Here is a 57,671-nt window from a genome sequence, read left to right as displayed (position 1 = left end):
GCTTGCCCGTCCGAGGTGAAATGGAAACTCTGATCCGGCCAAAGATCAAGCTGTTCGGTCGTATCACCTGTCGTGCGCATGTAAGAGCCCGGTGTCATGGCGCCATGGGCCCCAACGAACGATCTGTCCTCCTGTGCCGCGACACCGAAGGGTAGCGACAGCAGAAGCGCCCCCGCGAGAGCGAATGCGATTGTCTTGGACCGAGAAGTCCCGTGAGCCATCAGAGTGTTTCCTTGAATACGCGGCCAGCCTTCATCCCGAGCCGCAGGTTCGTCTCAGGGTCCTGTATGAAATCAATGCTGGTTTCGGGGTCTCCGTCCCATACGAGCAGATCGGCATGCGCGCCCTCCTCGAGAACGCCAAGGCGGCCCTGATACGGATCACGGGGTCCCGACAGGGCAAGCAACTCTCCGGCTGCGCCCGTTGCCATGCGCAACGCCTGAAGCGGCGCCATGAAACGCGCAAGCTTGGTCAGTTGCCGCCCTTGGCTTTGCGATCCTCCGGGATTCAACAATATGTCCGTCCCGAACGCCATATTCACCCCTTCCGCACGACCTTCTTCGAAGGCGCGGATCGTCCCCTCGGCGACCTGCTTTTGCTTGGCTTGCTGGATAGGGTCGGATTTCGGGTTTGCATCCTCGTCGGCAAGGAAGGGCTGGATCGACCACCACGCGCCCTCCTCCCGCATCATCCTGATGGTCTCGGTATCGGCCAGCTGACCATGCTCAATAGACTTCACCCCGGCGCGCAAAGACCGCTGGATGCCTTCCGGGGTGTAGACATGCGCGCAGACATACGTGCCCCAGTCGGCGGCTGCCCGCACGGCGGCGTCCATTTCTTCCTCCAGAAACTGCGCGGTATCCAAGGGATCATAAAGCGAGGACACGCCTCCACCCGCCATGATCTTGACCTGGCTCGCGCCTTTCATGAGCTGCTCACGGGTGCGGCGCAGCACCTCGTCGCGCCCGTCTGCGATCGCCGCGACACCGGTGCGCTCCGTGTGATCCGCCGGATCCCCCGGCATACGCGGCAGCGTGTTGAGAAAGCGAAAATCGCCGTGACCCGATGTCTGCGAAATCATTGCACCAGACGGAAAGACCCGGGGTCCCGGCAGTACGCCGCGATCAATGGCCGTTTTGAGACCGAAGACCGGCCCGCCCGTATCGCGGACCGTCGTGAAACCGCGCCGCAGCGTCGCCCCTGCTTCCTGCCCGGAAATAAGATGGATCAGGGCGATGTCTTGCGTCAGGGCGGCGGTCTGGCTCACGCTTGCGAGTGTTGCATGCCAGTGGCAATCGATCAGACCCGGTGTCACCGTACGGGCACCGCAGTCGATGATGTCCGCGTCACCCGGACCCGTCCCCGCGGGGAGGATCGCGGCGATGCGGCCGCCATCGACAAGAATGTCCCGGCCGGTTTGTACCGACAAGGTCTGGCCATCAAAGAACCGAAGGTTTGTAAGGAGTGTCGGGCGACCGGGTGATTGCGCCCGCACCTCGGTAGGTGCAAGCCCGAAGCCCGCGAACATGCCAATGACGGCGGACATGCCACCAATCAGTTGACGCCGTGTGATGTCAGCTTCGATCCTGTCCATCGCGGCTTGCGTCTCCGGTGCACCGCACAGGCACGGGTTGATCCACCCGGCTTCGGTCAGAACCGCTTCGCAGCACTTCATACACATGGCAAAAAACCCTCAAAAACTGGCATGGATGACAGGCCATCACCCCGCATCTTTTAAAGGATGCGGCGCTTTCTGAACTCGATCAAGGACCTCCTTGCCGTCCAGGCCCAGTCGTCGCCGTCAGACAGGGGAAGCGCCGGACCAACATCGGGCGCTTCTGACCAAGGCCTCCCGCGTTTCGGACCGCCGGTGCCCTCGGCTCAGAAAAATGCTGAATGTCGCTCAAGCGACTGCAAACGCAGAATCTTGAAAAACGATCAAAGGTCCGGAATGGGCCGCCAGCGACGACGGCGCGAGGTTTTTGGAGTTCAATGGCCTCGGTGATTGCCTGCGCGCCTTCGGGATCCACGCCCATGTATCGGACTGTGCTGTCGATCTTGGTGTGCCCAAGCAGAAGCTGGAACCGCCCGTAAGTTGCCGGTCGTCTTGAAGATCCGGGTTCCTTTTGTTCGCCGCATCGAATGCGTGCCGCAGGCACTCGCCTCCAATCCGATCCGCCGTGCCCTCCACTGCGTCTACCCGACATTGACAAGGGACCTTATCACAGGATTGCGGCGCGGCATCTGAGGTCGGCGTTGCGCCCATAGCTTCCAAATGCTGCGTCGTGCAAAGGCGTCGCATATGCTCGGAACAGAGACATGAACTGCAGACACCCGACACTCTATGATGACTGCCGCTGAGGACATTCTGCGTCTTCTCGACGAGAGCCGGGGTTTGATCGTTCTCAAAGTCTCAGTCTGTCATGTCTTGAAACCCCTGGTAGCAAACAGGCCGTAACCATCGCCTGATTGCGATGGTGCCCACGCTGCTGTGTCCGAAATTGGTCGATGCAGGATATGGCCCGCCGTGCACCATGGCGCCGGCAACATCCACGCCAGTTGGAAATCCATTCGCCAGAATCCGTCCTGCCTTGCGCTCCAGAACCGGAAGAAGTGCTTCGACCAGAGCCTTGTCGCTGGCGTCCATTTGCAGGGTGCAGGTTAACTGACCCTCAATATGGCGGGCAACGCGCATAAGCTCACTGTCGTCCTGAACACGGACCACAAGGCCGAAGGGGCCAAACACTTCATGATGCAACTGTGACGTCTCGATAAACACGTCACTCGTCGTTTCAGCGAGCCCGGGAAGGACCATTCGATCCGTCGACGTCCCGTGCGAGTGCAATTGAACGCCGGGCTGGTTTTGCACCGTGGCCAGCCCATCGCGGTAGGTCGACGCGATGCTGTCGGTCAGCATGGTTTGCGGTTCAGTATTCTTGAGAAGCGATGTTGCGCGTCCGAGGAACCGATCTCCGTCCGCGCCTTGCGGCACGATGACGAGGCCCGGGTTCGTGCAAAACTGCCCGACCCCCATGGTCAGCGATGCGACCCAATCGCACGCGATGTCTTCGCCGCGTTTGGCGAGGGCTCCGGGCAGTATGAACACCGGGTTGATTGAGCCCAGTTCACCGAAGAATGGAATGGGTACCGGACGCGCAGCACACAGATCGAAAAGCGCCCGTCCTGCCGCCAGAGAGCCGGTAAAGCCCACCGCCGCAGTCAGCGGGTGCGTGACAAGGGCATGACCCAGAGCATGCGACGTGCCTTGGATCATGGAGAAGACGCCCGATGGCAATGCGCAGTCCGACACGCTCTCGGAAATTGCGCTTGCGACCACTTCCCCGGTTCCCGGATGCGCGGGATGGCCTTTCACGACAACCGGACACCCTGCCGCCAAGGCCGACGCCGTATCGCCACCCGCGACGGAGAAGGCGAGCGGAAAGTTCGACGCGCCAAACACGACAACTGGACCTACAGGGCGCATCTTCAGTCGCAAGTCGGGGCGCGGCAGAGGCTCCCTGTCCGGGAGCGCCGGGTCGTGGCGGACCTCCAACTCTCGACCGGCTTCCACGAAATCAGCGAACATGCGGAGTTGGCCCGTGGTCCGGCCCGTTTCGCCACGCAGCCTTGCTTCTGGCAGGCCAGTTTCTTCGGTTCCGATTTCGGCAATGTCATCTGCACGCGCTTCGATCTTGTCGGCTATCCTGCGCAGCAGCGTTGCGCGCGTCGCGCCATCGGTCGCTGCAAACGCGATAAAAGCATCCTCGGCGGCGTTCAACGCAAGGTCGACTTCGTCGCTGCCGCCTTCAGAAACAGACAACGACCGGCCCGACAAAGTCTTGGATTGAAAGTACCCGGCACCCGTCTTGCTGCTTTTACCGGCGATGAAGTGCGCACCCGTAAGCGCCATCACCCCGCCTCCAGGACCTTGGCGAGAAACTCCTTGGTGCGCGGGTGTTCCGGGTTGGCAAAGAACTCGTCCGGCTTGCCCTGCTCGACAAATTTCCCGCTTTCAAAAAACAGGATCCGGTCTGATACCTCTTTCGCAAAGCCCATCTGGTGCGTCACCAAAAGCATGGTGTAGCTGTGCTCGGACGCGAGCGACCGGATCACGGACAGCACTTCACCGACCATTTCGGGATCAAGCGCAGAGGTGGGTTCATCAAAGAGCAGGATTTCCGGGCGCATGGCCAAGGCACGAGCGATTGCCACGCGCTGTTGCTGGCCACCTGACAGCTGCGAGGGGTAGTGGTCTTCCTTGTCGCTCATGCCAACCATGCCAAGCAGCTCGCGCGCCCGCTCCACCGCTTCGTCCTTTCTAAGTCCAAGCGACTGGACCGGCGCCTCGATGCAGTTCTGAAGCGTCGTCATGTGCGGGAAGAGATTGAAGTTCTGAAAGACCATCCCGATTTTCGAGCGCATCTTGCGGATGTGCGATGGTTTTGCCGAAACAAACCCATCGCCCTTTCGGACATGCGTGAAAGGTTCACCGTCCAGCGAGATAACGCCTTCCTGGATTTCCTCCAAAGTCATGAGAACGCGCAGCACCGTGGTCTTGCCTGACCCGGACGGTCCAATGATCGAAACAACCTCGCCTTCCTCGATTTCGAGGTTGAGCCCATCCAGAACGGTCAGGGTTCCATAGCGCTTGGTGACATTGTCGAAGGTGATCTTGGGGGCCATCAGTGATAGACCTTTCTGTTGACATAACGCTCGACCATGCCGACGAGTGCGGCGGCGATAAGGCTCAGAATGAGGAACAGGATCCCGGCCACGGTGATCGCTTCGGTAAAGCGGTAGGTTTCGATGCCGATGCCTTTGGCCACCTGCATGATCTCGGCCACGGCCACGAAGGACAGCAGGGGTGTTTCCTTGAAAATCGCAATGAGGAAGTTGCCGAGCGCAGGCACAATAGGGGGTAAGGACTGCGGAATAATGATCCCGGTAAGAGTTCTGACCGGGCTCAGGTTCAGGGCCCGCGCCGCTTCCCATTGTCCACGTGGCACGGCATCAAAACCAGCACGAAACACCTCCGAACAGAGCGCACTGTAGTATATGCCGATGGCGAGAATACCGGTCGTCAGTGGCGGCAATGTCAAACCGAATTCAGGCAGCACGAAAAACAGAAAGAATATCTGGACCAGAAGCGGCGTGCCGCGAATGAACTCGATGATTTCGCCAACGACAAGCGCGACGATCCTGATGGGGCTCTTGCGAAGAAGCATCAAAGGAAGCCCGAGCGCGACCGCAAGCAGGAACGAAAAAACGGTCGCCTGGATCGTCACCGGCAGGGCTTGCAGCAAGGCCGGCAGAACGCGGTCGAATGTGAATTCCCATGACCAGTCCATCAGATCGTCCTCCCCCGATATCGCGCAGCCCGAACCTCAAGCGCACCGAAACTGAATCGAACGATCTGGCTGAGAATGTAGTAGAGCAGCATCGTGATCGTGAAGATTTCAACGGTGCGGTAGTGGATGTTGTTCTGCAAAACAGAGGCATACGTGATGTCGACCAGCGTGACCGCCGACACCAGCGCTGTCGACTTGATCAACTCGATCGTCAGGTTGCCCATGCCAGGCAGCATGATGAGTGCGGCTTGGGGAAAGATGACGCGGACAAAGCGTTTCCATGGCGGCAGGTTGAGTGCAACCGCAGCTTCTTTCTGGCCCTTTGGAACGGACCGCAGGGCACCGCGCACCACCTCGGCACCATAGGCACCATAGTTCAAACCGATGGCCAGCACGCCCGCCAGCATCGGTGACAGCGTGATGCCAAATTCCGGCAAAACGAAAAACAGCCAGAACAATTGCACCAGCAGGGAGGTGCCACGAAAGATCTCGACATAGATCGCGCAGAACCATCGAAGGGGCCGGAAGGAGTGCGCCCTGCCCGCGCCCGCCAGCACGGAGGCCACAAAGAACACGACCAGGGAAAGGACCGCCACCTGTATGGTGACCACCGCGCCTTGCAACAGCGCGGGAAGGAATACGCGCAGTTCTGAAAACGTGGCGAACACCATACCCGCGACGAAGGCGAGTAACACCACGATGGCGGCCATTCTGATCGAGGTCGATGTCATCGTTCTGCCTTTCGCGCGTCACCCATGTGACTGCACTCGGTCCGAAACCATGCGTTTTGCACAGGATGTGCTACCTGTATGGTGGGGCATTCGCTGCACCAGCGTTTGGCGGGAATGCTGCGGCCAACAAGCTGATGGGCCGCAGCAGAACGGGTCACTCGCTGCAGAGTTCCGCAGTTGTGAGTTTTGGCATTTCAGTTGCTTCCATGCCGTGGGCCTCAAGCGTGGCGACATGCGCACCGCTCTCGATCCGTTCCTTCAAGGCAACATTGAAAGCATCGACAAAGGCTTGGTCCTCGGGGCGGAATGCAAAGGCCCCATGGGCCATGGCAGGTTTGCCCGCGATGTCGCCAAAGGGCTCAACAATGATGAAGTCCTGTTCGGGCACGCCCGCGACCAGTGCCCGCGCGCCCGGCGCGTCGAGTGCATAGGCATCAGCGCGACCCGCGCGCACCGCCGCGATCGCGGTGGGGTTATCGGGGATTTGCATGATGTTCGCATCGGCAATGCCGCTGTCGCGCGCATATCCAACCTGTGCCGAGCCGCTGAGCGCGGCAACCTTCAGACCTTTTTCGGCGATATCGTCATAGGTTGCGATGCCATTTGGGTTGTCCGCCGGAACCACCAGTGTCTGTGGGATACCGAAGATCGGCTCCGAAAAGGACACCACTGCGCAACGTTCAGGTGTGACAAACATACCGGCGGCAACAACGTCGAACCGGCCTGCTTTCAAGCCGGGAATGAGAGCGCCCCACTCCGTTGCCTGCGCCGTGTCGATAGAGCCGCCCATGTCCTCGAGCACGGCTTTGAGAGTGTCGACATCCGTACCGGTCAACTCGCCGCCATCTGCGTTGTAGGAAAACGGCTGGAAATTAAAAAAGGCGACCTTGAGCCCGTCGCCTTTCGCAGTTTCGAGAAGATCAGCGGTGGCGGGCAAAGCGAGGCCACAGGCAGCAACAGCGCTGATCATGATCCGATGCAATTTCATTGAACAACTCCCCTTTGGTTGAGGGCCGTCGGTGTCAGATGCCGCGTTCCACTGTCGCCCCCACGTCGAGAGCTGGGTGACAGAAGTGCCCACTTTGTCGATGTCTGGACGTTACCCAGCTCTAATATTCTGTCAACAACTTTTAGGATCGTGTTTGTATATTATAAATAGACGAAGCTGAAATTTTGTGCTGATCTCCGCATAGCAGCTGGATTGGAGGGCTCTCATGCCGCGTGATTTTGGATTGAGTGATCGCCTGAGGGGCGTCGAATGGTCTGGCATCCGAAAGATGCACGCGATGGCCGACGGAATGGATGACGTGATCAATCTCGGGATAGGTCAGCCGGACTTTGATACGCCTTCACATATTATCCAAGCCGCCAAAGACGCATTGGATGCGGGCTACACGCGGTATCCCCCGGCGCGGGGTTTCGCTGACCTCCGCGCGGCCATTGCCGAAAAGCTGAAGCGGCAGAATGCGTTGAATGTCGATCCGGCCAAGCACGTCATGGTCACGGTCGGTGCAATGCAAGTCGTGTTCAATACGATGCTCAATCACGTCGAGCCGGGGGCCGAGGTCATCGTGATGGACCCCGGATATGATTACTTCAGTCAGATCAGGTTGTTCGGCGGGACGCCTGTATCCGTGCCGCTATACGAAGAAAACGGCTTCCGATTGAACCCCGACGATCTGCGCGCCGCTATTACCGAGCGAACCGTGATGATCGTTGTCAATTCACCCTCAAACCCAACTGGGGCGGTGTTTGATCGCGAGACATTGGAGGCCATCGCGGCCATCGCGACGGATCACGATTTGCTGGTGTTCTCGGATGAGCCTTATGAGGATCTGTGCTTCGATGATCGCGCGCATGTCTCCATTGCGTCGCTTCCGGGCATGTTCGAACGGACCATGACTGCGTTCACCTTATCCAAGACTTACGCCATGACCGGCTGGCGGGTCGGGTATGTCGTCGGGCCCGAGCGGATCGTCGATGAGATGGAAAAACTCATGGAGCATCTCGTCTCCGGGGTGACGGCGGTTTCCCAACGTGCGGCGCTGGCGGCAATCACGGGGTCGCAAGACTGCGTCGCAGACATGATGGCCGCCTACGCCCGCCGCCGAGACATTGTTGACACGGGGTTGAATGCGATCCCCCGGCTGTCCTGCGTACGGCCCGAAGCCACGTTCTACGCCTTCCCGAACATCAAGGCGACCGGCTTGTCGTCTTGGGATCTCGCGGAACATTTGCTCCAGAGCCAACGGGTCATCACCATTCCTGGCCCGATCTTCGGCCCTGCCGGAGAGGGGTACATCCGGATCTCCTTCGCCGTTCCCGACGATCAACTGAAGGATGCGATTGATCGCATTGCTGCCGGCATCGCGGCCCTCCCCGCCTAATTTACCAGAGGAAGAACACCATGCCCCGCGATCTCAGAAGCCGTGTGAGCGAACTGGAGCCGGAGTTGATCGCGCTTCGACGCGACTTTCATCAGCACCCTGAACTTGGTCTGGAGGAACACCGCACGTCAGGCATCATCGAGGACTATCTCAAAGACCTCGGGCTGGAAGTCTCGCGCATGGGGGAGACTGGCGTGATCGGTCTTCTGCGTGGCGGCCAGCCGGGCAAGACGTTGATGATGCGCGCCGACATCGACGCGCTGCCAATCGTCGAGGACACCGGGCTGGAGCATGCCAGCAAGGTTCACGGCAAGATGCATGCCTGCGGTCATGACGGACATACCGCGATGATGATGGTCGCGGCGAAGGTATTGGCGGAACAGCGTGATGACCTGAAGGGCGACATAAAATTCGTGTTTCAGCCGAACGAAGAACTCGGGTTCGCGGCGAACATGGTCGAGGCGGGTGTCCTGCACAATCCCACGGTAGACGCGGTCATCGGCACGCATCTGATGACAGACCTGCCGACTGGCTCTCTATCCGCGCAGGATGGCGCGGTGATGGCGGAAGCGAACGTCTTTAAACTGACGTTGAAGGGGCGTGGGGGTCATACGGCGATCCCGGACGATGCGGTCGATCCGATTTCAGCGGCCGCCGCAGTCGTTCAGCAGGCGCAGCTGCTTCTTGCGCGCGAGATCAGCCCGCACCGGGCCTGCGCCATCGTCTTCGGTTCGATCCATTCCGGAAGCGCTGCAAACATCATCCCGGAGCAAGCCGAACTGACAGGCACCGTCCGTTGCCTGTTCGAATCGCGGGCAGACAAGGGCGAAACGGTCTTGGAACGGTTTGAGCGGATCGTGCGCAACGTCTGCGCAGCGCACCGCGTCGACGTCGAGATCGAATGGACGGCCTTTGACCCGCCTACCGTGAACGACCCCCTCCTGACAGCCACCATGCGCGAGGCCGCCGCCACGGTGATTGCAGGCACCGACCGTCAGCTTGTTCCCTACGTCACGATGATCGGCGAGGACTTTGGGGAATTCGCCATGCACGTGCCGGGAACCTTCTATTTCATTGGCGTTGGCAATCCCGACAAGGGCACCGACTGGCCCCATCACCACCCGAAATTCGACATCGACGAAGACGCGTTGGCCATCGGTGTGGAGATGCACGTCTCTGGCGCACTCGCCTATCTCGACAGTCAATTGAGCAACGAAACGCGCTGAGGCGCAGAGCAGGGAGGGCGCAGTCTTGCCAAGGCGCAATTACAATCCAAAAAACTTCGAACTCGACGTTGACCATCCTTGGACGATGGCGATGCACACCAATGACATGATCGTCTTGAACCCGCAGCTTGACCTTGATCATCCCGATGATCTGGACACTCAGACTGTGGTCGCGTGTGGCCATATCGGTCCATTGCTGGCCGAGTTTGGAGCTGGCCCTGCGGACATCGTTCATCTGCGGGTGTCCTATGTAAACACCGGCGAGGTCGACGAAGATGTTTATCGCGCGCGGGTGCTAGAGCTGATGCCCGGGCTTGATGGTGCCGTCATCGACATGGTGCCGTTCGACCGTTTGGTCCTGCCGGAACTGCTGGTCGAAATCTGCACCTATGCCATGAAGGCGCAAGACGGCCACCGACTGCCCCGCAAGGCGGTCACACAAGATACGCTTTACGCGCCCGAACGCCCCTTGGCGCACGGCCTGCGTGTCGGCAGCATGGTCTACACTGGGCTTCAATCTGCGCGCAGCACTGATGGCGCCGTTCTGCATGCGGGCGACGCACCAGCGCAGCTTGCCGTTCTGCTGGATCACCTTGCGGCGACGCTGGACGCACTCGGGGCCGACCTTGCAGATGTGGTGCGGTTGAACCTCCACTACGATGTCACCTTGCCAGACGACGCCTGGCAGAGATGCCTGCGCCTGTTGGCAGAGCGGATACCAGGTGGGGGTCCCGCACTGACGGCGATTCCCTTGCCGAGAGTGTTCCCTGACGGTTGCGCGATTAACCTGTGTGCCTGGGCCATGCGCGGCGACGATGGCACCCGGCTTCCCATGCAGCGACATCCGGAGGGACGCACGGCGCCAGGGCCACTGCTATGGCGTCAAACTCTGGTCTGCGAGGATATGGTTTTCGCCGGTGGATTGGCAGCCTTGGCAGCGGATGGCACGGTCGCGGCCCCTGGCGATCATATCGCGCAGACTCGCGGCACGCTCGACGCGATGGAAGCTTCCTTGGACGCTTGCGGCACCAGCCTTCGGGACGTTCACAAGACCAATTCCTACTATGTCCTGAACACCGTCCAGGGGTTCAACGATAACCTGCAACTGCGCAGCGACCGTTTCACCAAACCGGGGCCAGCATCTGTCGGGCTGCCCCTGGACGCGCTGAGCCTGCCCGGACAATCAATCGAAATGGAAGCAATCAGCATATTGGACAAGGACGCGCCCCAATGACGTACAGGCTCTCTCAGGTCGATCTGGCAGACGGATCGCGCGTCGTCACCGCTCGGCGGGGCGAGGACGCGGCAAGGATTCTGTCGGGTACCACAACTCTGCGCGATCTGGCTTTGGACGCAATCAATGCCGGTCGCAGCTTGCCGGACCTGATCACCGAAAGGATGACAAGCGATACGGTGTCGCTCGAAGACGCCCTGGCGCAGGGCCGTATTCGCGTTCCTATCGACCACCCGGACCCCGCCCATGTTTTGGTCGCGGGTTCTGGCTTGTCGCATCGCTCGTGGTACGAGGCGCAACCCGACCACGGACCGGACCCGGAAAAATGGCCGGATTACTACAAGATCTTGCGGCTCGGGGACGAAGGCGGGCGACCTGCCGAGGGTGAAATCGGCGCGCAGCCGGAATGGTTTTACAAGGGAAACGGGAGCATTCTGGTGCGTCCCGGCGGTGCTGTTGAACATCCCTTCTATGGTGTTGGCCCGGGTGAAGAGGCCGAGATCGCAGGACTTTATGTTGTTGGTGCAGACCTGAAACCGTACCGGATCGGCTTCTCATTGGGGAACGAGTTTTCGGACGAAGAGATGTATTTTCGCAATGTCTACCATCTGGCTCAGTCAAAGCGTCGGCAGGTGTCCCTTGGTCCCGAGGTGCTGATCGGCGCTCCGCCGTCGGATCTTCGGGCACATATCGCCCTGAGACGCGGCGAGGACGTGATCTGGGATGCACATTTCGGCACAGGCGAAGACAACATGTTGCACAGCTTTGCCAATATCGAGGCGCACACGTTCAAATATCGCGACGGCCTTAGCGAAGGGGATGTTTTTGTCCTCTACTTTGGCAACGCGGTGATGAGCACCGAAGAGGGGCAAAAGATTGAAGACGGGGATGTGTTCGAGCTTCGTGCAGAGCCTTTCGGTCTGGCTCTGATAAACTCCGTGCGCTTCGGCGCCCCGTTCGACGTGGGCCCCGCAAAAGACCTGTGGTGAGGCCAGTATATCTTGCGACCCCCAGCACATCACTGATATGCTAATGGCTCTCAGAGAGGCTGTTCCCGTGTCAGACACTATACACAACAAGTTGCGCGAAAAAATCCTGAACGGGAGTTACAGCACAGGCGCGATCCTGAAGGAAAAGGATCTCGCAGAGGAGTTCGGCGTCAGCAGGACACCGGTGCGCGAAAGTCTTGCCCGGTTGGAGTGGGAGCGTCTTGTGACGATTATCCCTCGCGCGGGCGCACTGGTTGCGCCGATTGAGATCGCTCTGGTCAAGGAAGCGTACAAGGTTCGCTACGTGCTTGACGGACAACTAGGCCGGGAGGCGGCGAAACGCGTCACGGCCCAGCAGATTGCCGACATGAAAGAGTTGCGCGAGGAGTGTGCAGGTCTCGTCGCGTCAGGCTCGCAGTCCGAACTCAACAGTGTGACCCGTCGCTTTCGTGGCGTGCTCGGAGAGGCTTGCGGTAACCGGATACTGGCCGAGCTTACCGAACAACTATTCAACGTTTCCGTTCGGGTCTGGCAAGGTTTGCACGATCCGGATTCACATTCCGAACTCGCAAACGCGCTGCTGTCGGAAATGGATTCCACCATCGCCGCGATGTCAGCCCGCGACCCGGATGACGCCGAAAAAATCATGCAGGACGCCATCGATTACTATACGGCGCGCCTACGGGAAATGTTTTAAAGGCTCGCTCCTTGGACTGATCGCAATAGCGCGAGAGTCCAATTGGAGCAGCGGATTACGACCTTCTTCGAAAGACCGCCCCAAACAGACGTCTTGGCGATATCGTTGAGAACAAGAGCAGCAAGGCGCCAATAGCCAGGAGCACCGCGCTGCCAGGCCGTTCGAGGAAGACCATCGGGTCCCCGCGGGACAACAGCATCGCGCGCCGAAAGAACTCTTCCATCATAGGTCCGAGGACGAACCCGATCAGCATGGGGGCGGGTTCGAACCTGAAAAGTCGCAGGACGTAGCCGATCACGCCGAATGCGAGTGTCGCCCAGACATCCTTCAGCGAGTTCGAGATGCCGTAGACACCGACGCAGATCATCATGATGACCGTCGGATAAAGGTAGTAATGGGGCACGCGCAGAAGCCGGACCCAAAGGCCGATCAGGGGGATGTTCAGGATCAGCAGGAACATGTTTCCAAACAGGAAACTCACAATCAGCCCCCAAAACAGATCCGGATGGTCCGAAATCAGACGCGGCCCCGGGGTGATGCCATGGATCATCAGGGCGCCAATCATCAACGCCATCGTGGTAGACCCGGGGATACCCAGTGTCAGCGTCGGGATGAACGCGGTCTGCGCGGCGGCGTTGTTGGCGGCCTCTGGCACGACCACGCCTTCGATCGCGCCGTTTCCGAACTCTGCCTTGTTCTTGTTGATCCGCTTCTCCAGGGCATAGCCGACGAAACTTGCCACGGTTTGCCCCGTCCCCGGGAGGGTGCCAAAGAACGACCCGGTGGCCGAGCCGCGCAAGGCGGGAAAGACACTGCGCAGCCATTCGGCGCGCGTCGGGAAGAACCCCCGCCACGAAAGTTTCGCGCCGGCATAGCTTTGGGTCGCGCCGCGCAGCGAGACCATCACTTCGGACACACCAAAGAGCCCCATGGCAACCACGACCAGCGAGACGCCGTCGCGCAACTCGGGGATGCCGCCCGTGAACCGGGTCTCGCCGGAATTCACGTCAACGCCAATTGTCCCCAGAAGGACGCCCAGACACACCATCATCAGACCCCGGAGCGCCCCTGTGGAGCTGACGATGGAGGCTGCGATCAGGCCAAGCACCATGACGGAAAAATACTCGGCGGGTTGGAACAAAAGGGCGAACTCTGCCAGCCTGGGCGCAAGCAACACGATGACGATGACACCCACGATCGCCCCGAAGAAGGACGCCACGGATGTCGCGAAAAGCGCGAGGCCCGCGCGCCCCTGACGTGCCATCGGATAGCCGTCGATGCACGTGACCGAGGAAGACGGCGTTCCGGGAATATTCAACAGGATCGAGGCGATGGACCCGCCATACTCCGCCCCATAGTAGACGCCCGCCAGCATCACCAAGGCCGTCGACGGCTCCAGGTAGAAGGAGACGGGCAGCAGCATGGCAACGGCGGCCAAGGGCCCGACACCGGGCAGGACCCCGATAAAGGTTCCGAGCAAGACACCGACAAAGCAGTAAAACAGGTTTGTCGGCGTGGCAGCCGTTTCGAGCCCAAGCGCGATATTTGCCAGAAGGTCCATATCAGGGCCACCGAACCGCGACGAAGGGCATGCCAAGCCCTTGCACAAAGATCAGCCAGACCCCGACCGCCACTCCCAGCGCCAGCGCCAGCCGCGGCAGCCAGCGAAAGCCCGGAATGGCTGATCCCGTGGCGAAGACGGCGATCGCGGTGGCGGGCAGCACCCCGAAGAGCGGGGTCAGAAACGCAAAGGCCCCTACCCCGGCGAACACGCCCAGAACGGCGATAGGATCGGCGCGCTCTGTCTCGACCGGTGCGCGCAGGTCCTGAAAAATGCTGATGATGGCGAGGGCCACCAGAATGCCGCCCACAAGCATCGGGAATGCCCCGGGCCCCATGCGCCGGAAGGAGCCGAGATCTAGCGTGGCCACGGCCCCTATGGTAAATGTCAGGCCCGCCGCCAGCATGATGAGCGGTCCGATCAGAGACATCACTGTGTCGCGTCGCATGGCACCTCATCCGGATTGAACTCGTCGCCAGTATACTCTTTGGGTACGGCAATCCGGCCCGTGCGAATGCCCTCGGCGAAATCCTCGATTTCGTCAGAGATCGCCTGCGGAACCTCCCGACCGAGGGACAGGCTTATGAAATCCCCCTCTGCCAAACCGAACTCGACAACATGGTCCGGAACCTGGCCGCCCACCATGTCCCGAATGGCATGACGCACCCCGGTATCTATCCTCGCGATGGCTGACGCGACGAACACAGCCGGGTCGCGCGCAACCCAATCCAAGGCGTTTCCGATTTGCCGGGTGCCGTTTTCGCGACATGCGCGGATCGCACCGCCGCGCGCGCCGTTCAGCATTGTAAACAGGATGTCGGCACCCGCAGCGATCTGTGCCGAGGCCCATCGATAGGTCACGTCACCATCGTCCTGAGTGCCACAGAACCCGGTCAGCACGCCCACGGACGGATCGGCATGCGCCACACCGGCCGCAAAGGCGGCGCGCCCTTTCAGCCCGGGCGGCACACGGTGCCCGGACAGATGGGCGACGGTGCCGCTTTGCGTCAGGCGCGCGGCGAGGCAGCCCGCGAGAAAGGCCGAGTCTTCCTGCCGCACGTCATAGGATGCCAGGTTCGGCCCGGTCTGGTTGCCTTGAACGATGGCAAACCGCTTGTCGGGACAGGCCCTGGCCAGTTCCGGCGTGGCCAGATTGCCCTGCCCCCCGATAAAGACCAGCCCGTCATGGTCTGGCAGAATGGCCGCCATCCTGTTTCGGATCTCGGGCTGGTCATAGCTGACGCCAGAGACGATGCTGATATCTGCAAGGCCCTCGGCCGACGCCGCCTGAGCTCCGGCCAGAGCGCTGGCATTGAAGCCAGCGTCCTCGACCTCTCCGACGAAAAAGACAGCGATCTTCATGGGTTATTTGAGCGCCGATTGCACAAGCGGCGTCCATTGCTCAAGCTGGCTGGCCACGTAATCCGAGAACTCCGCGCTCTCCTTCGGTGCGCGCACCAGACCCCAGCTGTCGAATTGCGCAACCACATCTTCGGAGGCCATGGCCTCTACGAGCGCGGTATCGAGTTTCGCCTTGATCTCGTCCGGCACACCGGCCGGTGCGCTGACACCGAGCCAGTTCTCGGCGACGACGTCATAGCCCAACTCGCTAAATGTCGGGACGTCTGGCAGCGAGGACAAACGCTCGGTTGCACTGACGGCGAGCGCCACGGCGGTTCCTTCCTGAACCGAAGGCAGGTTTTGCGGCACGGCGTCGAAAATGGCCGGCACGACGCCGCTCCGGAAGTCGAGCCGCATCGGGCCTGACCCTTTGTAAGGGACATGGAAGAGCTCTGTGTCGGTCACATTCTGGAAATGTTCCGCCATGACATGGCCCCAGGACCCAACGCCCGAGCTGCCATATTCATATTTTTCCGGCTCGGCCTGCGCGGCATCGATCATCGCTTCGAGCGTGTCGATGTTCAGCTCGGGCGACACGAACAGCGCGAGATTGACCGTGCCGATATAGGTGATGTGATCAAAATCCGCGATGGGATCATAGGGCGTGTCGGGAAAGCGGATTGGTGCCACATTGAACGGCGTGAGATTCGACAACATGAAGGTGTGCCCGTCGGGTTCCGCCGTCTGCAGCGCAGTCGCCGCAACCGTTCCGGCGGCGCCGGGTTTGTTCTCGACAACGAATTGCTGTCCCAGCGCGTCCGACAGTTTTTCGGACAGAAGCCGGGCCACCAGATCGCTCGATCCACCGGGCGGGAAGGACACGAGGATCCGAACCGGCCGTTCGGGCCAGCTTGTTTCGGCGAGTGTCGGGGTCGCGAGGGCGGCGATCGACGCCGCTGTGACGGCAAGGAGGGTTCTACGTTTCATCAGTATTCTCCCGAGTTGGATATGAAACCACGGTACCATCCGATCCCGGGATCGACGTAAAAAGAAACCACAGTTTCTTACCTGAAAGCCGCCCGCCTTCAATCATCGCCTGTTTTTCGGGCGGATTTCCCGCACTAATGGTGGATCTTCACTCATCGCTGCCACTGAAAATAAGCCCTCCCCGCGCACCCGTCCCTCGAATCAAGTGGTTCGGGCTTGCCTGAAATCATGCGACGACGCATTCTCTCGGAATGAAATTTGAGTTTCACGAAGATGCGTCCTTCCTGAGCAGAATCAAAGCCGCGCTGCCGGAGTTGAACCGCGCAGAGCGGACCCTGGGGACCTTTCTTCTCGAGTTTCCGGGGGATCTTGCCTCCTACGACGCGCAGGAGCTGGCGCGGCTGAGCGGCGTCTCCAAGTCAACGGTGTCGCGCTTTGTCCGGCGGTTGGGCTTCGAGAACTACGAAAGTGCCCGCCGCGCGGCCCGCGCGGAAAGCCAGCGCGGATCGCGGTATTTCCTTGCGCATTCGGAACATGTCCCCCCCGAAGAACAGCTCGCCACCAGTCTGGAGGAAGAGTTGGAGAATGTGTCCCGGACGTTCGAGCGCATCGATATGGCCGAGCTCGATGCACTGGCGACAGCCATCGCGACGTCGCGCAAGGTCTGGGTCGCCGGATACCGGATCAGCCACAGCTTTGCGTCCTATGTCTATTGGCAATTGATCAAAGTGGTTCCCGAAGCCGCCCTGATCCCGCAGGCCGGGGAAAGCCTGGGCGAGCATTTTGCCGCCATGCAACCGGACGACGTCGTGATCTGGATCGCCCTTCGCCAAAAGATGGGCAACACGGACGCCGCGCTCCTGCAACTGGATCGGTTGGGCATTCCGACCGCCTTGATCACGGATGATGGCACCGAACCGAACCACCGCATGAAATGGCATTTCCGCTGCCGGATCGAAACCTCAAGCCCCCAGTTCAACCACGCCTCCGTCACCTCCCTGTGCCATCAGATCGTCACGCGCGCGACGCTGAGAGCCGGGCTTGACGCCCGCACCCGACTGCGCCGGATTGACGAGTTCAACACGGAATTGGGCGAGGTCTAGCCACCGCGATCCGCCCAAGATCCCGGCCATCCATGGCCCTCGCGCCAGCGCTCAAACCCGACCGGAAAGCCCCGGATCAAACCGGCCCTGAGGGGGCGGAAGGTCAGAAGCGCCCGCGAGATTGAAGACCGGTTCAAGAGACGCTCTGAACCGGGACGCCTTGCTGACGGGCATCCACAGTGGGGTCCGGCGTTTGGATCACGCTGTCTGTGTTTCCACTCTTGCGATACTGCGAAGGCGTGACCCCAAACTCTCGTTTGAACGCCGTGTAGAACGAGGATCGCGAGTTGAACCCGACCTCGTAGGCGATGGTCAGGATGGTCGCCTTGCTCGTACGGAGCTGGTTTGCAGCCGCGCGAACCCGCCAGCGGTTCACATAGTCGAAGAACCGCTCACCGAGTTTCTCGTTCAGGGCCTGGGATGCGTAATGGGTCGTCACACCGATCCGCCCGGCCAGATCCCACAAGGACAGATCCGGTTCGAGATAGAGTTTCTGCTCTGCCATCAGCGCTTCGATCTTGCCGGCAATCCTGTCGAGACGGACGTCATCCAAGTTGGATTTGCCGTATTTTCGCACCGGCAGCGCGGGCTCGACCTTTGCAATATCTTGCGGGGGCGGCAGCGTTATCCCGGGACTTTGCCGCATCCCCCAAAGGGCAATGCTCCAGATCAGGATGTAATTGACCGCGATCGCCGGGAGGAGCGAGCCAAAACTATCTGCGCCCGGCTCCTCCAGGTCGAACAGGGACGCAACAATCGAGATCAGGTTGAAGCCCCAGAACACCAATACGGCGGCTGCAAGCCACCAGACCCAAGCCATTTCCCGTGCCTCGGTACTGGCAAAGAAGTCCTTCAGGCGGCGTCGATACTGTTTCAGCCGCCTGAGGATCAGGATGGCGTAGATCGGGAGCAATCCGTAGAAAAGCACTGTCGAAAGATAGAGCCCGATCAGCGCCAGTGTCTGCCAGACGACCATGTGCTCTGCACCCGGCTGGAGCCCATCCTGCAAGGCGCGGGGCAAGAGCAGGATGTAGATAGACACGACACAGGCAAATCCGACGGGAAGGCTGTGCCAGACCAAGCGCAGCCGCGTGGGTTCCCGCGTCGGATCATCGGTCAACCGAATGACGAACAGCCAGAGCAGCACGGGCTGGACCATGGTCAGGGGGATCTCGATCAACTCAAGGGCGATGTGCAGGAATGTCGGGTCTGCAGCCCCGCGCAGGGCACTGGCAGGCAGGCTCAACAACTCAATCGCATTGGCCCAAAAGAACAGCGCCAGCGGCAGGCGAACCTGCCGATGCTTGTCCGGCAATAGCAGCAGATGTCCGCAAAACGCACACAGCACCAGCAACCCGGTCCCGGTCGCCAGACGCAGGGTTTCGACATCGAAATTCAGATATGTGGGATCCATGCGAAACCCGCAGTTAATGGTGGGCGCATACTCGCATATGCGCCCCTTGGTTTCGGTCGCGCGGTCAGAAGATGAAGCAGTCTTCCGTCAACACCTCTCCGCCGGTTCCAAAGACGGTCAGGTCCGAGTCGCCGTAGCTGATATGCGCGTAATTCCCGTGGGACTTGATCTCCAGATCTTCGAAACGCAAGCCGGTTTCGGAGAAATCGAGCTGATCCTCCTCTGTGTTGAAGCCAAAGATGCGGTCCTGACCGGAATCTTCGCGGAAGACAAAATTGTCCGCGCCCTCGCCGCCCCACATGAAATCGCGCCCTGTGCCGCCGTCGATGACGTCGTCACCGTCGCCTCCACGGATTCTGTCATCGCCATGTCCACCGGACAGCATGTCGTCGCCCTGACCGCCACGGACAAGGTCGCTTCCGTCGCCGCCATCGATCCTGTCATTGCCAACTTCTCCGCGCAGGAAGTCATCTCCGGCGCCACCGGAAATGCTGTCATCGCCGTCGCGTCCTCGGATGACGTCGCGCCCCTCGCCACCGTCGATCTTGTCGTTGCCATAGCCCCCCCGCAGCAGGTCATTGCCCTCGCCGCCGATCAGTTGATTGTCGCCATGGGCTGCATCCGGAGCGTGACGAAGCACATCGATGAGGTCCTGACCATCGGTGCCGATGGACAAGGTCGACCCGTCCGAAAAGGTGAAGCGACCTGTGTCGAGATCCCCCAGGCCACCTTCGAATGTCAGGCTGGCATTGCCCAGTTCAAACACAGTGACCGGCCCGCCCGGCGCATCTTCATCCTCCGTCAACGAAATCTCGGCCGCCGTGCCCGCGATCGTAAAGCTCTCATCGGACGGGTCGAAATTGGCCCAGCTCTCGTCGTTGAAGATTTCGGCGAAGGCCGCAACCAGCAGCTCCGTCGGTTCCGCATTCGAATGGGTCGCCGCGATGGAGTAGATGGTGCCAGACTCGACATGCAGGAACGTTGCGGTGTTTGTCCCCAGCGTCCCCCCCGCGAACCCGATGAACTGTTGCCCATACGCGGTGCCCGACGACAGGCCAAGGCTCTCCCCGTCCAGACTTGGGGTGCCATCCGCGGCACGGAAGTCCAGCATTTCTTCCAGTAGCTCGGGCGGCAGCAGCGTGCGCGAGACAAGCAACGCGTCCATGAACCGGATCATGTCCGACGTGGTCGAGACCGCCCCGCCAGCCGCGCCAAAATTGATGGGGACATCCGTGACGTCCAAAACCTCTCCGGGGAACAGCTCCGCATAGGATCGCAGCATACCGTCGGTTTGGCCGTCGGATCTCATGGAGCTGTCATCCATGCCCGCGACCGAGAAGACGCGCTCGGACATCACGTCCGCAAAACTGTCGCCCGTCGTTTGTTCGATCAGCTTCTGCAGCAGCAGGTAGTTCGTGTTTGAGTAGCCATAGGAGTCCCCTGGCGCAAAGTCGGCGGGCTGATCTGACACAAGCGCCAACATGTTGTCGGGCCCAAAGGGTTGCGTGGGATCGTCCAGCAGCTGTTCGATGAAGGCCGGCAAACCCGCCTGCCCCGGGATCGCATTGAAATCGGGGATACCGGACCGGTTTTCCAGCAATTCGCGCACGGTGACATCGTTGATGTTGGGGATGTCTTCGAGGCCGGTGAGGTCCATCTGCTCGGCCAGGGGCGCGTCGAAATCGATCGCACCTTCACCGACCAGTTGTTGCACGATCACGGAGGTCATCATCTTGGTCTGCGACCCAACCTCGAACGTGTTGTCGGTGCTGGCGGCTGTGTCTCCATCCAGCGCCGTGGTTCCGGCAGCGTTCTGCACCGATAAACCGCCGCGCGCGATTTCAAGCAGCACCGCAGGTGCCGGGTTGCTGTCTGCAAACTCCTGCAAGGCCTCTGCAGGACCGGAGTTCAGGGCGTCAGGGTCGAATAGGGACATGGTGTCTATCCTCGTCGGGGTCAAAAACAGGACGGGCCACGTGGCCCGCTGCGCTGCACTAGGTTGATCTGACGGGTTCATGCGTCCGGATGGGTCGGCACGGACAAATCATCCGGTCGGACAGCCGAAACCTGGCGAGACACCCGCCCGACACGGACACTGCCGTCATCGGAGGGGCGAAACGCCCGCCCTGGCGCGCGCACAGCGCCGCACTCCGCAGGATGCGACCGCAGCGTGTCCCGCCTTTGACGGACCACACGCCGGTGACGATGCTCATCTGACACCGTCAGCTCCGGGTCGTTCCTTGCGATGAAGAGCTCAGGCTGAGGGACCTGTGCTGCACTTGCTCCGGGGTCGGCAACGACCCCAAACGGTCGAATGCCCAGCCTTGCAAGGAGGGCAGGTTCATCCGGTGCCCGGGTTTTTGGGAAAGCTTGCGGTGTCTGCACGCACGGATGACGCGATCGAAGGACACAAGTCCTGGATTGCCTGCGCTCAGGAGCCAAACACTCCGCTGAACGGAGAAGGCTTGGACGGCTCGGCGGACATGGGGCGTCAACGACGTGGACTGGATTTGAATTTTGGGGGGAGCTGTCGTCTTGGTCTCCCCCCACCATGTAGCGCCCCGGGAGGCAGGCGCCGTCATTTCGCGGTAAAGCCTCCATCGGCCATCAGCAGCTGCCCGGTGACGAAGTTCGACGCCGGCGCGCACAGAAACACCAACGGCCCGTCGAGATCGCCGTCCCGCCCATTCCGTCCGATGCAGGTCTGGGCGGCATTCCGGGCGGCCCGGTCCGGGTCGGCGAAGACCGCCTCGGTCAGTTCCGTCTCGAAAAAGCCCGGTCCGAGCGCGTTCGCGTTAATGCCGTAACGGGACCAGGCTTCGGCCATGGCGCGCGTGAGCTGGACGATGCCCCCCTTGCTCGCGCCATAGGCGATGCCCCCGGGGAAGGCCCTTGTGCTTTGGGCCGAGGCGTAGTTCACGATCCGCCCCCAGCCGCGCGCCTTCATGGCGGGCACCAGACGCTGGGACAGCGCGAAGGGCGCTGTGAGGTTCACCGCGAGGGTCTGGTCCCACCCCTCATCGGTGACGTCATCGGCGATCTGGCGCAAGTTCAGCCCCGCCGCGTGAACGACGATGTCCGGCGCGCCAAAGGGCGCCGTGAGCCGCGAGACCAGCGCGTCGAGTCCGGCTCGATCCGCCACATCCCCGGGGACGGCGCGGATACGCTCCCCCTCGAGGCTGCGCAGGGGCTCGGCCCGCCGGGCCACCGCCAGCACCTTGGCCCCCCGTCGCGCCAGGGCCAGTGCGCCCTGGCGACCGAGGCCCGAGGACGCCCCGGTCACCACGGCGACTTTGCCCGTCAGATCGAAGGGATCAGTCATCGGCGCAGATCCGCACCCGCCGGGCGGTCCGGTGGGTGACAGCTTGCGCCTCAGACACGGACAAAGACCACGCCATCGCGCACATCGACCTCATAGGTCGCCAGATCTTCGCAGACCGGTGCCGAGAGCGCCTTGCCGGTGATCAGGTTGAAACGCCCCTGATGGAGCGGGCACTCGATCACATCGTCGATCACCAGCCCCTCTTCGAGATGCTGCGCTTCATGGGTGCACATCCCGTCGGTGCAGAAAAACCCCTTTGGGGTGTTGTAGATCGCGTAAGTTTTGTCGCCGTGATCCCAGCGGATCAGGTCCTCTTCATCAATCTCCGACGTGTGACACGCCTGGATCCATTCCGACATTCTGTGACCCTTGTTTTTTTATGGAAGGTTGCTGCGGGCGCGCGCGCACCAGCCGACGGGGTCGCCGGCTGGTGCGGGGGCGGCCCCTAGGACGAGGTCTGGGGGTGTTCCCAGGTGACGCCCTGCTTGTTCGAGATCTTCTCGAGGATTTCGCCATGCACCTTGGGATAGCTTTCGCCCACCGGGTGCAGCTTGTCTTTCACCGCCTCATGCATCCGCCCCAGCGCGTGGAAGGGGACCATCGGGCAGAGATGGTGCTCGGCGTGATAGGGCATGTTCCAGAACAGGAAGTAGACCAGCCGCGAGGTTTTGGTGGTGCGGGTATTGGTCCGCAGATCCGGGCCTTCCTCGCATTCGCCATGCTCCGACAAGCGGATCCAGCGCATCAGCGGTTCCCCCACCAGGCGCGGTACGATCCACAGCCACAGGGCCAGCAGGCTCTGGAAGTAGATCGAGGCGACAAACACGGCGAAATAGATGGCCAGAATGATCCGGGCTTCGCGGGTGGCACGGGGCACTTCGCTCGCGGGGATGAAGTATTTCTGGGATTCCGCGATCTTGCCGAACGGGTGCTTGAACATCCAGATCAGGCCGCGTTTCCAGAACGCATAGGCGGACACATAGACTATGTAATCCACGACCGTCATCCGCTCGGGCAGCATGTCCGGATCCTTGCCGCGGATCTGCGTATAGGTGTGGTGGGTCGCGTGGTAGTAGCGAAAGAAGGTCGGCGGCACCATGTAGATCAGGCACACCACCCAGTAGACTGCCTCGTTCAGCCAGCGGGTCCGGAACGGCGTGCCGTGGCTGCATTCATGGCACGGGGCAAAGAGGAACGCGAGCACTGCCGCATGCATCGCCATGGTGGGCACGACCCACCATGTTCCGAGGGTCTGATAGACGAGAAACCCCGTGAAGATCATCACACCCATATGGCCGAAGAAGTTGATCAGACCCGGCAGGTCGGATCGTTTCATGTATTGCTTGAGCTCTTTCTTCGAGATCACCTGATCCCGGCCGAAAGCCAGCCCTGACTCTGGAGTGGCAGATGACATGTCCAGGCCTCCTTTTCGTTGTCTGTCTCAGTTGCGATGGCTCAAGGTTTCACGGGCCAGCACAGCGATCAAAGTCAAAACGCGGCTTGATGGATCAAGGAATTAAATCTATAAAACGGCATGGGTGGGCACGTTCCTTCGATCAATAATTTGCGGGCTTTCGAGGCTGCCGGACGCCTGGGAAGTTTCAACCTCGCGGCGGATGAGCTGAACCTCAGCCAGCCAACGGTCAGCTACCGGATTGCAAAACTTGAAAGCGATCTCGGTGTGCTGTTGTTCCAACGGCTGACCCGCCGCATTGCACTGACCAAGGACGGGGAAGAGTTCCTGCCTGTGGTCGCGGCGGCGCTGAAACAGCTGCAGGAGGGGGTCGACAAGCTTGGCATCGGCGCAAAACGCACGATTTCGGTCACCCTCAGCAGCTATCTCGCGCTGCGCTGGCTGTCGCCCCGTTTGTCCAGTTGGTCGGCGCGGAATCCGAATGTCGGCATCCATCTCGACCACGACATGCGCAAGGGCGCCGAAGACAGTGATGTGGTCATCTACTGGAGCAAGAACGCGGCTGCGCAACAGGCCGCGCAATTGCTGTTTCCCACGGACATGACCGTCCATTGCACGCCCGAGATCGCCGCGACCCTGAACCGGCCCGAGGATGTGCTCAAATACCCGCTGTTGAAGCTGGCCCCCCATCTGGATCCCTGGTCGGACTGGTTGGCCCTGGCCGGGGTGGCTGAGCCCGAAACCATCCAGAGCCTGTGCATGACCGATTCCAACGTTCGGATCAAAGCCGCGGCGGATGGGCTGGGCGTCGTGCTCGCCAATCGGTTCGCCAAGCCCGAGCGGGACGCGGGCCTTCTGGTGCAGCCGTTTGATATCGCGCTGAAGGGGCCCGGCTTCTACTACCGGACGCAATCGTCCTCGCCCGATCTGGCGGACCGGTTCATTCGCTGGTTGAAATCGATGGCCGCGAAGGACGCGTAAACTACGCGAGCTGCGCCATCAGCTTGGCGTACTCTTCGTCCGAGATCCGCACCAGATGGCCCGGCCCCGGAAACGCGCCGGACTGCACATCCTGTGCGAACTCCTGATAGGCGGCGATGCGCTCCTGCTGGAGCCGGTCATACTCCGCCTTGAAATCGCGATAGACCTTGGCGTGGCGCGGCACGCGCGGGCCAGCCTCGCCGAGGATATCGCTCGAAAAGAGATACTGGATGTCGCAACCTGTGCCCGCGCCCATGGAAATCGTGACCAGCGACGAGCGCCGCGCGATCTCATCCGCCACGCGGTCCGGCACCACCTCAAGCTCGACGGCGAAGGCCCCCGCATTCTCCAGATCCTTGATCTGCTGGAACAGCGTCAGGGCCTGATCGGCCGTCTTGCCCACAGCGCGGAACCCGCCTGTCCAACTGGCCTTGGGGGGCACCAGCCCCAGATGCCCGCAGACCGCGATGCCCTGTTTGGCCATCGCCTCGACGAACTCAAGGCTCTGGGCCGTGTAGATGATGTCCGCCCCGCATTCGAGCGCGTCAAAGGCCGCGCGCAGGCATTGATCGGCCGAGACATACTGCCCGTATTTCAGACCGAACCGATACATCGTGTTCGGCGCTGCCGCCGGGAACGTCCGCGTCTGGGGCAGGAAGGGCCCACATAGCATATCGATCCCGGCGGCCTCTGCCGCCTCGGCCTGTTCGGCCGAGGAGACGTGCACCATGGTGAGTTGAGGGGCCGAGCCCCGGTTTTTCAGCTCCAGCAGCGTCTGCTTTGCCATGGCGATGATCCCTGATCTGTTAAGTCTTCGGTCGAACCGCGACGCCGTGCGCGCTCAGGCCCGCAGCGCCGCCATCACTGTCTTTTTCAACGGCTGCTCCGGATCCGTCAGGCTGTCGGCGTCCACGGGGCATCCCGCCTTGAGCAGTTTGCGCATCAAGAGCATGTCTTTTTTCGCATTCACCCCGATCGCGCCTGTCACCTGCCGACCGTCCGTCTGGATCAGCAGAAGAGACCCCTCCGCCATGCGGTCGCGAGACATGGCGCCGTCCCAGTGCGCCGGGGTGCCGGCAATCTGCAGGTTGAGATCCCCCTGATCAGACCAGAACCAGGGCGGTTCGGTTTCGGGTGCCGGGCCTCCCATGAGGGCCGCGGCGACCCGTGTCGCCTGCTGCTCGGCATTCTGCCAGCTTTCCACCGGCCGGGTGGCGCGCGCCCTGTGGCAGGCCACATCACCGATGGCAAAAATCGCCGGATCCGAGGTCTGGCACTGGTCGTCAACAAGAATGCCGTGCGCGGTCTCAAGACCCGCCTGTTCGGCCAGTCCGGTTTCCGGCGCGATCCCGATACCGACCACCACGAGATCTGCCGGGAGTCTCTGGCCATCCGTCAGAACGACAGTGTTCACTGCGGTCTCTCCGATCAGGGCCTGCACCCCGCATCCCAACATCACTGTCGTGCCGCGCGCCTCATGGACCGCCGCCACGCGCGCGCCGATCTCTTGTGGCACGGCGCGGCCCATCAGCCGCTCGGTTGCCTCCACAACCGTTACTTCGCAGCCCAGAGCGCGCGCGCTGGCCGCCACTTCGAGCCCGATGAACCCGCCACCAATCACCACCAGCCGCCGGGCGGTGTCGAGCCGGGCGCGGAGCGCTACTGCATCCGCCATCGTCTTGAGGGACAGCACATTGTCCAGATCTGCCCCCGGCACGGGCAAGTCGCGAAGCCGCCCGCCCGTTGCGATTATGAGCCGGGAATAGGGCAGCGTCTCGCCATCCAGCAGGAAGACCTTGCGCGCGTCCCGATCGATCCGCGTGACCAGTTGGCCCAGGCGCAAGGTGACCCGGTTCTCCGCGTACCATGCAAGGTCCTGCAAATAGGTGTCGGCTTCGGATCCCGACTGCAGCAGAACCGATTTCGACAAGGGCGGGCGCTCATAGGGCGCGACGTCTTCCTTGCCGACCAGAGTGATCCCACCCGCGAACCCGTGAGCGCGCAGTCGCTCTGCCGCGCGCCCCCCGGCGTGACCGGCGCCGATGATCACGACGCTGTCCTGCTCGGTCAAAGGGGCCATCATGACCATGGCATTCTTGCGATCTCACGGATCTGGAAACGGGAGCCACAAACCGCGCGGGTCCTGCAGCTCCCGACGCGCTCAAACGTCGTGGACAACGTATTTCCCACGGGTGTTCGCCGCCTCGTTGAGTGTTTCGAAATTCGCGATGGATCCTGCGAGCTCGATCTTGAACGGGTCCCAATCCGGCAACTGATGTCCGCCCCGGGCGACCCATTCGCCCATCTCGTCATCATTGGGCACGTAGAACTGCACCCCCGCCTGACTGAGGTCCCACATGGAAAAGGCGCGCGCCGCCGGCACCTTGGACAGGTTCTGATGCGCGGTCACTTCCGAGGCAAAGAGGATCCCCTCCTGCACGTCACCGGGCAGTGCGTTGAACCAGTCGAGATTGCAGGAATAGACCTGCGTGTTCGGCACGGTCTGGGCAAAGGTGACCCAGGACAGGATCGCGTCAAAGCCAAAGATCTGCAGCCCCTGCACCGAGGGGTCCAGCGCATCGGCCACGCCTTGCGTGATCGCGCTCGGGGTTTCACCCCAGGCAATCGGCGTCGGGTTCGCGCCGAGCAGACGGTAGAGCTGCGACAGGATCTCGGAGCCCGGGATCCGCATCTTGACCCCGGCAAGATCATCCGGCGTCCGGATCGGCTGGTCAAAGCCTCGGCGCAGCGCAATCGTGCGCGGATCGATGGTGACATACCACAGGGCCTTGAAGCCGCGCGCCTCGATGCTGGGATTGACCAGATCGGCCCATTGCTGCGAGTTCACCAGATTGACCGCCTGCTGGTTCTTGCCGCACCAGTAGGGAATGTTGACCAGATCGACGATCGGCGCGAAGGGCGCGAAATTGGCGAGCGAGTGCTGCGCAGCCTGGATCGTGTTGGACTGCACGCTCTGGGCAAGGGAGCTGCCCACGCCGAGCTCACCACCCGGGGCCAGCCGAACATAGACCTTGCCGTTGGTCATGTTCTGGATGTTTTCCTTGAAATCGAGCTGCATCAGCGGAACGCTCCGCGACGCGCCCAGGACATAGGGCGTGGCCACAATCATCGTATGCTCGGCGGCGGCTTTGCGTTCACGCTCTTCCGAGACCGATTGGGCCAGCGCCGCGCTCGACATATATGCCCCGGACGCGGTTGCCACCGCTGCGGCGGTGAACCCGTATCTGCTGACGAGCCGTAAGAACGCCCGGCGGTCCATACCGGCAGGCGGGTCGTGCGGAATTGATGATGTCATTGCTTCTCCTCCCAAGGCAGGCGATCAAATCCGATCGTTCAATCCGGCGCTTGACTGTGCCAGCTCCCTGCCTGCCGATCAGCATTCCACCACCGGACAACGCACTCAAAACCAAATGACTGCTCGACGGATTAACAAATTTGATCTGTCGGCGGGCGCGTGACGATGGTCGGGCCGGGTTTGTGACAGGCCAATCCGAGCGTCCCGCTGGGTGAGTGTCAGGCACGAAAACCTTCGGCAGGCCGTCGTGGTGAGACCCTATGGCTTGACCAGATTTGCCTTTGGAATGCCGGATCTCACGCCTTCGCGGCCGCAGCGTGCGCGCGTGGAACGGGGCGTCTGCTCTGGGTGCGATCTTGGTCGCGGCCCCGCCAGCCAGTCGTCTTTGGAGACACCAGCGTCAGGTGTCGGAGCGCCACGCCAGACATACTGATCCTTGGCGGCCCGCCATGTCGACGCCTTCGATGTACCTACGCCATCTTGGGTCTAGGCCATTTACAGATCCGAAAGAGTTGCCTGCGGTTTCAACCAGAGCAGGCCCCACCGGAATCGCCAGGTCTCCTATATGATCCTCGTATTATCCATGACTGCGGACCCTCGCGCCAGAAAATCTGAGGGCAGGTTTAGCCCGCATTGCGGACCTCTCAGTTCCTTGAGGTTATGCGGCTGCAGCGAATGACTGGGCTCCGGCGGGCCACACCGCAGCGACGAACAAGGTGGCCGAACGGTAGCTTTGGGCGATCTAGCCCTTGGTTGAGAAACAGTACCTACCTGCGCGGTCAAAGTTGGCGATACCGATCATTTGAAAGATGCCACTCAAACACCACCGCCCGCCCAGTATAGGGCATTCTTATTGTAAAAATCGTCAATTCCTGCACCGCCCATGCCCTATCGGCGGCTGTGCCACGGGCAAGTTGAGGCGGGCAAACAAGGCTTCGGGAACAAAAAGCCCAGAATGTGCGCCGCCCATGCCCTATCGGCGGCTGCGGCATCACCGGTCTCGCACAGGTCGTCGCAGGACTACCGCTTCCGACAAAAGAAAACGCCGCGCCTTGTGGCGCGACGCTGTGTGATCGAGGGTCCGGGCGGGGTCCCCCTGCCCGGGTCCGTTTGGATCAGGCGACCAGATCGAACCGGTCGGCTTCCATGACCTTCGTCCAGGCCGCGACGAAATCCTTCACGAATTTCTCGCGGTTGTCGTCCTGGGCGTAGACCTCGGCATAGCTGCGCAGCACGGAGTTCGACCCGAAGACCAGATCGGCGCTGGTGGCCGTCCACTTCACCGCACCGGAGGCGCGGTCGCGGATCTCGTAGGTGCCATCGTCGAGCGGGTGCCAGCTGTTGGACATATCCGTCAGGTTGACGAAGAAATCCGAGGTCAGCGCGCCGACCGTGTCGGTGAAGACACCATGGGCGCTGCCGCCGTGATTGGCACCCATGACCCGCAGGCCAGCGAGCAGGACCGACATCTCGGCCGCGGTCAGCCCCATGAGCTGCGCCCGGTCGAGCATCATCTCCTCGGCGGAGACCGCATAGGCCTCTTTCTGCCAGTTGCGGAACCCGTCGGCCACCGGCTCCAGCACGTCGAAGCTCTCGGCATCGGTCTGGGCGTCATCGGCATCGCCGCGACCCGGGGTGAAGGGCACGTCGACCGCGTGGCCGCCCGCCTTGATGGCCTGTTCCAGACCCACGACCCCGCCAAGCACGATCACATCGGCGATGGAGGCACCGGTTTCGGCGGCGATGGGCTCCAGAATGCCGAGCACCTTGGCCAGACGCTGGGGCTCGTTGCCGGCCCAGTCCTTCTGCGGAGCCAGACGGATGCGCGCGCCATTGGCCCCGCCCCGCTTGTCGGACCCGCGGAAGGTGCGGGCACTGTCCCAGGCCGTGGTGATCAGATCCGTGGCCGACAGGCCGCTCTCGGCGATCTTGGCTTTCACGGCGGCCACGTCATAGCCGGTGTTGCCGGCCGGGATCGGATCCTGCCAGATCAGGTCCTCGGCGGGGACATCGGGGCCGTAATAGTTCGCGCGCGGCCCCATATCGCGGTGGGTCAGCTTGAACCAGGCGCGGGCAAAGGTGTCCTTGAAATACTCCGGATCGGCCTGGAAGCGCTGGCAGATCGCGTTGTAGATCGGGTCCACTTTCATGGCCATGTCCGCATCGGTCATCATCGGCATCTTGGGGGTCGAGCCGTCGCCCGCATCCACCGGCTTCTCACTGTCGGGCATGTCCACCGGGGCCCATTGCCATGCGCCTGCGGGGGATTTCACCAGCTCCCATTCATAGCCGAACAGGTAGTCGAAATAGCCCATGTCGAACTGCGTCGGATGCTTGGTCCAAGCGCCTTCGATCCCCGAGGTGAAGGCGTCAGAGGCCGAGCCGGTCTGGTTCGGGTTGCTCCAGCCGAAGCCCTGGGTCTCGTAGCCAGCCGCTTCGGGCTCGACGCCGATATCGTCACCGACCGTGGCACCATGGGCCTTGCCCACCGTGTGACCGCCGCAGGTCAGGGCCGCGGTTTCCTCGTCATTCATCGCCATCCGGGCAAAGGTCTCGCGCACATGCATCGCGGTGCGGGCCGGGTCCGGCTGGCCGTTCACGCCCTCGGGGTTCACATAGATCAGGCCCATATGCACCGCCGCGAGCGGGTTCTCGAGGGTCGAGGCATTCTCCAGATCGCCATAGCGGTTCTCGGACGGGGCGAGCCATTCGCTCTCGGAGCCCCAGTAGACGTCCTTTTCCGGACCCCAGAGATCCTCGCGGCCAAAGCCGAAGCCGAAGGGTTTCAGACCCATGGATTCATAGGCCATGTTGCCCGACAGGATGATCAGATCGGCCCAGGACAGGGCGTTGCCGTATTTCTTCTTCACCGGCCAGAGCAGGCGGCGGGCCTTGTCGAGGCTCGCATTGTCCGGCCAGGAATTCAGCGGGGCAAAGCGGATATTGCCGCCCCCCGCGCCGCCACGGCCATCCTGCATCCGGTAGGACCCGGCCGAGTGCCAGGCCAGACGGATCATCAGGCCACCGTAATGGCCCCAATCGGCCGGCCACCAGTCCTGGCTTTCGGTCAGCAGCGCTTTGACATCCGCTTTCACCGCCTCGAAATCGAGGCCCTTGACCGCCTCGCGGTGGTCATAATCGGCGTCCATCGGATTGGTCCGCGCGCCGTGCTGGTGCAGGATGTCGAGGTTGAGCGCATTCGGCCACCACTTGGTCACCGGCTTGTCCATGGAGGTGTTGCCACCGTGGTTCACGGGGCAACCACCCATCCCGTGCATGCTGTTTCCGTCCATCGTCTGATCTCCTCGCAGCTAGAAGGATTCTAAATCCACCTCCGGCATACACGGGCAATTTCATAACTACCAATTGGATATTCTTTGGCTTGTGATAAGTTGAGGTTATGATCAACGTGACACTCAAGCAATTCAGGTACTTCGACGCCCTCGCCCGGTTCGGACATTTCGGACGGGCCGCCGAGGCCTGCGCGATCTCGCAACCAGCCCTTTCGGCCCAGATCAAGGAGCTTGAGGCGATGCTCGGCGCGCCCCTGGTCGAGCGAACCGCGCGCAAGATCCATCTGACCACGCTGGGCGAGGATTTCCTGCAACGGGCCCGCAAGATCCTCGCGGATGTGGAAGAGATGTCCGAGCTCGCCCGCTCCGCCGAGGGGCCACTGAAAGGCGCGCTGCGCATCGGGGTGATCCCGACCATTGCGCCCTATCTGCTGCCGACGATCATCAAGCGGCTCAGCGGCCACCTGCCCGATCTCGACCTGCTGCCGCGGGAATCCATCACCCAGTCGCTGATTGCGGACCTGCTCGAATCGCGGCTGGATTTCGTGGTGGCCGCCCTGCCGATCTCGGAACCCGCCTTGCGGGAATTCGCCCTGTTCGACGAGGAATTCGTGCTCGTGCGCCCGATCAAGGACGCGCAGAAACCCGTCCCGAGCCCCAGCAAATTGCAGGAGATGAAGCTCCTCTTGCTGGAAGAGGGCCATTGCTTCCGCGATCAGGCCCTGTCCTTTTGCGAGATGCGCCCCTCGGATCCCAGCCTCGTCATGGAGGGCTCGTCGCTCGCCACGCTGGTGCAGATGGTCGATGCGGGGCTCGGGGTGACGGTGATCCCGGAAATGGCCGTGCCGCTGGAAACCAAGGCCGCCGGGCTCGACGTGGCGCGGTTCGCCCGCAACCAGCCCAAGCGCACCATCGGCATGGTCTGGCGCAAGACCAGCCCGCTCAGCAAACAGTTCATGGAGATCGGCGCGGTCATCCGGCAGGCCAGCCAAACCCGCCAGATCCCAGAGGCCAGCCCCGACCGCCCCCTGCCCCGCGCGCCGCGCTAGCCGGCGCGCACCGCCGTCACATGGCCCGCAAAGGCGGGATCCTGCATCAGGGTCTGGCACCGGGCGAACCGGCCCGTGGCATAGGCCCAGAAATCCTCGGCCGGGTTCTCATCGGCGAGCTGGATCAGCCCCCAGAGGGTCCAGAGCAGGTCACACATCGCCTTGTAGATCACCATCCGACCCTGTTCGGCGGCGCTGGGGGCGCGGCCGAAATAGGCGGCCATCATCTCGGCATCCTGGGCCGCATCCATCCCGGCCTCCACCGACAGATCCCCCAGATCCCAGAGCGGGTCATTCATGCCCGAATATTCCCAGTCGACGATCCACATCACCGTGCCATCATCGAGGAAATTCTCGCAAAGCGGGTCGCAATGGCAGGGCGCCAGCGGCAGGTTCGCCGCGTCCAGCGCCGCGCGCACCGGTTGGGCGGCGGCGACCACATCGTGATAGCCCTCGGGCAGGGCGACCTCCTTTGTCGAGAGGATCTTGAGGTAATCGTCGATCATCGCAAAAAGCTCGAACCGGAACTCGAAGACCTCGCCCGACCCGTGCAGCTTGGCCAGCGCCGCCCCCGCCCGGGCCGGGGATCCAGCGCGCGTGCGGAACAACTCCGGTGTCATGGTCTCGATATCCGGCACGGTTTCCGAGATCATCAAACCGCTCGCGGGATCCGCATGGATCACCTGCGCCGAGACCCCGGCCCGGGCCGCCGCGCGGGCGTTGTGGGCCTCGACCGCGCGGTCGATATAGGCCTCGGTCCCCTCGCCGGGGATGCGCACGATCACCGAGCGCGCGCCCATATCCACCCGATGAACCAGATTGGTCAGCCCGCCGAGCCGGGTGATGCTGTCCACCGCGCCAAGCGTCTCGAAGCCCGGCGCGCTGCGCAGCGCCGCCAGCACCTGTTCCTTGTGGTCCGTCATCGCGCGCCCCTCCTCTATCCTTTCAGCCTCGCATTGCCGGGATCATAGACCGGTCCCGGCACCTGTGTGATCCCGTGCCGGTCGCCGAACACCTCGAGCCCGAAATCGGTCTCGTCCCAATGGGCCCGGTCGAGATAGCCACGCAGGATCGTCTTTTGCACCGTATGGCCGAACCCGACCGAGGTGGCGAGGGACACGACCGTGTCGCCCAGCAGGATCGCCTCCCCCCCGGTCAGCGGCAGGTCGGCCTCGGTCACGAAGGTGCAGAGCCTGCGCGCCGGACCGTCGCGCTTCTGCGCCTCCAGGGCGGCGCGGCCGTTGAACGCGCCCTTGGACTTGAGATGCACGCGAAACCCGACCCCGGCCTCGATCGGCGTGTAATCGGGGGTCACATCCCCGGACCAGTAGATATAGCCCTTCTCCATGCGCAGGCTCTCGATCGCGCGATAGCCCACATTGACGATCCCCGCCCCCTGCCCCGCCTGCCAGAGCCGGTCATAGACATGGGCGGCAAACTCCGTCGGGATATGCAGTTCATAGCCCAGCTCGCCCACATAGCCGATCCGCGCCGCCAGCACCGGGGCCGCGCCGAGGATGATCTCGCGCGACGTGGCAAAGCTCAGGGCGGCATCGCTCACATCGCTTTCCGAGGCGGCGGCCAGCACCGCGCGCGCCTGCGGCCCGACAAGGTTGATCACCGCCTTGGCTGAGGTCACCTCGATCAGGTGTACCGAGCCATCCCCGGGCATGTGCCGCCGGATCCAGTCGCTGTCATGCACGCCAAAGCCCGAGCCGGTGACCATGTAGAACCGGTCCTCGGCCAGCCGGATGAAGGTCACATCCGCCTCGGTCCCGCCCGCGGTGTTGCACATCTGGGTGTAGATGACCGCGCCCACCGGCTTGTCCATGTTGGACACGCACAGCGTCTGGAGCAGGTCCAGCGCCCCGGGCCCGAGGATCTCGAATTTCGCGAACGAGGACTGGTCGATCAGCGCCACGCGGTCGCGCACGGCGCGGTGTTCCTCGGCGGCAAAGGGTTTCCAGCCGGGGCTCAGGAAGTCGAGCTGATCCACCGGCGGCACACCTTCGGGGGCGAACCAGAGCGGGCGCTCCCAGCCGTTTTTCGAGCCGTAAACCGCCCCCGCCGCCTTCAGCCGCGCATAGAGCGGCGACAGCCGCAGCTGCCGGGCGCTCTCATGTTCCTGCCCGGGATAGCGCATCTTGTAATGGTGGGCGTAATGCTCCACCGCGCGGGGATACATGAAGGCGCGGGTGCCGTGATGGGGCCCGAAGCGGCGCACATCCAGCGGCCAGAGGTCGAGCGATGGCGCGCCCTCCACGACCCATTCCGCGATCATCTCGCCCGCCCCGCCGCCCGCGGCGATCCCGTAGAGGAACCCCGTGGCCAGCATCAGGTTGTCGATCCCCGGCTGCCAGCCCATGACGAAATCCCCGTCGGCGGAATAGGGGATCGGACCGTTGATCACTTGCCGGATGCCGACCTCGTTGACCACTGGCGTGACCTGCCCGGCAAGCTCGGCGAGGGGCAGGAACCGGTCGAGGTTCTCGGGCAGAAGCTGGCGCACGAAGGCGCCGGGGATCTCCGGGTCGCCGAAGGGCAAGGTGCCCTCCTCATAGCCGCCGATCACCAGCCGCCCGCCCACATCGGGCTTGTAATAGACCAGCCGTTCGGGGTCGCGCAGGGTCGGGTAGTGGCCGATCTCCTGCCCGGTGGATTCGGTGACGATATACTGGTGCTCCACCGCGCAGGCGGGCACGCGCAGGCCCAGCTTCGCGCCAAGCTCGCGGCTCCACATGCCGGTGGCGAGGATCACGGTCTCGGCCTCGTAAGACCCCGCCGTGGTCTCGACCCCGGTGATCCGCCCGCCCCGCAGGGTGAAATCGGTCACCTCGACCCCCTGCCGGATCTCGGCCCCCTGACGCCGCGCCGCCCCCGCAACCGCCTGACACAGAGAGGCCGGATCCACATAGCCATCGGACGGGATATAGGCCGCGCCTTCGAGCCCGCGTTCGTCGATCAGCGGAAAGAGCTCCTTGGCCTCGCCCGGGCTCAGGATCGCCATCTCCAGCCCGAAGCTGCGCGCCATGGTGGCCAGCCGCTTGGCCTCCAGCATCCGGTCGCGGGTCGCGGCCAGCCGCAGGGAGCCGGTCTTCTTCCAGTCGAACTGCAGCCCCTCTTCGTTCTGCAGCCGGTCATACATCTCGACCGATTTGCGCAGCATCCGCGTCGTGTTGCGCGACGAGCGCAGCTGCCCGACCAGACCGGCGGCATGCCATGTGGCCCCCTCGGTAAGGCTGGCGCGTTCCAGCAGGACCACATCCGTCTCGCCCCGGCGCGTCAGGTGATAGGCAATCGAGCAGCCGATGATGCCGCCGCCGATGATCAGGTGCCGGGCGGAATGGGTCGCCATCGCCCTAGCCCCGCACCCGGTCCATGCCCGGATCATAGAGCGGGCTGAGCGTCACCTGCGCGGGCACGCGCTCGGTCGCGACCTCCAGTTCGTAATCCCCGCTCAGCACGTAATCCCGGTCGATCGGCTCGGTGGCGCGGACATAGCCCATGCCGATGGACTGGCCCAGCGTATGGCCATAGCCCCCCGAGGACAGCCAGCCGCAGCGCGTGCCATTGCGATAGATGGTCTCGCGCCCGGACAGGATCGTGTCGCCCGAGGCGGTGAAGGTCGCGAGGATCTTCTTCACGCCCGCTTCGCGCTGCGCAGCCACGGCCTCGCGGCCCTTGAAGGGGATGTTGGACTTCATCTTGACCGCCCAGCCGAGCCCGGCCTCGTCCGGGGTGTGATCCGGGCCGATATCCGAGGCCCAGGCCCGGTAGCCCTTTTCCAGCCGCAAGGTCTCGATCGCGCGGTACCCGGCATTGCGCAGACCGTGCGTGGCCCCCGCCGCATGCAGGGCGTCATAGACCGTCAGGGCGTATTCCGTGGGCAGGTGCAGCTCCCAGCCGAGCTCGCCCACATAGGTGATCCGCAGGGCCAGCACCGGACAGCCCGCGATGCCGATCCGGCGCGCCGTGGCAAAGGGCTGTGCTGCGTCCGAGACATCCGCCGTGGTGACCGCCGACAGGATATCGCGGGCCCGGGGCCCGAACAGGGCCAGCACCGCATTCGACGAGGTCACATCCACCAGCTGCGCGTTCAGCCCGGCGGGGATATTCCGGCGGATCCAGTCGAAATCATGGGTGGCAAAGCCGGTGCCGGTGACGATGTAATAGCTGTCATGGCCCGTGCGCACGCAGGTCAGATCGCATTCGATCCCGCCCCGATCGTTGAGCATCTGGGTATAGATGATCGCCCCCACGGGCTTGTCCACGCGGTTCGCGGCGATCCATTGCAGGGCCTCTTCCGCATCGGGCCCCTGCAGGATGAACTTGGCAAAGGAGCTCTGGTCAAAAAGCACCGCCGCCTCGCGCGCGGCCTTGTGATCGCGGCCCACCGGGGCGTGCCAGTTGGGCTGGTCAAAGGTGTAGATGTCCCGCGCCTCTTCGCCCGGGGCGGCGAACCAGTTCGGACGCTCCCAGCCAAGCTTCTCGCCGAACACCGCGCCCGAGGCCTTGAGCCGGTCATAGAGCGGCGAGCGGCGACAGGGGCGGCCGCTTTCATGCTCTTCCGAGGGCCAGGCCATGGTGTAATGCTTGCCGTAGGCCTCCAATGTGCGGGTCCGGACCCAGTCCGTATCCGTATGCGGACGCCCGAAACGGCGGATATCCACGGGCCACATGTCATAGGGCGGCGCGCCCTTGGCGACCCATTCGGCCAGCGCCATGCCCGCGCCACCGCCCGCCGCGATGCCAAAGGCGTTGAACCCGGCCCCGACAAAGACATTGGCCATCTCCGGCGCCTCGCCAAGGATGAAATTGCCGTCCGGGGTAAAGCTCTCGGGGCCATTGATCAGCTGCTTGACGCCGACCTCCTCCAGCTTCGGCACCCGGGGCAGGGCCAGCTCCACGAGTTGCTCGAAATGGTCGAAATTCGACTCCAGAAGCTGGAAATCGAACGGGTCGGGAATGCCGCTCTTGGCCCAGGGGATGCCATTGGGCTCATAGCCACCCATGACCAGCCCGCCGACCTCTTCCTTGTAATAGGTCAGCCGGTCCGGATCGCGCAGGGTCGGCAGGTCCGAGGGCACGCCAAAGGCCTCGGTCAGCATGTATTGATGCTCCACCGAGACGAGCGGCACGGTCACGCCGATGGTCCGGGCGAGGTCCCGGGTCCATTGCCCGCAGCACAGCACCAGCTTTTCGCAGGCGATGTCCCCTGCTGCGGTGCGCACGCCCACCATCTTGCCGCGCTCGGTCAGGATCTCGGTCACGGGGGTGTTCTCGTGGATCACCGCGCCCTTGGCCCGCGCGCCCTTGGCCAGGGCCTGGGTGATGTCCGAAGGGCTGGCCTGCCCGTCCGTGGGCAGGAAGGCCGCGCCGACAATGTCCGAGATATCCATCAGCGGCCACAGGTCCTGCGCCTCCTGCGGGGTCAGCAGCTGCATGTCGAGGCCAAAGGAATGGGCGGTGGTGGCCTGCCGCTTGACCTCGGTCCAGCGCTCCTGATTGCAGGCCAGCCGCAACCCGCCATTCATCTTCCAGCCCGTGGCGAGCCCGGTCTCGGCCTCCAGCCGGTTATAGAGGTCAATGGAATAGCCCAGAAGCTGGGTGATATTGGCATTCGAGCGCAGCTGCCCGACCAGCCCCGCCGCATGCCATGTGGACCCTGATGTCAGCGCCGCCTTTTCCAGCAGCACGACCTCCTCGCCCATCTGGGCCAGATGATACGCCGTCGAGCAGCCGATGATACCGCCCCCGATGATGAGGGTCTTGGCCGAGGAAGGAAGCGTCATGGCGGGTCCTTACGCATTTTGGAACTCTTGCAGCGCAGCCCGGAGCCGCGACAGGTTTTCCGCCGTGTAGGCGGCATAGTCGAAGTCGAGATCGGAATGGATCTCCGAGGTCATGGACCACAGGGCCTCGCGCATGAGCGAGACGCATTTCATCGCCTGATAGGCCCGCCAATGGGTGGCGGCGGGGGCCTCGAAATACTGCTCGAGCATCCCGCGCTCCTGCGCCTCGGAGAACCCGTTATTGCCCGCCAGCCCCGCCAGATCGAAGAGCGGCGTGTTGAAGCCGCCATATTCCCAGTCGATCAGCCAGAGCCGCGCGCCGTCATCGAGGATGTTGGCCGCCAGCAGGTCGTTATGCCCGATGACCAGCGTCACCGGCCCCGTGGCGGTCTCCAGCGTCTCCAGGGTCGCCATCAGCTCCGGCAGCGCGGCGGCATGGGCCGAGCCCTCGGCCCGCAGACGCGTGGCATAGGTGCGGTTCACCTGAAACGGCCAGAAGGCCAGCACCGGCTGGGTCAGATGCGCCCCCAGCGCGTGGTGGCTCCGGCGCAGCAGCGCGACGATCCGGGGCACCTGCGCGGGATCGCGGGCCATCTCCTCGGTGAAGGTCCGGGCCTCGATGAAGTCGAGCACCAGCACCCCGGGCGCGTGGTAATGCACCCCGGGCGAGATCCCCGCCGCCTCGGCCGCGCGGCTCAGCGCCAGCTCGTTCCAGCGCAACACGCCGTGCTCGGGGATATCCGCGCCCAGCCGCACCACGTAGCGCCGGTCCCCATCGGTGACCGCAAGGTTCACATTGGTGATCCCGCCGCTCAGCGGGACGATCTCGCCGGGTGCCTCGAAACAGGGCAGCCGCCGCGCAAGGGCAATCGCATCCTCGGTCACAGGCCCAACCTCCGTTTCTGACTGTCCGACAGGGCGTGGACGATCCGGTCCGCGATGATCGCGATGAAGGCCACCGACAGGCCCGCGACGATCCCCTGCCCCGCATTGGCCTTGGTCAGGGCGATATAGACCTCCTGGCCCAGATCCCGGGTCCCCACCAGCGCTGTGATCACCAGCATCGACAGCGCCAGCATGATCGTCTGGTTCAACCCCAGCAGAAGCTGCGGCACCGCCATGGGCAGCTTGACCCGCCACAACAGCTGGCGCGGCGTGCAGCCCGCCATCTTGCCCGCCTCCAGCAGCTCGCCAGGCACCTCGCGGATCCCGTGGGCGGCATAGCGCACCGCCGGGGCCAGCGCATAGAGCACCACCGCGATCATCGCGCTGAAATCCCCGACCCGGAACAGCATCACCACCGGGATCAGATAGATGAAGGAGGGCAGCGTCTGCAGCGTGTCCATCAGGCCGAGGATGACCCGCCCGGCCCGGGGCCGCTGCGCCGCCCAGATCCCCAGCGGCGTGCCGATCAGCACCGCGATGAAGACCGACACCCCGCAGAGATAGAGCGTCACCATCGCCTTGGCCCACAGCCCCGAGGCCGCGATGAACGCCATCATCAGCGCCGCCGCCACGCCCAGTTGCCAGCCCGCCACGCGCCAGGCGATCAGCCCCGTGGCGATGATCCCCCAGGGCCAGGGGATACCGGCAAAGAACTTCTTCACCGGCAAAAGAAGCCCCGTCAGCAGGACCGTCTTGATCGCCTCCAGCGTGTCAAAGAAATTGACATTGATCCATTCCATCCCGTCGGACCAGAACGCCCCGGTGCTGATCTCCCAGGCCGGGGGATAGCTCTGCACCGCCGGGACCACCTGCCCCAAAAGGAACGTGCCGACGATCACCGCAAGCGCGGTCATGCTCCAGGGATGACGCTGCAAGGCAGAGCCGGTCCGGCGATGGCGCACCCGCCGCTCGGCAAAGGCCTGACTGGCGCGGTCCAGCGCGATGGCCATGACGACAATCGCCAGCCCCGCCTCGATCCCGCCACCGATATCCAGCTTGCGCAGGCTCGCCAGCACGTCAAAGCCGAGCCCCCCTGCCCCGATCATCGAGGCGATGATCACCATGTTGAGGGTCAGCATGATCACCTGATTGACCCCCACCATCAGGGTCGGCGTCGCCGCGGGCACCAGCACTTTCCACGTCATCTGGCGCGGGGTCGCCCCCATCATCCGCCCGGCCTCCAGCAGGTCCTCGGGCACCCCGCGCAGGGCGAGAATGGTCACCCGGATCATCGGCGGCATGGCATAGATCACCGTGGCCACGAGGGCGGCCACGGGGCCAAAGCCGAACAGGATCAGGATCGGCACCAGATAGGCAAAGACCGGCACGGTCTGCATCAGGTCCAGAACCGGCCGCAGCAGCCGGTCGATCCACGGGCTGCGATAGGCCAGAATGCCCAGCCCCAGACCGCCCAGGGCGCCGATCGGCACCGCCACCAGCACCGAGGCCAGGGTGATCATCGCGCTGTCCCATTGCCCGAACACCGCGAGATAGAGAAAACACGCCCCGACCAGCGCGGCCAGCGCCCAGTCCCGGGCGTAATGCCCGACCGCCACCGCGATCACGATCACCGCGATCCAGCTCAGCGAGGGCGCGATCTGCACCGCCTCATTGCCGAGACCCGACTGGAACCCCTCGATCAGGATATTGCGCAGGAACTGGTAAGGCAGCTCGATCAGCCAGGCGATGCCGCGGGTGAGGTCCCGAAAGGTGAAAAGCCCGAAATTCGCGACATTCACCAGCCAGTCGAGAAAGGCGCTGATATGGGTGTCGAGGTTCAGCTGAAACTGGGCCGGAAACCGGATGATCCAGCGCGCATCCAGCGCCTTGTAGATCTGGAACGAGTATTGCGACAGAAGCCAGGTGACCGCAAAGAGGCCCAGCCAGAAGAGCCGCGCGCCCTTGAAAAGACCGCCAATGTGGCCCCTCAGATCCGCGGGCACGGATCCCGGCTTGCGTCCCGGCACGGGTCCGCGCACCTCTCCGGTCGCTGGGCGTCCGCGCTCCGGCATCAGCCGCGCCCCACCAGCACATCAATCACCGCCCGGGCCGAGATCTGGCCGATCACCGCGCCGTCCTTCATGACCTTGAACGGGGCCTCTGCGCGCTCCACCCGGTCGGCGATGGCGTCGATGGTCGCGTCATGGGGGACCTCGCCGGCAAAGTGGTCGGCGGTGGCGGGCTCCATCCGGCTGGCGGCCCGGATCACCTTGGCCCGGGTCACATGGCGGGTGAAATCGGCGACATACTCCGTGGCCGGGTTCTGCACGAGCTCTTCGGGCGTGGCGATTTGCTCGATCATGCCATCCTTCATCACCGCGATGCGGTCGGCCAGCCGGATCGCCTCGTCGAAATCATGGGTGATGAAAACGATGGTCTTTTTCAGCATGTCCTGCAGGCGGATGAACTCGTCCTGCATCTCGCGCCGGATCAGCGGGTCGAGCGCCGAGAAGGGCTCGTCGAGAAACCACAGGTCCGGCTCCACGATCAGGCTGCGGGCGATGCCCACGCGCTGCTGCTGCCCCCCGGAGAGCTCGCGCGGGTAGTACCCCTCCCGCCCCCGGAGGCCGACCAGCTCGATCACCTCATGGGCGCGGGCCTGACGGGTGGTGCGGTCCACGCCCTGGATCTCCAGCGGGAAGCCGACATTCTCCAGAACCGTCAGATGGGGCATCAGGGCAAATTGCTGAAACACCATCCCCATCTTCTTGCGGCGGATCTCGATCAGCTCTTCATCCGTGGCCCGCAGCAGGTCCCGCCCGTCGAACTCGATCTCGCCCGCCGTGGGCTCGACCAGCCGCGACAGGCAGCGCACCAGCGTGGATTTGCCCGAGCCCGACAGACCCATGATCACAAAGATCTCGCCCTGCCGGATCTGGACATTCACATCGCGCACCGCCCCGATCACATTGGCCGCCGCCAGCGCGGCCGCATCGGGGGTCTGCCCCCCGGCCAACAGAGCCTCGGCCTGGGCGCCATACAGCTTCCAGACATGGCGGCAATCGAGAATAACGGAACTGTCCATGCGGACCTCAGGCGCAGGTTTCACGCGGGCACCGGGCGCGGTCGGCGTGAAACCCGTTCATGTCAGATGTCGGAAGTCCGGGCACCGCGCGGCTCGCACAGCACCCGTCGAGACGGGGGGCACCTGCCCCGCAGGGCAGGTCCGTTCACGGGCCGCGCAGGGCCGTTTACTCGCCGATCCAGCCTTTCCAGGTGCTCTCGTTCTCGGCCATCCATGCGGCGACGACCTCCTCGACGGTTTTGCCGTTCAGGTCCACATCCGCGACCATCGCGCCCATATCCTCGTTCGAGATGGTGAAGGCCTCGATCACCGAGGCGGCCTTCGGCCATGCCTCGGGCAGCCCGGCCCAGGCGGCTTTCCAGATCGGGCCGGTGGGCTTGCCGCAATCATAGGCCGCGTTCGGGTTGATGCCCGTCGACGGGTCGTTATAGCACTCCGGCGAATAGGCCGGGAATTCCACGAAGCTGCCCTCGTATTTCGCCGGCGCCCAATGGGGGGCATAAACCCAGAGCACGATGGGATCCTGCCGCTGATAGGCGGCCTCAAGCTCGGCGAACAGCGCCGCATCCGTGCCCGCATGGACCACTTCGAAATCCATGCCGAGCGCCTCGACCCGCTCTTCGTCAAAGCCGCCCCATGTCACCGGGCCGCCCAGATAGCGCCCGAACGGGGCCGTCTCTGCCGTGGCGAATTCCGACGCGCAGGCATTCAGCGCCTCCCAATCGGGCAGCCCGGGGCAGCGCGCCTCCATATAGGCCGGATACCACCATTCCTCGATGGCGAGCATCCCGGTCTCGCCCATATTCACCACATTGCCCGAGCCCACGGCCTCGTCCAGCGCCTCGCGCCCCGTGGTCTCCCAGATCTCCATGGCCAGATGCAGATCCCCGGTCTTCAGCCCGGCGAATTGCGCGATGTAATCGGCCTGCACGTATTCCACGTTGTTGCCCGCCGCCTCCAGAACCTCGCCCATCAGCGTGGTGGTGATGAGCTGGCCGGACCAGTCATGCAGCGTCAGCTTGATCGGATCGCTGGAATCGGCGGCAAGCGCCGGGCTCGTCGCAAGGCAAAGGGCGGTCAGGGCGGACAGTTTTTTCATGAAATTACTCCGGTTGGATGCCGACGCTGCTGTTCCCGGGTCTAAAGCCCCGCACCGGCCTGATCCCTGCATTCAACAACAGTTCTGGCCAAAATCAACAAAAATCAACAAAACGGTTGCCCACTTGTTGTTTTTGATTGCGAAGTGATCTTTCAAGAGGCACATCAGATCAAAGCCCCTCTCTTGCGAAAGCGCCCATGACCGACCTGCACACCCGTCTCGCAGCCGCCCGGACCATCGCGGCAGACGCCTCCGCCGTGGCGATGGCGCGATTTCGCAAACCGCTCGATGTGACGCAGAAATCCGATGACAGCCCGGTCACCATCGCCGATCAGACCACCGAGCGCGCGATCCGCGACGCCCTGCAGGCCGCCTATCCCGGCGAGACGATCTTCGGCGAGGAATACGGCCAGACCGGCAACGATGACGCCATGTGGATCGTGGATCCGATCGACGGCACCCGGTCCTTCATCGCGGGCCTGCCGCTCTTTGGCATGCTGATCGGCTATGTGGCCGCGCAGCGCCCGCAGCTCGGCATCATCAACATGCCCGCCCTGGGCGAGCTCTATGCCGGGGCGCGCGGGGTCGGGGCGACCCTCAACGGCGCGCCCATCGTAGCCTCCGACTGCCGCGAGCTGGCCACGGCGCGGCTCTGTCTCAATGAAATGGACCGGATGCTCGCCGATATCCCCGACACCGCCCTGCGGCTGGCGCGGGCGGGCGGGCTGCGACGGCTGGGTGCTGATTGCTACCCCCATGCGCTGGTGGCCAGCGGCCATGCGGATGCGGTGGTGGATTACGGCCTGCAGCCCTATGATTACCTGCCCGTGGCCGCCGTGGTCGAGGCGGCGGGCGGCGTGATGACCGACTGGCAGGGCCGCCCCCTGTCCCTGACCTCGGACGGGCGCACGCTCACCGCGGCCACACCGGAGTTACACGCAGAGTTGCTGGAGCTTGTGCAGACATGACCGCGCCCACCTCGAAATACAGCGAAGAGATCCTGCGCCGGGTCGATATGCTCGGCACCGTGACCGTGCAGGAGCTGTCGCAGATCATGGGCGTCTCGGACCAGACCATCCGGCGCGTCACCCGCCCCATGGCCGAGCGCGGCGCCCTGCGCAAGGTGCACGGGGCGCTGGTATCGAACAAATCCGCCCTCGACCCACCCTTCCTGTCGCGCATGACCCTGAACCGCGAGGCCAAGGTCGCCATCGCCAATACGGTGGCCGAGATCGTGCAGGATGGCGACAGCCTCGTGATCGATACCGGCTCCACCTCGGCCTTCATCGCCCAGATGCTCCGCAACCGGCGCAACCTGACCATCGTGACCAATTCCGCCTTCGTCGCCAGCACGCTGGCCATGGTGCCCGGCAACAATGTCTCCATGGCCGGAACCCAGCTGCGCGACCATGACGGGGCATCCTTCGACCGCTCCGCCTTTCAGGTCGTGGAACGGAGCCAGGTGGATTACTGCCTGCTCTCGGCCTCCATGGCCCATCCCGACAAGGGGTTCCTCGTCCATGAACAATGCGAGGTCGATATGGCCTTCGCCATGATGGACAGCGCCAGCCATTGCATCATGGCCGTGGATGCCTCGAAATTTCAGCCCGCAGACCGCAAGCCCGCCCTGCGCCAGCCGGACCTGAAAGAGGGCGATATCCTCGTCACCGATGCCGAGCCCCCCGCCGCCTTTCAGCCCGGCCTGTCCCATCTGAGCATCCGGGTCGCCGGACGGCCCTGACCCCGGGGACAGGGCGCCCCCCCCCCCCTGCCCTGCCCTGCCCGGCTCAGGCGCGCACGATGTCCATCAGCGGCTCGAACATGTAAAGCGCCCCGCGCCGCCCCCGCGCCGGGCGCAGCTCGCGCAGCAGCCCGCCCTCATGCAAGAGCCGCGTGATCCGCACCGCCACATGTTTCGGCATGCCTGAGCGCTTGATCAGATGGCTGTTCTTGAACACCGGGTTCTCAAAGATCTGGTCCTGCGCCTCCACATGCCATTTCGAGCCCGAGATTTCGCGGAACGGTGCTTTCATCTCTTCGTAAAGCGCCGTGATCTCCTGCGCCGTGGCCAGGTTCGCCGCCGCCTGAGCGGCAATCGCCTCAAGAAAGAACGCGACCCAGCCGGTCCAGTCCCCGTCCCGCGACACCCCGCGCATCAGCGCGATATAGGCGTCCTTATGGGTCTCGAAATAGGCGCTGACATAGAAATGCGGTTTGTGGATCAGCCCGAACTTCCACAAGAGCAGCGTGATCAGCAGCCGCCCGATGCGGCCATTGCCGTCATTGAACGGGTGCAGCGCCTCGAACTCCACATGGGCCACGCCGATCTTGAAAAGATGCAGCATGTCGCTGGTCTCGATAAAGCGGAGCAGCTCGGTCATGGCGGGCTGCAAGTGCAGCGGGCTGATCGGCTTGAAATGGAGGATCCGGCGGCGGTCATCCCCGATATAGTTCTGCTGGTCCTTATAGGCGCCGGGCCCCTTCCCTGCCCCGCGGCCATAGCTCAGCAGCACCCGGTGGGCATTCTTGATCAGCCCTTCATTGATCGGCTCGCCATGGGCCACCGCCTCCTGCGCGCGGCGCAGAACCTCCTTGTAGAGAAACACCTCGATCGCATCGCCCCTGGCCGCGGGCCTGCCATCCTCTCCGGCCTCCTCCCCCGCATCCGCCTCGTAGATCATGACCTCGTCCACGGTCGAGATCGTCCCCTCCATCCGGGACGAGATCACCGCCTCGTTATGGCGCATGGGGGCCAGCAAAAGCTCGCTATTGGGCAGCGATAGCAGCATCTGATCATAGCGCGAGACCGCATCCTGCGCCCGCGCCAAAGGTCCGATCAACCGCCCCAGATCCAGCTCCGCCGGCGGGAAAGCGCCATAATGATATTCCACCATGTCACTCTGATCATACCTGTCTATGTGAGACACCATCTGGGATCTTTCTTTTCACAAGCGCCGTTGTGACTCACATTACACGCCAAACATACCACAAACCAGCTTATGACAGCCTCAAACACCACAACCCCCCTTGTGTTGCATTTCCCCCTATTTTCCGACCACAACCCCCGTTGCAGCACATAGCCCCCCCGCAACGCCGCCTCTCTGCGTCAAGACCCACCTAGATCCAAAGAGGACAACACCCGACGACAGCGCACCCCCGCCCCGTCATCGCTCATTACTGCCTCGGATCGATGCACGTTTGAAATAGCCATCACATGAAACTGCACCGCCTTCGATGTCTCGCGTATGTCCGCAAATGAATGCGTGTTCCTGGATCCAATCGGGCGTCCTGCGCCGCGACGCGTCCCATCTCTCGGCATGTTTGCTCCTTTTCTTTGATTGCTTTTCAAAGACGCCGATCCTTTGAAAAGACGCATCGATATTGCCTGCCAGCGCGCCATGTCAGCCAAAGCGCGCTCGTTTCTCAAGAAACCCAGTCTTGTCCACACCGCCCTCCTCAACGCGGTGTTCGAAGCAAAGAGTCTCTGATGAGTGATCTGACTCTCTTTGTGACCGACAAACCTGTCCGACAGGGGCGTCAAACCTGTCGCTCTTGGCGTCTTCAACCTCTGAGCAATCGGGTTGGCGCAGATACCAGTGCGCAAGCGGCGACAGGTCAAACCCCGAAAAAACGACCGCTTCGCCCCGCGCATTGCGGCGAGCGTAGCGGCGGCTATGCGCCGGACCAACCTTGGCCATGAGGCCTTGGTCCAAGAGCGAACTCAAGCGTCTTTGAACCGTTCGTTCGGTTTTCGCAATTCGTTCAGCCAGAACCCGGTTAGATGCATAGATAGTAGGCCGGTTTCCTGCCATCCAATCCTCAGGACGCGTAAGCCGTATCAAAAGCCTCAGGAAATCCAGGTCCTGGACTGAGAGTCCGCAACTTGGACCATAACGCTCCAGCTTCCTCAGAACACTCCACTTGTCGATGTCGCAGGGCAATCCCGCGATCAGGATCTGGGCGGTTTCAGTCTTGTGTAACTTCATATCGCGTCTCCTAGGCTTTTGCTCACTAGGACAACCGACCGACAGAAATGCCAGCGCGGCGCTCCGAGAGAATTTTGGCGCGACGGCAGAAATTCTCTCGGAAAAAACTTGGGGACAGTTAGCCATTGGACACAGTGTTTTTCTCAGACGAACATGCGGGAGAGATGGGTCTGCCCGTTCCGCAGAGATCTCCGGCATTCGAACGACATCCTTCGCGCTGCCCTTTCACTGAGAACCAATCTTCGGTGAATTGCGGTCCAGGTCCACGCTTAGGAGATCCGACAGCATCCCACGGGAGCGAGTTCACAACTGTGAACTCTTTACGCCGCCGCCTTTCGGGTCAGGCTCATGATCATCGGGCCGCAGGAAAACTGGCCGGCTGCGGCCTTCATCGTCAAGGATCTCAGATATCCGCCCGGAGACCAGATCTCAGACGCGCGTTCGAGCATCGCGGCCAGAACCACGGCGGCTTGTTCCGGGCCCATGCTGTCGCGGGCGGCGTGCCAGGCGGAGGGGGAGATCCCCATCATCGGGCGCAGGGTTTCCGCAATCCTAACGAATTCGTGCCAGTGGCGGATCCGATCCGGGGCGTAGCTCTGGATTTCGGGGCAGGAGGCCAGAACCAGACCGAGCGGCAGGTTGCAACTTGGCGGCTCTGCCCGATCGCTATCCGTCTCGCCCGTTCCGCTCTGCGCGTCATCGGACATCCGCGCGCCTTCGACCTCCGCCTTTCGCTTTTCTAAGCGGAGTTCAAGATCATGAAGATCTGTATTTGAATTCTGATGGTGCTGCTCATTCTGGATATCATTGCTGCTCAGATCTTCTGTGACAGGCGGGTCCAGAACATCCCGCGCGTCGCGCAATGCGATCTCCAGAACGGCTGCCAAATCGCCGAGATCCTCCAGAGAGAGTTTGCGCCGTAGGTCGCGGCCCGTGAGCGTGGCAAGATCCGAAAGACGGTCCCAGAGGCTCAGATCCGGGCGGATCTCGGCGCCGTAGGTCACCAGCCCCACAAGATCGCGACGCATCAGGCTGACGCTCTCCCGCAGGCGGCGATGGGCCTCTGCGGCGGCGCGGGCGGCCTCGGCTTCCGCGCAGATCTCGGCGAAGCGCTGGACCAGCGGGGCGAGGTCGAAGCCGAAGGCGATCTTCTCATCGCCGTAGCGACGGGCGTAGCGCTTGCCATTGGGGCTGTCCTTGCGGCGCAGGAGCCCCGCGGCAACCAGATGCCCCAGATGCCGGCGCATGGTGGAGCAGGGCATGCCGTTGAGCCGCTCACAGATCGATCTGTTGGAGGGGTGAACCACGAGCGCCTCAGCCTCCGCCGCGAGATCCGCGCCGGGATGGAAGCTCAGCAAGGCCTGGAGCACGGTCAGATCCCGGTCCGACAGGCCGAACGCCACGCGCGCCGCGCCCAGTTCGCGCAGGACTTCCCATTTGTTGACGGCCTCGACGGGCAGGGGGGGCGGGCTCGGATCCACGGGTTTGAGATGCGCAGCCGAAACGGCGCGCCGAAACGAGGTGATCGGCGTGTAGTGCATTTTGATTGTCACGAAGACAACAGAACAGGGCCCGCGAATCACTTAGGACTTGCGAAGAAAAGGCGGCGAGACTACCTTGAAGGTGCTAGAAACAAGTTGGGTCTCGTGGGGTCAGTCCTTGCGGGACCTTTCTTTTTGTCTGGGTCGTGCCTCCTGTTTTGTTACTGCTCGGGGTCTTCCGCGCGCGTTTGCCAGCGCGCGTGAAGGTCGGCCAAAAGGGTGTCTGCCTGGTCTTCGAGCCAGTCGGCAAACGCCCCTTCGGATATGTCGAACCGCAGGCCCTTGGCCGTGCGGGTCACGGTGGCGCGCTGCGCGGGATCCAGTTGAACCCGGTGCGCCTGTTTTCGCTTTACCTGTTTTTTCTCAATGGGTTGCGCCGGAACACGCGTCTGTGCCTCGGCCAGAACCGCCTCGAACGCGGCGACGGAGGGGTCATCCGAGGGCGGGGCGGCCTCGCCCAGCACATCGGACCATTCCGCCCGGGTGAAACTGCGCGTGGCCACATCCACGAGATCCGTACGGGACAGGTGGTGATCGGTGATCAGCTTGCCCAGCGCCTCCCACCGGGGGCGACCGATGCCATGGGCGGGCCCGATGGCGAGGACCAGATCCTCGCCCACCATGTCGAGAATGCCGAAGGCCATGGAGATCGAGGATTTCGCCACGGTCAGCACCTCGGCCACCTCGGTCTGACTGCCGAAGCCCCCCTCGACCAGTTGCCGGGCGAAGCGCGCCTTTTCGATATAGGACAGGTCGCGCCGGGCCATGTTCTCGGAAATCTGGGCCTGTTGCGCCGCCCGATCATCCAGCGTCGCGATCAGGGCCCGGACCTTGTCGACCTTGTCCGATTGCTGGATCGCCACGAGGCGGCGATAGCCATAGACCAGCAGGTATCGGTCGGGATCCTCCGGATGGCGGCGCACGAGGATCGGCACGGTCTGGCCATTCGCCTCAATCGCGTCCTGCAGGCCGGCCACGTCGCTCATATCGAGGCGATCCTGCATGCGGCCCGTGGTGTCGATGCTGGCCGGGTCGAGATCCCAGACCTTGTGCCCATCCACCGCATCCCGCGCCGAGCGCAGGGCCCGGTTGGTGGACAGCATCGAGCTCGGCGGGGCAGGGGCCCCGGCCGCCGCGAGGTTGTCCAGCATGGACATGCGTTTCTTCTTGCCGCTCATCCGCGCCCCCATGTGGTCTGGATCAGGGCCGCGATCTCGTCATTCACGGCGTTCAGGCTTTCGATCGCCCGGTCATAGGTGGCCCGTGTGAAGGCGCTGCGTTCGACCTCGTAGAGGGTCTGTTTCGTCAGGCCCGCATCGGAGATCGCGGTGGATTTGAGCTGCGTCGCGTTGAGGACCTTGTCGCCATACATGGTGCGCAGGAAGGCCGCGATCCGGTTCTGGGGCGCGTCGGTCGGCTCGAACCGGGTGAGCAGGTAGCGCATCCAGTCATGGGACAGGTCCGCGCCGCTCTCGGCGATCACATCCATCAGGTCAGCGGTCATGCGCAGGAATTGCGACATGGACATCACGTCGAGCATTTCGGGATGGATCGTCACCAGCACCCCGGTGGAGGCCGAGAGCGCCGACATGGTCAGAAAGCCCAGCTGCGGCGGGCAGTCGATCACCACCACGTCATAGCGGTCTTCGACCTGGGCCAGGGCCTCGCGCACCCGGAAGAAGAACAGACCGGCGCCGCCCTGGGCGAGGGCGCGGGGGGTCTCATGCTCGAACTCCATCAGTTCGAGATTGCCCGGGATGATGTCGAGATTGGGGATATAGGTCGGGCGGATGATCTCGGTGATGGGGCAGGGGGCCTCGTAGCGGATCGCGTCATAGAGCGTGCCGCCATCGGGCAGGTCGATCTCGGGCTGCACCCCGTGGAGCGCGGTCAGCGAGGCCTGCGGGTCGAGGTCGATGGCCAGCACCCGGAAGCCCTTGAGCGCGAGGCGTTGGGCGAGATGGGCGGCGGTGGTCGTCTTGCCCGAGCCGCCCTTGAAGTTCATCACGCCGATGACCTGCATATGGTCGCCCTCGCGGCGCCCGGGCAGGTAGTCGCCGGGTTTGCGGGCGGTCTGCTGCAGGAGCACGCGCAGGGCCTGGATATCCTCGGCGGAATACTGGCGGCGATTGCCCGGGGTCAGCTGGGGCGAGGGGCCTTTGCCATCCAGGTGGAGCTTGCGCAGGTAGCTGTCATTCACGCCCAGCAGGCTGGCCGCCTCGCCTGAGGTGAACTTGCGCATGGTCTTGGCGGCATCCGGGGGAAAGAGGTTCTCCCGCTGGGCGTGCAACTGGGTTGCCAGCCATTCGGAATGCTGTCTAATGACCGCATTGAGGGTGTCTGTGTCCTGCATCTGCTCTCATATCCGCGACGTGTTCACGGTTGGCGGCGTTTTCCCGCGATTTTTCGTGACTATTGGGCAAGGATCGGATTCGCGCAAGGGTTTTCTAGATCTTGCGGTGGGTTCGGGCATGGCCACAAGGGCCCCGTGCCGAGGGTCGGTGACATGGCCCGTACCTGGAAACTATCGCGAAGGGCTCCGGGTTTGCTAGGCTGCGGGCCAAGCGCAGCGACAGGAGCCCAGCACCGCCATGACCGAAGACACAGCCCTCGATCGCGCGCGCAAGCGCAGTTTGCACGGACGCCAGCAGGATGAGGGCGTGCTCGTGATCCGCACCGTGGCCATGCCCGCGGATACCAACCCGGCGGGGGATGTGTTCGGCGGATGGCTGATGTCGCAGATGGATCTGGCCGCCGGGAACATGGCCGGGCGCGTTTCGCAGGGCAGGGGGGCGACGGTCGCGGTGGAGGCGATGCAGTTCCTGCAGCCGGTGAAGGTCGGGGATGAGGTGACGCTCTATGCGACGCTGAAGAAGGTGGGGCGCACCTCGATGCGGATCCATGTGGATGTCTGGGCGCGGCCACGCTTTGGCAAGGAGGCGCAGAAGGTGACCGACGCGGATTTCGTCTTCGTCGCGCTGGATGAGCATGGCCAACCGCGCAAACTGCCGGACGCCACCTAGGCCGCGCACCTGCGCCACGCGCACCGCTTTGGGGTGGCGCGTTTGGGGACGCGGTGCCGGGCGGGAGCGGGGCAAGAGAGTCGCGGGTAATCGGTCTTATGGTAACTTGGTGGCGACTGGAGCTGCGGGCAGGGCGGGTCTGGTCGTGGATCAGACAGCTTTGGATGGTGTCTGTCGCGGGACCGCGTGCGGGTCGGATCGGGTGCTGTCCTTGGCCAAGGGCGCTTTTATGCGGGTTTCGCGAATTCTGAAATCCATTCACCCCCATTTATACCAATCCGTGAGTGCAATAGCTGCAGATCAGACGACATATGACTGATCACGGAGAGTCTCATGACACAATCAGTTCTGGACCGGGCCCGCAGAGTTGCCCGCCCCAGCCGGGAGGAGATGCTGCAGCGCGCGCCGTCCGTGCAGGACTTCTGGACCCGCAATGACGCGCTGTTCGAAGCGGCTTGGGCGGAATGGGACGCGACCGCGGCGCCCGGGGATTTGCCCTTGGATGACAGCCTCTATGCCCCGGCGCTGCGGCGGGCCGTGGACGCCGCATGGCACACACCCACGCAGGAGACGGAGGTGCGGGCGCTCTGGACCGAGGTCTTTCCCGGGGTCTACAAGGCCCAGTTTCTCGACCCCGAGACCCTGCCCGTCCTGCGCGCCTATCTGGACAAGGCCGCGCGCGCCGAGATCCCCCTGCGGCCGCCCTATGGCATCTCGCTCAACCGGGCGGGCGCCATGCTCGACCCGCGCTCCGAGGGCCATCTCGGCGCGCCCGGGTTCCAGGCCTTCTATGGCGGGCTGATGAACCGTTACATGCGCCCGATCTCGCGGATGCTCTTCCCGGATGTGATGGGGTATGACAGCCAGACCTTCGGCTTTTCGATCCAGTGGCAGGCGGATACGGACACCTCTCTGCGGCCCCATACGGATGCCTCGTCGGTGACGCTGAACATCAACCTGAACCTGCCGGGCGAAAGCTTCTCGGGCTCTGCCGTCAGCTTCATCGATCCGGCGACGCGCCGGGTGGAAAAGCTGACCTTTGAGCCGGGCACCGCGCTGATCCACCATGGCAGCGTGCCCCATGCCTCGGAGCCGATCACCGAGGGGTCGCGGTCGAATTTCGTGCTCTGGCTCTACGGGGCGCAGGGGCAGGTGCCGCCCCCGCAAGCCCCCCGGCCCGAGATCCCGCCGGAGCAGCGCTGGAGCGCCGCGACCGCGCCATCGGACGGGTTTGCGCCCTTCTGAGCCGGCGGGTCCGCACACAGGGCGCGCTCGGCCCGGGCGGGATCCCTGCCCGGGCCGCGCGCAAAGTCAATGCGCCGTTTCTAGGCGTCGCGCCAGCCGAGCACGGCGCAGGAGCCGATCTGCGCAATCAGGAAATCCATGAAGGCGCGCACTTTCGGCGACAGGACATTCGTCTTGGGATAGACCAGCCAGAGCGCCGCCGCGTCATCGACCTCGAAGGTCGGCAGGACCCGCACGAGCCGCCCGTCAGCGAGCTCGTCACTGACATTCCACAGGGAATTCATCGAGATCCCCGCCCCCGCCAACGTCGCCATCTTCTGGGTCATGCCGTCATCGGTGATGATCTGGCAATGGCCGGTCTGGGGGTCGAACTGCCCCCGCTGCCCGTCGGGCCCGGCCAGCGCGCGGGCGGTCTGGTCCTTGAAGGCCACGAGCTTGTGCCCGGCCAGCGCCTCGGGGCTGTCCGGAACGCCATGGGCGTCCAGATAGGCGGGGGCGGCACAGAGGATCCGCGTATCCTCGGCCAGCTTGCGGCCCTTGAGGCTGGTATCCTCCATCGCGAAATTGCGGATCGCCAGATCGAAGCTGCCATCGATCAGGTCATAGCGCGCGTCGGACAGCCGGAGATCGAGGGTCACTTTCGGGTGGCGCTGGGTGAAGGCGGGCAGGACCGGCGCCACATAGCGCTGCGCGAAGCTGCTGGGCGCGGTGAAGCGGATCGTGCCGGTGATATCGAGGCTCTTTTGCCCCAGCGCCGCGCGGGCGGCGTCCTCCTGGGCGATGATCTCGCGGGCGAAGGGCAGGAACTCGGAGCCCTCCAGCGAGATCGAGACCTTGCGGGTCGAGCGGTGCAGCAGGTCCGCCCCCATGGATTTCTCGAGCTTGGCGAGCCGGGCACTGGCCACGGCGGGCACCATCCCGAGCGCGCGGCCCGCGGCGCTGATATTGAGCTTCTCGGCGGCCAGCACGAAGAGGCGCAGGCTGTCAGTGTCCATGATTATATCCGTTTCGCGAATTCATAACCCGAGTTTCGCCCATTTTATTCGCGATTTGGAAGTGTAAATGACAAGGCAAGCGGCCCTGCCCGCCCCCGCGCGGGTCAGGATCCGTCGCGCGGGGGCCGCGCGGGCCACGCCTCAGGGGACTGAGCCCCGCAGAAAAGGAGACCGCGATGCCGCGCATGGGATATGTCAATTACCACGTTCACAAGCCGCACCGGCAGGCGTTCCATATCGATGCGGGCGGTGTCGCCGGCGAGATGATCTGGCCCGAGATTGCCCGGACCGCGATTGCCCTGCGCGATCTGCGCGCGGGTGAGGCGACGGTGGGGTTTGCCGAGGACGGGCTAAGCTTTGTCACCCGGCCCTCGGCGGTGACCGATTTCCGCGATGGGACCGGGTGGCAGGCGACCTATGACGCCGAGCTCACCGAACTCTTGCAGGAGACGGTCGGCGCACGGGAGGTGATCGTCTTTGACCACACGCTGCGGGTGGATGACCCGAGCTCTGCGCGCAAACCCGCCCGCAATGTGCACAGCGATTACAGCCCCGAGGGCGCGGCGCAGCGTCTGGTCGATCTGCTCGGCCCGGATCGGGCGGCGGACTGGCGGGCGGGGCATTACGCCTTCATCAATATCTGGCGACCGGTGGGGGCCCCGGTCAACTCCGCGCCTTTGGGCTTTCTGCGCCCGGCCAGCGTGCCGCGCGAGGACTGGCTGCTGCTCGATCTGATCTATCCGGATCGCAAGGGTCAGATCATGGGGATTGTCGGCGGCGCGGGCCATGAATGGCTCTATCGCTCGAAGATGACCCCGGACGAGGTGGCGGTGTTCAACATCCATGACAATCGCGGCCGTCCCTCGGTCCCCCATAGCGCGGTCGACCTGATCGAGGATGCGAGCGTCACCACCCTGCGCCAGAGCCTCGAAAGCCGGACGCTGGTGCGTTACGCGGACTGACCGCGCCTGTTTGACAGTTCACGGGCGGACCCGCCGGGCCGCCGGAGCCGGGAAAGGACCCCTGCCATGACCAAGACCATCCTCATCACTGGTGCCACCGACGGGATCGGGCGGCTGACCGCCGAGAAGCTCGCCGCCGCGGGGCATCATGTTCTGCTGCACGGGCGCAGCACGGCCAAGCTCGAGACCGCCGCGCGCGAGATCAGCGGGCGGGTGGCGACCCATGCCGCCGATCTGTCGGATCTGGCGCAGACCGCAGCACTGGCCGAGGCGATCCGGGCCGATCACGGGACGCTGGATGTGGTGATCAACAATGCGGGCGTGCTGAAGGCGCCCGAGACGCGCACGGCCGAGGGGCTCGACCTGCGTTTCGTGGTCAACACGCTGGCGCCCTATGTACTGACCCGGCGGCTGCTGCCGATCATTCCGCAGACCGGGCGGATCGTGAACCTGTCCTCGGCGGCCCAGGCCCCGGTGGAGATCGCGGCGATGATGGGCGAGACGCGGCTCGATGACATGGCCGCCTATGCCCAGAGCAAGCTGGCTATCACCATCTGGACCCGCGCGCTGGCCGACACCCTTTCCGGCGGCCCGCTGGTCGTGGCGGTCAATCCGGGATCGCTGCTGGCCTCCAAGATGGTCAAGGAGGGGTTCGGCGTCGCGGGCAGTGACCTGTCCATCGGGGCCGATATCCTGATCGAGGCCAGCCTCGGCGAACGCTTTGCCGGCATGTCCGGGCGGTATTTCGACAATGATGCCGGGGCCTTTGCCGCCCCCCATCGGGCCGCGGACAATCCCGAACACCGCAAGGCGGTGATGCAGGCGATCGAAACGCTGATCGCCTGACGCGATCCCTCCGGGGCGGGGCCGGGCGCAGCGGGCCGACCCCGGGGGGCCTCAGCCGTCGAGGTCAAAATCCACGTGGATATGGTTTCCGTCCGGATCCCAGACATTGAACGCCGCCGTGCGGGTCGCGGCCAGATCGACCCGGCGGAACGGCTCTCCGGCGGCGGTCAGCCGGGCCTCGAACGCCGCAACACCCGTGGCACGAAAGGCGAAATGCTCCAGCTTGAGCGGGACCTCGGAGCCCACGAGCTCCGGATCCTCCACGGCGATCAGATGCACCATGACCGTCTCACCAGCCGCAAGCCACGCGCCGGGAAAGGCGAAATCCGGGCGCGCGGCCTCGGTGAAGCCCAGCATATCGCGATACCAGGCGACCATCACGTCCAACTGGCGCGTGCGGAGATTGACATGGTCGAGTTTCGTAATCTGCATCTGTCACCTCATCCACCGGGCGCGCCGCCCCTGCCGCACAGATCCCCCGGGACCCCCACCTTGCCCGTCACAGCCCCGGTTGCAATCCCGGCATGGGCCCGGACAGGCGATCCGCCCGCGCATAAGCGCCCTACGCGTCGCGCCCGTCCCCGGAGGCCGCCACATCCCGAACCCCTGAGACCTGCCCCGAGGCGCCTATCCGCATCGAACCGACACGGTCCCCTCAACAACGCCGCCGCGCAGTCCTGGTCAGACTGCGACCGGGGCGTTGGACGCGACAGATCGGAGAAGGCAAGACGCGTGGAGCCGCCGTCGATCGCAGCAGTTCTCTCCCTCTGGGAAAGGAGCGCTCGGCTTGGAGGGCGGAAAGTGTGCATTCGCCGCTCTGCAGCAAGGATTTGCGGAGATCGAGAAAACTGACCTTCGACCCCACGAACCAGGGTAGGCGAAAGCCGCCATGTTGACACTGACAGGGTTTGGAGCGAGTGGGAGGATTGCCACTCCCCACATTCACTAGCGCTGGGTGCGTGTCGTACCGTTGCGCTTGGACAGCAACATGAAATTTGATTGTCAGGAGCCGAACGAGAAAAACGCTTGAAAACAAGGTAAAATCGAACAACCCTAGATGGTGCGGTAAGTTCAGCGTGGTATTCGAGATTAGTAAATTGATCGGCAGCACAGACACTATCGACGGAACGCCGGAAAAACGGATGTTCCTCTCTATAATTGCTGACTACGACCTGACCACTTCGATTTGTGAGTTGGTTGATAATGCAATCGACAATTGGACTGCAAACTCAAAGCCTGCGGGCACCCAAGTAGATATTTTCATGAATGCGGATCGGCAAAAGATATCCGTTGTCGACAATGCAGGCGGGGTACCAGCTGATCAGATGAGATTGCTGATCTCCCCGGGTGCGTCGCGCGAAATTTCAATTGAAGAGATAATCGGAACTTTTGGTGTTGGCGGAAAGCGAGCTGGTGTCGCGCTAGGTGAACGGGTCGAGATAGTTTCTCGCTACGACAGCGCTCCCGCAACACGCATCGTAATCGACAACGATTGGTTAAGCAGTGAAGACTGGGAAATTGAGGCCAAGCGTGTAGACGAAGGGGAAGTAGGGCAAACTATCGTTCGTATTTCTGAACTGCGACAAGGATTTGACCACGACGCAATTGAAGAACTTCGCAAGCATTTGGCGGCAACGTACTGCTCATTTGTCGAGAGTGGTTGCAACATTCTGATAAATGGAACCAGTATCGGCGCGACGAGGTTTGATCATTGGGCCTACCCTCCAGACTACCCCCCAAGGCAGTCCACCTTTTCAATATCCCCCGACGGAAGCGGTCAGCTTGAAGTTACTCTGAGTGGCGGCCTCATACTAGACAG

Annotated in this window: 49 protein-coding genes and 1 pseudogene (1 of these 50 running past the window's edge); 15 read left to right on the top strand and 35 right to left on the bottom strand. The window is 63.2% G+C overall.

The features are described from left to right. From ACP150_RS21625 to ehuB, 8 genes and pseudogenes are all read right to left on the bottom strand, one after another. Positions 1–98: the beginning of an META domain-containing protein gene (locus ACP150_RS21625; protein WP_424968804.1), read on the bottom strand. 820 nt of this gene lie to the left of the window's left edge; only the first 98 of its 918 coding nucleotides appear in the window; the start codon lies at positions 96–98; its stop codon lies beyond the left edge, outside the window. Between the two features lie 122 nt (positions 99–220). Beyond that, positions 221–1,594 carry an amidohydrolase family protein gene (locus tag ACP150_RS21620; protein WP_424968803.1) on the bottom strand — a complete coding sequence of 458 codons (1,374 nt, stop codon included), beginning with the start codon at positions 1,592–1,594 and terminating at the stop codon, positions 221–223. A 391-nt stretch (positions 1,595–1,985) separates the two neighbouring features. Then, a pseudogene (locus ACP150_RS21615) lies at positions 1,986–2,175 on the bottom strand (tyrosine-type recombinase/integrase); the annotation flags it as partial. A gap of 238 nt (positions 2,176–2,413) precedes the next feature. Beyond that, positions 2,414–3,910, bottom strand: a complete 1,497-nt coding sequence (locus ACP150_RS21610) for an aldehyde dehydrogenase (NADP(+)) (RefSeq protein ID WP_424968802.1) — start codon at positions 3,908–3,910, stop codon at positions 2,414–2,416. Further along, on the bottom strand, positions 3,910–4,683 hold the full coding sequence (gene ehuA / locus ACP150_RS21605) for an ectoine/hydroxyectoine ABC transporter ATP-binding protein EhuA (protein WP_424968801.1): 774 nt from the start codon (positions 4,681–4,683) through the stop codon (positions 3,910–3,912). The genes ACP150_RS21610 and ehuA overlap by 1 nt, the downstream gene beginning before the upstream one ends. After that, complete coding sequence (gene ehuD, locus ACP150_RS21600) at positions 4,683–5,348, bottom strand: ectoine/hydroxyectoine ABC transporter permease subunit EhuD (RefSeq protein WP_424968800.1); 666 nt, start codon at positions 5,346–5,348, stop codon at positions 4,683–4,685. The genes ehuA and ehuD overlap by 1 nt, the downstream gene beginning before the upstream one ends. After that, entirely contained in the window at positions 5,348–6,058 is a 711-nt protein-coding gene (ehuC, locus tag ACP150_RS21595; protein WP_424968799.1) for an ectoine/hydroxyectoine ABC transporter permease subunit EhuC, read from the bottom strand. Before ehuC ends, ehuD begins: the two co-directional genes overlap by 1 nt. Positions 6,059–6,233: 175 nt before the next feature. Further along, positions 6,234–7,049: an ectoine/hydroxyectoine ABC transporter substrate-binding protein EhuB gene (ehuB, locus tag ACP150_RS21590; protein ID WP_424968798.1), complete on the bottom strand. Its 816-nt coding sequence runs from the start codon at positions 7,047–7,049 to the stop codon at positions 6,234–6,236. 244 nt (positions 7,050–7,293) lie between these two features. On the opposite strand from ehuB, the gene ACP150_RS21585 reads away from it, so the two are divergent. The 5 genes from ACP150_RS21585 to ACP150_RS21565 all read left to right on the top strand — a co-directional run bounded on the left by ACP150_RS21585 (position 7,294) and on the right by ACP150_RS21565 (position 12,612). Then, entirely contained in the window at positions 7,294–8,466 is a 1,173-nt protein-coding gene (locus tag ACP150_RS21585) for a pyridoxal phosphate-dependent aminotransferase (RefSeq protein WP_424968797.1), read from the top strand. Between the two features lie 20 nt (positions 8,467–8,486). After that, a complete protein-coding gene (locus ACP150_RS21580; RefSeq protein WP_424968795.1) occupies positions 8,487–9,692 on the top strand; it encodes a M20 metallopeptidase family protein in 1,206 nt (401 codons plus the stop codon). Positions 9,693–9,777: 85 nt separating this feature from the next. Further along, complete coding sequence (locus tag ACP150_RS21575) at positions 9,778–10,926, top strand: RidA family protein (protein WP_424968794.1); 1,149 nt, start codon at positions 9,778–9,780, stop codon at positions 10,924–10,926. After that, entirely contained in the window at positions 10,923–11,915 is a 993-nt protein-coding gene (araD1, locus tag ACP150_RS21570; RefSeq protein ID WP_424968793.1) for an AraD1 family protein, read from the top strand. The genes ACP150_RS21575 and araD1 overlap by 4 nt, the downstream gene beginning before the upstream one ends. Positions 11,916–11,982: 67 nt before the next feature. Beyond that, positions 11,983–12,612 carry a GntR family transcriptional regulator gene (locus ACP150_RS21565; RefSeq protein ID WP_424968791.1) on the top strand — a complete coding sequence of 210 codons (630 nt, stop codon included), beginning with the start codon at positions 11,983–11,985 and terminating at the stop codon, positions 12,610–12,612. 55 nt (positions 12,613–12,667) lie between these two features. On the opposite strand, the gene ACP150_RS21560 is transcribed toward ACP150_RS21565, so the two are convergent. Genes ACP150_RS21560 through ACP150_RS21545 form a run of 4 tightly spaced genes read right to left on the bottom strand, consistent with a single transcriptional unit; the run spans position 12,668 to position 16,501 of the window. Then, the gene (locus tag ACP150_RS21560) at positions 12,668–14,173 is read right to left on the bottom strand and encodes a tripartite tricarboxylate transporter permease (RefSeq protein WP_424968790.1); all 1,506 of its coding nucleotides are present in this window, start codon (positions 14,171–14,173) and stop codon (positions 12,668–12,670) included. A gap of 1 nt (position 14,174) precedes the next feature. Next, positions 14,175–14,621: a tripartite tricarboxylate transporter TctB family protein gene (locus tag ACP150_RS21555; RefSeq protein ID WP_424968789.1), complete on the bottom strand. Its 447-nt coding sequence runs from the start codon at positions 14,619–14,621 to the stop codon at positions 14,175–14,177. Beyond that, complete coding sequence (locus tag ACP150_RS21550; RefSeq protein WP_424968788.1) at positions 14,603–15,535, bottom strand: BMP family ABC transporter substrate-binding protein; 933 nt, start codon at positions 15,533–15,535, stop codon at positions 14,603–14,605. The genes ACP150_RS21555 and ACP150_RS21550 overlap by 19 nt, the downstream gene beginning before the upstream one ends. Before the next feature lie 3 nt (positions 15,536–15,538). After that, entirely contained in the window at positions 15,539–16,501 is a 963-nt protein-coding gene (locus ACP150_RS21545) for a Bug family tripartite tricarboxylate transporter substrate binding protein (RefSeq protein ID WP_424968787.1), read from the bottom strand. Between the two features lie 251 nt (positions 16,502–16,752). On the opposite strand from ACP150_RS21545, the gene ACP150_RS21540 reads away from it, so the two are divergent. Next, positions 16,753–17,604 (top strand): MurR/RpiR family transcriptional regulator, encoded by an 852-nt coding sequence (locus ACP150_RS21540; protein ID WP_424968786.1) that lies wholly within the window; start codon positions 16,753–16,755, stop codon positions 17,602–17,604. 133 nt (positions 17,605–17,737) lie between these two features. On the opposite strand, the gene ACP150_RS21535 is transcribed toward ACP150_RS21540, so the two are convergent. The 5 genes from ACP150_RS21535 to ACP150_RS21515 form a co-directional block, all read right to left on the bottom strand. Beyond that, the gene (locus tag ACP150_RS21535; RefSeq protein WP_424968785.1) at positions 17,738–19,018 is read right to left on the bottom strand and encodes a helix-turn-helix transcriptional regulator; all 1,281 of its coding nucleotides are present in this window, start codon (positions 19,016–19,018) and stop codon (positions 17,738–17,740) included. A 64-nt stretch (positions 19,019–19,082) separates the two neighbouring features. Beyond that, positions 19,083–20,954, bottom strand: a complete 1,872-nt coding sequence (locus tag ACP150_RS21530; RefSeq protein ID WP_424968784.1) for a serine hydrolase — start codon at positions 20,952–20,954, stop codon at positions 19,083–19,085. 642 nt (positions 20,955–21,596) lie between these two features. Further along, a complete protein-coding gene (locus tag ACP150_RS21525; protein WP_424968783.1) occupies positions 21,597–22,340 on the bottom strand; it encodes an SDR family NAD(P)-dependent oxidoreductase in 744 nt (247 codons plus the stop codon). A gap of 50 nt (positions 22,341–22,390) precedes the next feature. Further along, positions 22,391–22,699, bottom strand: a complete 309-nt coding sequence (locus ACP150_RS21520) for a Rieske 2Fe-2S domain-containing protein (RefSeq protein ID WP_424968782.1) — start codon at positions 22,697–22,699, stop codon at positions 22,391–22,393. An 86-nt stretch (positions 22,700–22,785) separates the two neighbouring features. After that, positions 22,786–23,754, bottom strand: a complete 969-nt coding sequence (locus ACP150_RS21515; protein ID WP_424968781.1) for a fatty acid desaturase — start codon at positions 23,752–23,754, stop codon at positions 22,786–22,788. Between the two features lie 120 nt (positions 23,755–23,874). Between ACP150_RS21515 and ACP150_RS21510 the strand changes: the two genes are divergently transcribed. Continuing rightward, positions 23,875–24,735, top strand: coding sequence for a LysR family transcriptional regulator (locus tag ACP150_RS21510; protein WP_424968780.1), 861 nt, complete (start codon positions 23,875–23,877; stop codon positions 24,733–24,735). A 1-nt stretch (position 24,736) separates the two neighbouring features. On the opposite strand, the gene ACP150_RS21505 is transcribed toward ACP150_RS21510, so the two are convergent. From ACP150_RS21505 to katG, 4 genes are all read right to left on the bottom strand, one after another. Further along, a complete protein-coding gene (locus ACP150_RS21505; RefSeq protein ID WP_424968779.1) occupies positions 24,737–25,522 on the bottom strand; it encodes a 3-methyl-2-oxobutanoate hydroxymethyltransferase in 786 nt (261 codons plus the stop codon). Positions 25,523–25,576: 54 nt separating this feature from the next. Then, positions 25,577–26,818: an NAD(P)/FAD-dependent oxidoreductase gene (locus ACP150_RS21500; protein ID WP_424968778.1), complete on the bottom strand. Its 1,242-nt coding sequence runs from the start codon at positions 26,816–26,818 to the stop codon at positions 25,577–25,579. 78 nt (positions 26,819–26,896) lie between these two features. Continuing rightward, a complete protein-coding gene (locus tag ACP150_RS21495; RefSeq protein ID WP_424968777.1) occupies positions 26,897–28,051 on the bottom strand; it encodes a TRAP transporter substrate-binding protein in 1,155 nt (384 codons plus the stop codon). Positions 28,052–29,166: 1,115 nt separating this feature from the next. Next, entirely contained in the window at positions 29,167–31,344 is a 2,178-nt protein-coding gene (gene katG / locus ACP150_RS21490; protein WP_424968775.1) for a catalase/peroxidase HPI, read from the bottom strand. Positions 31,345–31,451: 107 nt separating this feature from the next. Here katG and ACP150_RS21485 point away from each other — a divergent pair, with 107 nt between their 5' ends. Continuing rightward, positions 31,452–32,393 (top strand): hydrogen peroxide-inducible genes activator, encoded by a 942-nt coding sequence (locus ACP150_RS21485; protein ID WP_424968774.1) that lies wholly within the window; start codon positions 31,452–31,454, stop codon positions 32,391–32,393. On the opposite strand, the gene ACP150_RS21480 is transcribed toward ACP150_RS21485, so the two are convergent. The 7 genes from ACP150_RS21480 to ACP150_RS21450 form a co-directional block, all read right to left on the bottom strand. After that, a complete protein-coding gene (locus ACP150_RS21480) occupies positions 32,390–33,316 on the bottom strand; it encodes a phosphotransferase (protein ID WP_424968773.1) in 927 nt (308 codons plus the stop codon). The two genes, ACP150_RS21485 and ACP150_RS21480, sit on opposite strands and share 4 nt — an antisense overlap. Before the next feature lie 14 nt (positions 33,317–33,330). Next, positions 33,331–35,748, bottom strand: coding sequence for a GcvT family protein (locus ACP150_RS21475; RefSeq protein WP_424968772.1), 2,418 nt, complete (start codon positions 35,746–35,748; stop codon positions 33,331–33,333). A 4-nt stretch (positions 35,749–35,752) separates the two neighbouring features. Continuing rightward, positions 35,753–38,185 (bottom strand): GcvT family protein, encoded by a 2,433-nt coding sequence (locus ACP150_RS21470; RefSeq protein WP_424968771.1) that lies wholly within the window; start codon positions 38,183–38,185, stop codon positions 35,753–35,755. A 9-nt stretch (positions 38,186–38,194) separates the two neighbouring features. Further along, on the bottom strand, positions 38,195–39,070 hold the full coding sequence (locus ACP150_RS21465) for a phosphotransferase (protein ID WP_424968770.1): 876 nt from the start codon (positions 39,068–39,070) through the stop codon (positions 38,195–38,197). Then, positions 39,067–41,097, bottom strand: coding sequence for an ABC transporter permease (locus ACP150_RS21460; RefSeq protein ID WP_424968769.1), 2,031 nt, complete (start codon positions 41,095–41,097; stop codon positions 39,067–39,069). Before ACP150_RS21460 ends, ACP150_RS21465 begins: the two co-directional genes overlap by 4 nt. Positions 41,098–41,141: 44 nt before the next feature. Next, on the bottom strand, positions 41,142–42,155 hold the full coding sequence (locus ACP150_RS21455) for a quaternary amine ABC transporter ATP-binding protein (protein ID WP_424968768.1): 1,014 nt from the start codon (positions 42,153–42,155) through the stop codon (positions 41,142–41,144). 166 nt (positions 42,156–42,321) lie between these two features. Further along, complete coding sequence (locus ACP150_RS21450; RefSeq protein ID WP_424968767.1) at positions 42,322–43,254, bottom strand: ABC transporter substrate-binding protein; 933 nt, start codon at positions 43,252–43,254, stop codon at positions 42,322–42,324. Positions 43,255–43,451: 197 nt separating this feature from the next. Here ACP150_RS21450 and ACP150_RS21445 point away from each other — a divergent pair, with 197 nt between their 5' ends. Beyond that, positions 43,452–44,222 carry an inositol monophosphatase family protein gene (locus ACP150_RS21445; RefSeq protein WP_424968766.1) on the top strand — a complete coding sequence of 257 codons (771 nt, stop codon included), beginning with the start codon at positions 43,452–43,454 and terminating at the stop codon, positions 44,220–44,222. After that, positions 44,219–44,995 (top strand): DeoR/GlpR family DNA-binding transcription regulator, encoded by a 777-nt coding sequence (locus ACP150_RS21440; RefSeq protein WP_424968765.1) that lies wholly within the window; start codon positions 44,219–44,221, stop codon positions 44,993–44,995. Before ACP150_RS21445 ends, ACP150_RS21440 begins: the two co-directional genes overlap by 4 nt. 46 nt (positions 44,996–45,041) lie before the next feature. Here ACP150_RS21440 and ACP150_RS21435 read toward each other — a convergent pair whose 3' ends face one another. The 5 genes from ACP150_RS21435 to repA form a co-directional block, all read right to left on the bottom strand. Continuing rightward, positions 45,042–46,148: a Fic family protein gene (locus tag ACP150_RS21435; protein ID WP_424968764.1), complete on the bottom strand. Its 1,107-nt coding sequence runs from the start codon at positions 46,146–46,148 to the stop codon at positions 45,042–45,044. 507 nt (positions 46,149–46,655) lie between these two features. Then, on the bottom strand, positions 46,656–47,240 hold the full coding sequence (locus ACP150_RS21430) for a helix-turn-helix domain-containing protein (protein ID WP_424968763.1): 585 nt from the start codon (positions 47,238–47,240) through the stop codon (positions 46,656–46,658). A 320-nt stretch (positions 47,241–47,560) separates the two neighbouring features. Next, positions 47,561–48,781 (bottom strand): plasmid replication protein RepC, encoded by a 1,221-nt coding sequence (repC, locus tag ACP150_RS21425; protein WP_424968761.1) that lies wholly within the window; start codon positions 48,779–48,781, stop codon positions 47,561–47,563. A gap of 161 nt (positions 48,782–48,942) precedes the next feature. Further along, positions 48,943–49,959 carry a plasmid partitioning protein RepB gene (repB, locus tag ACP150_RS21420; RefSeq protein ID WP_424968760.1) on the bottom strand — a complete coding sequence of 339 codons (1,017 nt, stop codon included), beginning with the start codon at positions 49,957–49,959 and terminating at the stop codon, positions 48,943–48,945. Next, on the bottom strand, positions 49,956–51,134 hold the full coding sequence (repA, locus tag ACP150_RS21415) for a plasmid partitioning protein RepA (RefSeq protein ID WP_424968759.1): 1,179 nt from the start codon (positions 51,132–51,134) through the stop codon (positions 49,956–49,958). The genes repB and repA overlap by 4 nt, the downstream gene beginning before the upstream one ends. 238 nt (positions 51,135–51,372) lie before the next feature. On the opposite strand from repA, the gene ACP150_RS21410 reads away from it, so the two are divergent. Together ACP150_RS21410 and ACP150_RS21405 are read left to right on the top strand one after the other, a co-directional pair. Further along, complete coding sequence (locus ACP150_RS21410; RefSeq protein WP_424968758.1) at positions 51,373–51,804, top strand: acyl-CoA thioesterase; 432 nt, start codon at positions 51,373–51,375, stop codon at positions 51,802–51,804. Between the two features lie 333 nt (positions 51,805–52,137). Further along, positions 52,138–53,049, top strand: a complete 912-nt coding sequence (locus ACP150_RS21405; RefSeq protein ID WP_424968757.1) for a 2OG-Fe(II) oxygenase — start codon at positions 52,138–52,140, stop codon at positions 53,047–53,049. An 80-nt stretch (positions 53,050–53,129) separates the two neighbouring features. Here the strand turns inward: ACP150_RS21405 and ACP150_RS21400 are convergent, their stop codons facing one another. Further along, a complete protein-coding gene (locus ACP150_RS21400; protein ID WP_424968756.1) occupies positions 53,130–54,044 on the bottom strand; it encodes a LysR substrate-binding domain-containing protein in 915 nt (304 codons plus the stop codon). Between the two features lie 176 nt (positions 54,045–54,220). On the opposite strand from ACP150_RS21400, the gene ACP150_RS21395 reads away from it, so the two are divergent. Further along, a complete protein-coding gene (locus tag ACP150_RS21395; protein WP_424968755.1) occupies positions 54,221–55,006 on the top strand; it encodes a CmcJ/NvfI family oxidoreductase in 786 nt (261 codons plus the stop codon). A gap of 66 nt (positions 55,007–55,072) precedes the next feature. Then, positions 55,073–55,852 (top strand): SDR family NAD(P)-dependent oxidoreductase, encoded by a 780-nt coding sequence (locus tag ACP150_RS21390; RefSeq protein ID WP_424968754.1) that lies wholly within the window; start codon positions 55,073–55,075, stop codon positions 55,850–55,852. Positions 55,853–55,903: 51 nt separating this feature from the next. Here the strand turns inward: ACP150_RS21390 and ACP150_RS21385 are convergent, their stop codons facing one another. Then, positions 55,904–56,284, bottom strand: coding sequence for a VOC family protein (locus tag ACP150_RS21385; RefSeq protein ID WP_424968753.1), 381 nt, complete (start codon positions 56,282–56,284; stop codon positions 55,904–55,906). A 644-nt stretch (positions 56,285–56,928) separates the two neighbouring features. On the opposite strand from ACP150_RS21385, the gene ACP150_RS21380 reads away from it, so the two are divergent. After that, positions 56,929–57,671 (top strand): ATP-binding protein (locus tag ACP150_RS21380; RefSeq protein WP_424968752.1); only part of this gene is annotated, 743 nt, incomplete at its 3' end.

This window comes from Dinoroseobacter sp. S375 (assembly GCF_049800775.1).
In the GTDB taxonomy this organism is placed as follows: Bacteria; Pseudomonadota; Alphaproteobacteria; order Rhodobacterales; family Rhodobacteraceae; genus Dinoroseobacter.
Note: the sequence above shows the minus strand (reverse complement) of the source record. Positions and strands in the feature narration are given on the sequence as shown.

Excerpts from the sequence above, each read along its gene's own strand:
- ACP150_RS21530 (WP_424968784.1), bottom strand. The coding sequence starts at position 20,954 with ATGTCCCTATTCGACCCTGACGCCCTGAACTCCGGTCCTGCAGAGGCC.
- ACP150_RS21560 (WP_424968790.1), bottom strand. The coding sequence starts at position 14,173 with ATGGACCTTCTGGCAAATATCGCGCTTGGGCTCGAAACGGCTGCCACG.
- katG (WP_424968775.1), bottom strand. The coding sequence starts at position 31,344 with ATGGACGGAAACAGCATGCACGGGATGGGTGGTTGCCCCGTGAACCAC.
- ACP150_RS21610 (WP_424968802.1), bottom strand. The coding sequence starts at position 3,910 with ATGGCGCTTACGGGTGCGCACTTCATCGCCGGTAAAAGCAGCAAGACG.
- ACP150_RS21395 (WP_424968755.1), top strand. The coding sequence starts at position 54,221 with ATGCCGCGCATGGGATATGTCAATTACCACGTTCACAAGCCGCACCGG.
- ACP150_RS21520 (WP_424968782.1), bottom strand. The coding sequence starts at position 22,699 with ATGTCGGAATGGATCCAGGCGTGTCACACGTCGGAGATTGATGAAGAG.
- ACP150_RS21545 (WP_424968787.1), bottom strand. The coding sequence starts at position 16,501 with ATGAAACGTAGAACCCTCCTTGCCGTCACAGCGGCGTCGATCGCCGCC.
- ACP150_RS21475 (WP_424968772.1), bottom strand. The coding sequence starts at position 35,748 with ATGGCGACCCATTCCGCCCGGCACCTGATCATCGGCGGCGGCATCATC.
- ACP150_RS21400 (WP_424968756.1), bottom strand. The coding sequence starts at position 54,044 with ATGGACACTGACAGCCTGCGCCTCTTCGTGCTGGCCGCCGAGAAGCTC.
- ACP150_RS21510 (WP_424968780.1), top strand. The coding sequence starts at position 23,875 with ATGGGTGGGCACGTTCCTTCGATCAATAATTTGCGGGCTTTCGAGGCT.
- ACP150_RS21445 (WP_424968766.1), top strand. The coding sequence starts at position 43,452 with ATGACCGACCTGCACACCCGTCTCGCAGCCGCCCGGACCATCGCGGCA.
- repC (WP_424968761.1), bottom strand. The coding sequence starts at position 48,781 with ATGCACTACACGCCGATCACCTCGTTTCGGCGCGCCGTTTCGGCTGCG.
- ACP150_RS21585 (WP_424968797.1), top strand. The coding sequence starts at position 7,294 with ATGCCGCGTGATTTTGGATTGAGTGATCGCCTGAGGGGCGTCGAATGG.
- ACP150_RS21620 (WP_424968803.1), bottom strand. The coding sequence starts at position 1,594 with ATGGACAGGATCGAAGCTGACATCACACGGCGTCAACTGATTGGTGGC.
- repA (WP_424968759.1), bottom strand. The coding sequence starts at position 51,134 with ATGCAGGACACAGACACCCTCAATGCGGTCATTAGACAGCATTCCGAA.
- ACP150_RS21500 (WP_424968778.1), bottom strand. The coding sequence starts at position 26,818 with ATGATGGCCCCTTTGACCGAGCAGGACAGCGTCGTGATCATCGGCGCC.
- ehuB (WP_424968798.1), bottom strand. The coding sequence starts at position 7,049 with ATGATCAGCGCTGTTGCTGCCTGTGGCCTCGCTTTGCCCGCCACCGCT.
- repB (WP_424968760.1), bottom strand. The coding sequence starts at position 49,959 with ATGAGCGGCAAGAAGAAACGCATGTCCATGCTGGACAACCTCGCGGCG.
- ACP150_RS21485 (WP_424968774.1), top strand. The coding sequence starts at position 31,452 with ATGATCAACGTGACACTCAAGCAATTCAGGTACTTCGACGCCCTCGCC.
- ACP150_RS21580 (WP_424968795.1), top strand. The coding sequence starts at position 8,487 with ATGCCCCGCGATCTCAGAAGCCGTGTGAGCGAACTGGAGCCGGAGTTG.
- ACP150_RS21390 (WP_424968754.1), top strand. The coding sequence starts at position 55,073 with ATGACCAAGACCATCCTCATCACTGGTGCCACCGACGGGATCGGGCGG.
- ACP150_RS21555 (WP_424968789.1), bottom strand. The coding sequence starts at position 14,621 with ATGCGACGCGACACAGTGATGTCTCTGATCGGACCGCTCATCATGCTG.
- ACP150_RS21410 (WP_424968758.1), top strand. The coding sequence starts at position 51,373 with ATGACCGAAGACACAGCCCTCGATCGCGCGCGCAAGCGCAGTTTGCAC.
- ACP150_RS21430 (WP_424968763.1), bottom strand. The coding sequence starts at position 47,240 with ATGAAGTTACACAAGACTGAAACCGCCCAGATCCTGATCGCGGGATTG.
- ACP150_RS21550 (WP_424968788.1), bottom strand. The coding sequence starts at position 15,535 with ATGAAGATCGCTGTCTTTTTCGTCGGAGAGGTCGAGGACGCTGGCTTC.
- ehuA (WP_424968801.1), bottom strand. The coding sequence starts at position 4,683 with ATGGCCCCCAAGATCACCTTCGACAATGTCACCAAGCGCTATGGAACC.
- ACP150_RS21435 (WP_424968764.1), bottom strand. The coding sequence starts at position 46,148 with ATGGTGGAATATCATTATGGCGCTTTCCCGCCGGCGGAGCTGGATCTG.
- ehuC (WP_424968799.1), bottom strand. The coding sequence starts at position 6,058 with ATGGCCGCCATCGTGGTGTTACTCGCCTTCGTCGCGGGTATGGTGTTC.
- ACP150_RS21440 (WP_424968765.1), top strand. The coding sequence starts at position 44,219 with ATGACCGCGCCCACCTCGAAATACAGCGAAGAGATCCTGCGCCGGGTC.
- araD1 (WP_424968793.1), top strand. The coding sequence starts at position 10,923 with ATGACGTACAGGCTCTCTCAGGTCGATCTGGCAGACGGATCGCGCGTC.
- ACP150_RS21450 (WP_424968767.1), bottom strand. The coding sequence starts at position 43,254 with ATGAAAAAACTGTCCGCCCTGACCGCCCTTTGCCTTGCGACGAGCCCG.
- ACP150_RS21575 (WP_424968794.1), top strand. The coding sequence starts at position 9,778 with ATGGCGATGCACACCAATGACATGATCGTCTTGAACCCGCAGCTTGAC.
- ACP150_RS21480 (WP_424968773.1), bottom strand. The coding sequence starts at position 33,316 with ATGACGGACCACAAGGAACAGGTGCTGGCGGCGCTGCGCAGCGCGCCG.
- ACP150_RS21505 (WP_424968779.1), bottom strand. The coding sequence starts at position 25,522 with ATGGCAAAGCAGACGCTGCTGGAGCTGAAAAACCGGGGCTCGGCCCCT.
- ACP150_RS21535 (WP_424968785.1), bottom strand. The coding sequence starts at position 19,018 with ATGGATCCCACATATCTGAATTTCGATGTCGAAACCCTGCGTCTGGCG.
- ACP150_RS21455 (WP_424968768.1), bottom strand. The coding sequence starts at position 42,155 with ATGGACAGTTCCGTTATTCTCGATTGCCGCCATGTCTGGAAGCTGTAT.
- ACP150_RS21470 (WP_424968771.1), bottom strand. The coding sequence starts at position 38,185 with ATGACGCTTCCTTCCTCGGCCAAGACCCTCATCATCGGGGGCGGTATC.
- ACP150_RS21385 (WP_424968753.1), bottom strand. The coding sequence starts at position 56,284 with ATGCAGATTACGAAACTCGACCATGTCAATCTCCGCACGCGCCAGTTG.
- ACP150_RS21405 (WP_424968757.1), top strand. The coding sequence starts at position 52,138 with ATGACACAATCAGTTCTGGACCGGGCCCGCAGAGTTGCCCGCCCCAGC.
- ACP150_RS21540 (WP_424968786.1), top strand. The coding sequence starts at position 16,753 with ATGAAATTTGAGTTTCACGAAGATGCGTCCTTCCTGAGCAGAATCAAA.
- ACP150_RS21525 (WP_424968783.1), bottom strand. The coding sequence starts at position 22,340 with ATGACTGATCCCTTCGATCTGACGGGCAAAGTCGCCGTGGTGACCGGG.
- ACP150_RS21515 (WP_424968781.1), bottom strand. The coding sequence starts at position 23,754 with ATGTCATCTGCCACTCCAGAGTCAGGGCTGGCTTTCGGCCGGGATCAG.
- ehuD (WP_424968800.1), bottom strand. The coding sequence starts at position 5,348 with ATGGACTGGTCATGGGAATTCACATTCGACCGCGTTCTGCCGGCCTTG.
- ACP150_RS21495 (WP_424968777.1), bottom strand. The coding sequence starts at position 28,051 with ATGACATCATCAATTCCGCACGACCCGCCTGCCGGTATGGACCGCCGG.